Source organism: Sphingobium sp. LSP13-1-1.1, assembly GCF_040676415.1.
Classification (GTDB): domain Bacteria; phylum Pseudomonadota; class Alphaproteobacteria; order Sphingomonadales; family Sphingomonadaceae; genus Sphingobium.
In genome coordinates this window covers 164,142-221,189 of record NZ_JBEGHU010000012.1, presented here as the reverse complement: position 1 = coordinate 221,189, position 57,048 = coordinate 164,142, and the positions used below count along the sequence as shown (strand labels likewise).

Annotated in this window: 51 protein-coding genes and 1 pseudogene (1 of these 52 cut by a window edge); 12 read left to right on the top strand and 40 right to left on the bottom strand. The window is 64.1% G+C overall.

Features of this window, described 5'->3' with window-relative positions; genetic code table 11:
• Positions 1–71: 71 nt before the first annotated feature.
• The 3 genes from MRBLSP13_RS08675 to MRBLSP13_RS08665 are packed head-to-tail and all read right to left on the bottom strand — an operon-like array spanning position 72 to position 3,888.
• Positions 72–473 (bottom strand): YdbL family protein, encoded by a 402-nt coding sequence (locus tag MRBLSP13_RS08675; protein WP_363735139.1) that lies wholly within the window; start codon positions 471–473, stop codon positions 72–74.
• Positions 470–658: a YnbE family lipoprotein gene (locus MRBLSP13_RS08670; RefSeq protein ID WP_363735140.1), complete on the bottom strand. Its 189-nt coding sequence runs from the start codon at positions 656–658 to the stop codon at positions 470–472. Before MRBLSP13_RS08670 ends, MRBLSP13_RS08675 begins: the two co-directional genes overlap by 4 nt.
• Positions 655–3,888, bottom strand: coding sequence for an intermembrane phospholipid transport protein YdbH family protein (locus MRBLSP13_RS08665; protein WP_363753978.1), 3,234 nt, complete (start codon positions 3,886–3,888; stop codon positions 655–657). The genes MRBLSP13_RS08670 and MRBLSP13_RS08665 overlap by 4 nt, the downstream gene beginning before the upstream one ends.
• A gap of 126 nt (positions 3,889–4,014) precedes the next feature.
• Between MRBLSP13_RS08665 and radC the strand changes: the two genes are divergently transcribed.
• Positions 4,015–4,710, top strand: coding sequence for a RadC family protein (gene radC, locus MRBLSP13_RS08660; protein ID WP_363754346.1), 696 nt, complete (start codon positions 4,015–4,017; stop codon positions 4,708–4,710).
• An 83-nt stretch (positions 4,711–4,793) separates the two neighbouring features.
• On the opposite strand, the gene MRBLSP13_RS08655 is transcribed toward radC, so the two are convergent.
• The 3 genes and pseudogenes from MRBLSP13_RS08655 to MRBLSP13_RS08645 all read right to left on the bottom strand — a co-directional run bounded on the left by MRBLSP13_RS08655 (position 4,794) and on the right by MRBLSP13_RS08645 (position 6,964).
• Positions 4,794–6,200 carry a porin gene (locus MRBLSP13_RS08655; RefSeq protein ID WP_363735144.1) on the bottom strand — a complete coding sequence of 469 codons (1,407 nt, stop codon included), beginning with the start codon at positions 6,198–6,200 and terminating at the stop codon, positions 4,794–4,796.
• Between the two features lie 141 nt (positions 6,201–6,341).
• A pseudogene (locus MRBLSP13_RS08650) lies at positions 6,342–6,641 on the bottom strand (membrane dipeptidase); the annotation flags it as partial.
• Positions 6,641–6,964 carry a hypothetical protein gene (locus tag MRBLSP13_RS08645; protein WP_363754366.1) on the bottom strand — a complete coding sequence of 108 codons (324 nt, stop codon included), beginning with the start codon at positions 6,962–6,964 and terminating at the stop codon, positions 6,641–6,643. The gene MRBLSP13_RS08645 and the pseudogene MRBLSP13_RS08650, both read right to left, overlap by 1 nt.
• On the opposite strand from MRBLSP13_RS08645, the gene MRBLSP13_RS08640 reads away from it, so the two are divergent.
• Positions 6,951–7,901, top strand: a complete 951-nt coding sequence (locus tag MRBLSP13_RS08640; protein ID WP_363735145.1) for a chromate resistance protein ChrB domain-containing protein — start codon at positions 6,951–6,953, stop codon at positions 7,899–7,901. The two genes, MRBLSP13_RS08645 and MRBLSP13_RS08640, sit on opposite strands and share 14 nt — an antisense overlap.
• Entirely contained in the window at positions 7,898–9,289 is a 1,392-nt protein-coding gene (gene chrA / locus MRBLSP13_RS08635) for a chromate efflux transporter (RefSeq protein WP_363753976.1), read from the top strand. Before MRBLSP13_RS08640 ends, chrA begins: the two co-directional genes overlap by 4 nt.
• Positions 9,290–9,405: 116 nt before the next feature.
• Here chrA and groL read toward each other — a convergent pair whose 3' ends face one another.
• Together groL and groES are read right to left on the bottom strand one after the other, a co-directional pair.
• Positions 9,406–11,052, bottom strand: a complete 1,647-nt coding sequence (gene groL / locus MRBLSP13_RS08630) for a chaperonin GroEL (protein WP_363735147.1) — start codon at positions 11,050–11,052, stop codon at positions 9,406–9,408.
• A 101-nt stretch (positions 11,053–11,153) separates the two neighbouring features.
• On the bottom strand, positions 11,154–11,441 hold the full coding sequence (groES, locus tag MRBLSP13_RS08625; protein WP_363735148.1) for a co-chaperone GroES: 288 nt from the start codon (positions 11,439–11,441) through the stop codon (positions 11,154–11,156).
• Positions 11,442–12,059: 618 nt separating this feature from the next.
• Between groES and MRBLSP13_RS08620 the strand changes: the two genes are divergently transcribed.
• Together MRBLSP13_RS08620 and yghU are read left to right on the top strand one after the other, a co-directional pair.
• Positions 12,060–14,867, top strand: a complete 2,808-nt coding sequence (locus MRBLSP13_RS08620) for a TonB-dependent receptor domain-containing protein (protein WP_363753973.1) — start codon at positions 12,060–12,062, stop codon at positions 14,865–14,867.
• A gap of 153 nt (positions 14,868–15,020) precedes the next feature.
• Positions 15,021–15,887 (top strand): glutathione-dependent disulfide-bond oxidoreductase, encoded by an 867-nt coding sequence (yghU, locus tag MRBLSP13_RS08615; protein WP_363753970.1) that lies wholly within the window; start codon positions 15,021–15,023, stop codon positions 15,885–15,887.
• 88 nt (positions 15,888–15,975) lie between these two features.
• Here yghU and ligA read toward each other — a convergent pair whose 3' ends face one another.
• From ligA to rimP, 19 genes are all read right to left on the bottom strand, one after another.
• Positions 15,976–18,111, bottom strand: a complete 2,136-nt coding sequence (gene ligA, locus MRBLSP13_RS08610; protein WP_363753967.1) for an NAD-dependent DNA ligase LigA — start codon at positions 18,109–18,111, stop codon at positions 15,976–15,978.
• A 137-nt stretch (positions 18,112–18,248) separates the two neighbouring features.
• A complete protein-coding gene (locus tag MRBLSP13_RS08605) occupies positions 18,249–18,848 on the bottom strand; it encodes a hypothetical protein (protein ID WP_363753964.1) in 600 nt (199 codons plus the stop codon).
• 414 nt (positions 18,849–19,262) lie between these two features.
• Positions 19,263–20,258, bottom strand: coding sequence for a dihydrodipicolinate synthase family protein (locus MRBLSP13_RS08600; protein ID WP_363753961.1), 996 nt, complete (start codon positions 20,256–20,258; stop codon positions 19,263–19,265).
• Positions 20,259–20,482: 224 nt separating this feature from the next.
• Positions 20,483–22,147: a DNA repair protein RecN gene (gene recN / locus MRBLSP13_RS08595; protein WP_363753958.1), complete on the bottom strand. Its 1,665-nt coding sequence runs from the start codon at positions 22,145–22,147 to the stop codon at positions 20,483–20,485.
• Positions 22,148–22,318: 171 nt separating this feature from the next.
• Complete coding sequence (locus tag MRBLSP13_RS08590) at positions 22,319–23,104, bottom strand: outer membrane protein assembly factor BamD (protein ID WP_133651988.1); 786 nt, start codon at positions 23,102–23,104, stop codon at positions 22,319–22,321.
• A gap of 59 nt (positions 23,105–23,163) precedes the next feature.
• The gene (locus MRBLSP13_RS08585; protein WP_363753955.1) at positions 23,164–24,177 is read right to left on the bottom strand and encodes a sensor histidine kinase; all 1,014 of its coding nucleotides are present in this window, start codon (positions 24,175–24,177) and stop codon (positions 23,164–23,166) included.
• A gap of 142 nt (positions 24,178–24,319) precedes the next feature.
• Positions 24,320–26,650, bottom strand: coding sequence for a polyribonucleotide nucleotidyltransferase (gene pnp, locus MRBLSP13_RS08580; RefSeq protein ID WP_363735158.1), 2,331 nt, complete (start codon positions 26,648–26,650; stop codon positions 24,320–24,322).
• Between the two features lie 178 nt (positions 26,651–26,828).
• Complete coding sequence (gene rpsO / locus MRBLSP13_RS08575; protein ID WP_046763409.1) at positions 26,829–27,098, bottom strand: 30S ribosomal protein S15; 270 nt, start codon at positions 27,096–27,098, stop codon at positions 26,829–26,831.
• Between the two features lie 19 nt (positions 27,099–27,117).
• The gene (gene truB, locus MRBLSP13_RS08570; protein WP_363735160.1) at positions 27,118–28,029 is read right to left on the bottom strand and encodes a tRNA pseudouridine(55) synthase TruB; all 912 of its coding nucleotides are present in this window, start codon (positions 28,027–28,029) and stop codon (positions 27,118–27,120) included.
• Between the two features lie 32 nt (positions 28,030–28,061).
• The gene (locus tag MRBLSP13_RS08565; protein ID WP_363735161.1) at positions 28,062–28,430 is read right to left on the bottom strand and encodes a DUF6491 family protein; all 369 of its coding nucleotides are present in this window, start codon (positions 28,428–28,430) and stop codon (positions 28,062–28,064) included.
• A 124-nt stretch (positions 28,431–28,554) separates the two neighbouring features.
• Positions 28,555–29,133, bottom strand: a complete 579-nt coding sequence (locus tag MRBLSP13_RS08560; RefSeq protein WP_363735163.1) for a thymidine kinase — start codon at positions 29,131–29,133, stop codon at positions 28,555–28,557.
• Positions 29,134–29,135: 2 nt separating this feature from the next.
• Positions 29,136–30,032: an alpha/beta hydrolase gene (locus tag MRBLSP13_RS08555; protein WP_363735164.1), complete on the bottom strand. Its 897-nt coding sequence runs from the start codon at positions 30,030–30,032 to the stop codon at positions 29,136–29,138.
• Positions 30,033–30,138: 106 nt separating this feature from the next.
• Positions 30,139–30,540: a 30S ribosome-binding factor RbfA gene (gene rbfA / locus MRBLSP13_RS08550; protein WP_133651794.1), complete on the bottom strand. Its 402-nt coding sequence runs from the start codon at positions 30,538–30,540 to the stop codon at positions 30,139–30,141.
• A 5-nt stretch (positions 30,541–30,545) separates the two neighbouring features.
• Positions 30,546–30,920, bottom strand: a complete 375-nt coding sequence (locus MRBLSP13_RS08545) for a glyoxalase superfamily protein (protein ID WP_133651793.1) — start codon at positions 30,918–30,920, stop codon at positions 30,546–30,548.
• A gap of 36 nt (positions 30,921–30,956) precedes the next feature.
• A complete protein-coding gene (gene infB, locus MRBLSP13_RS08540) occupies positions 30,957–33,548 on the bottom strand; it encodes a translation initiation factor IF-2 (RefSeq protein ID WP_363735165.1) in 2,592 nt (863 codons plus the stop codon).
• Between the two features lie 90 nt (positions 33,549–33,638).
• Positions 33,639–34,295 carry a DUF448 domain-containing protein gene (locus MRBLSP13_RS08535; RefSeq protein ID WP_363735166.1) on the bottom strand — a complete coding sequence of 219 codons (657 nt, stop codon included), beginning with the start codon at positions 34,293–34,295 and terminating at the stop codon, positions 33,639–33,641.
• Between the two features lie 144 nt (positions 34,296–34,439).
• Complete coding sequence (locus MRBLSP13_RS08530) at positions 34,440–34,676, bottom strand: tautomerase family protein (RefSeq protein ID WP_133651790.1); 237 nt, start codon at positions 34,674–34,676, stop codon at positions 34,440–34,442.
• 6 nt (positions 34,677–34,682) lie between these two features.
• Complete coding sequence (gene nusA / locus MRBLSP13_RS08525; protein ID WP_363735168.1) at positions 34,683–36,254, bottom strand: transcription termination factor NusA; 1,572 nt, start codon at positions 36,252–36,254, stop codon at positions 34,683–34,685.
• 12 nt (positions 36,255–36,266) lie between these two features.
• On the bottom strand, positions 36,267–36,791 hold the full coding sequence (rimP, locus tag MRBLSP13_RS08520; protein ID WP_363753952.1) for a ribosome maturation protein RimP: 525 nt from the start codon (positions 36,789–36,791) through the stop codon (positions 36,267–36,269).
• A gap of 199 nt (positions 36,792–36,990) precedes the next feature.
• Between rimP and MRBLSP13_RS08515 the strand changes: the two genes are divergently transcribed.
• Positions 36,991–38,130, top strand: a complete 1,140-nt coding sequence (locus MRBLSP13_RS08515) for a PQQ-dependent sugar dehydrogenase (protein WP_363753950.1) — start codon at positions 36,991–36,993, stop codon at positions 38,128–38,130.
• A gap of 34 nt (positions 38,131–38,164) precedes the next feature.
• On the opposite strand, the gene MRBLSP13_RS08510 is transcribed toward MRBLSP13_RS08515, so the two are convergent.
• From MRBLSP13_RS08510 to tpiA, 3 genes are all read right to left on the bottom strand, one after another.
• Positions 38,165–39,799: a CTP synthase gene (locus MRBLSP13_RS08510; protein ID WP_363735170.1), complete on the bottom strand. Its 1,635-nt coding sequence runs from the start codon at positions 39,797–39,799 to the stop codon at positions 38,165–38,167.
• A 91-nt stretch (positions 39,800–39,890) separates the two neighbouring features.
• Positions 39,891–40,280 (bottom strand): preprotein translocase subunit SecG, encoded by a 390-nt coding sequence (gene secG / locus MRBLSP13_RS08505; protein WP_363735171.1) that lies wholly within the window; start codon positions 40,278–40,280, stop codon positions 39,891–39,893.
• Between the two features lie 127 nt (positions 40,281–40,407).
• Positions 40,408–41,148 (bottom strand): triose-phosphate isomerase, encoded by a 741-nt coding sequence (gene tpiA / locus MRBLSP13_RS08500; RefSeq protein WP_363735172.1) that lies wholly within the window; start codon positions 41,146–41,148, stop codon positions 40,408–40,410.
• A gap of 195 nt (positions 41,149–41,343) precedes the next feature.
• On the opposite strand from tpiA, the gene MRBLSP13_RS08495 reads away from it, so the two are divergent.
• Positions 41,344–43,293 (top strand): peptidylprolyl isomerase, encoded by a 1,950-nt coding sequence (locus tag MRBLSP13_RS08495; RefSeq protein ID WP_363753947.1) that lies wholly within the window; start codon positions 41,344–41,346, stop codon positions 43,291–43,293.
• 25 nt (positions 43,294–43,318) lie between these two features.
• On the top strand, positions 43,319–44,821 hold the full coding sequence (gene trpE / locus MRBLSP13_RS08490) for an anthranilate synthase component I (protein WP_363735400.1): 1,503 nt from the start codon (positions 43,319–43,321) through the stop codon (positions 44,819–44,821).
• 122 nt (positions 44,822–44,943) lie between these two features.
• Here the strand turns inward: trpE and MRBLSP13_RS08485 are convergent, their stop codons facing one another.
• The gene (locus MRBLSP13_RS08485; protein ID WP_363735174.1) at positions 44,944–45,942 is read right to left on the bottom strand and encodes a 2-hydroxyacid dehydrogenase; all 999 of its coding nucleotides are present in this window, start codon (positions 45,940–45,942) and stop codon (positions 44,944–44,946) included.
• Positions 45,943–46,060: 118 nt separating this feature from the next.
• Between MRBLSP13_RS08485 and MRBLSP13_RS08480 the strand changes: the two genes are divergently transcribed.
• Entirely contained in the window at positions 46,061–46,531 is a 471-nt protein-coding gene (locus MRBLSP13_RS08480; protein WP_363753944.1) for an SH3 domain-containing protein, read from the top strand.
• A 7-nt stretch (positions 46,532–46,538) separates the two neighbouring features.
• On the opposite strand, the gene MRBLSP13_RS08475 is transcribed toward MRBLSP13_RS08480, so the two are convergent.
• Positions 46,539–48,059 carry a peptide MFS transporter gene (locus tag MRBLSP13_RS08475; RefSeq protein ID WP_363753941.1) on the bottom strand — a complete coding sequence of 507 codons (1,521 nt, stop codon included), beginning with the start codon at positions 48,057–48,059 and terminating at the stop codon, positions 46,539–46,541.
• Between the two features lie 243 nt (positions 48,060–48,302).
• Here MRBLSP13_RS08475 and MRBLSP13_RS08470 point away from each other — a divergent pair, with 243 nt between their 5' ends.
• Together MRBLSP13_RS08470 and MRBLSP13_RS08465 are read left to right on the top strand one after the other, a co-directional pair.
• On the top strand, positions 48,303–48,881 hold the full coding sequence (locus MRBLSP13_RS08470) for a nitroreductase family protein (RefSeq protein ID WP_363735402.1): 579 nt from the start codon (positions 48,303–48,305) through the stop codon (positions 48,879–48,881).
• 73 nt (positions 48,882–48,954) lie between these two features.
• Positions 48,955–49,299: a GntR family transcriptional regulator gene (locus tag MRBLSP13_RS08465; RefSeq protein WP_133651779.1), complete on the top strand. Its 345-nt coding sequence runs from the start codon at positions 48,955–48,957 to the stop codon at positions 49,297–49,299.
• Between the two features lie 92 nt (positions 49,300–49,391).
• On the opposite strand, the gene MRBLSP13_RS08460 is transcribed toward MRBLSP13_RS08465, so the two are convergent.
• Positions 49,392–49,790: a hypothetical protein gene (locus MRBLSP13_RS08460; RefSeq protein WP_133651632.1), complete on the bottom strand. Its 399-nt coding sequence runs from the start codon at positions 49,788–49,790 to the stop codon at positions 49,392–49,394.
• An 11-nt stretch (positions 49,791–49,801) separates the two neighbouring features.
• Between MRBLSP13_RS08460 and MRBLSP13_RS08455 the strand changes: the two genes are divergently transcribed.
• Complete coding sequence (locus MRBLSP13_RS08455; RefSeq protein ID WP_363735179.1) at positions 49,802–50,167, top strand: hypothetical protein; 366 nt, start codon at positions 49,802–49,804, stop codon at positions 50,165–50,167.
• Positions 50,168–50,252: 85 nt separating this feature from the next.
• Here MRBLSP13_RS08455 and prsR read toward each other — a convergent pair whose 3' ends face one another.
• The 7 genes from prsR to MRBLSP13_RS08420 all read right to left on the bottom strand — a co-directional run.
• Entirely contained in the window at positions 50,253–51,617 is a 1,365-nt protein-coding gene (gene prsR, locus MRBLSP13_RS08450; RefSeq protein ID WP_363753938.1) for a PEP-CTERM-box response regulator transcription factor, read from the bottom strand.
• Positions 51,617–53,686: an XrtA/PEP-CTERM system histidine kinase PrsK gene (gene prsK, locus MRBLSP13_RS08445; protein WP_363753935.1), complete on the bottom strand. Its 2,070-nt coding sequence runs from the start codon at positions 53,684–53,686 to the stop codon at positions 51,617–51,619. Before prsK ends, prsR begins: the two co-directional genes overlap by 1 nt.
• Positions 53,683–55,071 carry a TIGR03013 family XrtA/PEP-CTERM system glycosyltransferase gene (locus MRBLSP13_RS08440; RefSeq protein ID WP_363753933.1) on the bottom strand — a complete coding sequence of 463 codons (1,389 nt, stop codon included), beginning with the start codon at positions 55,069–55,071 and terminating at the stop codon, positions 53,683–53,685. The genes prsK and MRBLSP13_RS08440 overlap by 4 nt, the downstream gene beginning before the upstream one ends.
• Positions 55,072–55,315: 244 nt before the next feature.
• Positions 55,316–55,567: a hypothetical protein gene (locus MRBLSP13_RS08435; protein WP_363753930.1), complete on the bottom strand. Its 252-nt coding sequence runs from the start codon at positions 55,565–55,567 to the stop codon at positions 55,316–55,318.
• 48 nt (positions 55,568–55,615) lie between these two features.
• Positions 55,616–56,272: a sigma-70 family RNA polymerase sigma factor gene (locus MRBLSP13_RS08430; protein ID WP_363735186.1), complete on the bottom strand. Its 657-nt coding sequence runs from the start codon at positions 56,270–56,272 to the stop codon at positions 55,616–55,618.
• Positions 56,273–56,388: 116 nt separating this feature from the next.
• On the bottom strand, positions 56,389–56,523 hold the full coding sequence (locus MRBLSP13_RS08425) for a hypothetical protein (protein ID WP_363735187.1): 135 nt from the start codon (positions 56,521–56,523) through the stop codon (positions 56,389–56,391).
• Positions 56,524–56,613: 90 nt separating this feature from the next.
• Positions 56,614–57,048 carry the 3' portion of a response regulator gene (locus tag MRBLSP13_RS08420; RefSeq protein ID WP_133651773.1) on the bottom strand. Its footprint extends 360 nt past the window's final position, so the window shows 435 of its 795 coding nt (coding positions 361–795); the start codon falls outside the window, past its right edge; it ends in the stop codon at positions 56,614–56,616.

Below are 57,048 nucleotides of genomic sequence, written 5' to 3'. Positions count from 1 at the left end.
CAGGAGAATTTCCTGTCCGAACGAAGCCGGGTCCAAAGTCCACTAGCCGGGCGAGACCGGCGTGAAGTAAATCAGCCGGCCGTGGCGCAATAACCCGGCAGCGCAATAGGCCCTGCGCCCTTGGTCTGCCAAGCACCCGCGCCGATCCGATAGACCTGTCCGGGCTTCACCCGACTGCTGAGCGTCTGGCAACCCGTTGCAGCCGCCACGTCCTGCACCGTCACGCCCCGCTTGCCGGCAAGGTCGGTATAAGCGGCCCTCCGCTTGATGTTGATTGATTCGACTTCCTGCCGGACCGCATCGCTTACAGAGCCGGCAATGCCCAGATAGCCGTCGGCCTGCTCGCCCACCGTCCCGGCGCTGAGCGCCGCGGCCACAGCGCCCGACTGAGCGCGGGCCGGAGAAGTCATGATCAGGCCGGTGGCCAGCGCGACCGCGACCGAGGCGGCGATCATCAAAAACTTGCGTGTCATTGCGGGAACAACTCCGGGTTATTCTGGATCAAATCCTGCGCATCGCGCTGGAGCCGAACGACGACCTCCTGCTGCACCTTCACATTGAGGTTGATTTCTATCGGCTTGTCGGGCGCCTTCACCTGGATGCAGCCTCCCAGGGCCAGACCGGCGAAGCCCGCCGTTATGATCGTTCGCTTCTTCATTTCTGCTCCCCGTTTCGCATAGCTTCGCTTTCGGCAGGCTGAACTGCAACCCCCTGTTGCCCGATCCCGGTACGCATCTTTTCCTGCATCTGGTCGCCTATACTATTTTGTATGAGCGTCGAGGGGTCGATGAAGGATTGCGCGGTTCCCAAAAGTCCCCGGAAGGGCGCCGCGATCCGCACGTTGAATATGAAGGGCAGCCCCGTGAAATTCCGCGCCAGACCCGCTGGCGCCCCACCGATCTGACCGCGATTGACGCCGTTGAAGACGACGTTTGTGACCATCTCTCCATCCAGCGCGCCGTCCATCAGGATCGTCAGACATTTATACTGCAGGTTCTTCAGCGCGTCGAAGGCCAGACGCCCCATTGCACCCAATTGCTCGTTCGACACCGGTCCTACATAGGAAAGCGTGCCTGACTGTCGCGACGGATCACAGGGGACGGTGGGCAACACGCCTTCCGGCATCATCAGGGGCGGCATGCCTTGCTGCCTTGCGGTCAGAACGCCGCCCGCGACGCGTCCGCCCTGCCCATTAAAGATCAGAGGCATGATGCCGTCGAACGTACCTGTCGCGGAAATATTTTTGAGGTCCATCGCCTGAATGAAGGCGCCCGCATCCAGGCCGATGACGCGGAAAGTCAGATAGCGGTCCACATCGGCGCTGAAATCCATGGTCGTCGGCAACAGCACCAATTCGCCGCCGGAGAACGGCCAGCCGCCGCCTTCGACGCGCACCTTCTGCCCTGCCTCCAGCCGGTAACGCACAATGCCGTCGCGAACTTCGACGCCGGGGTTGACCGATCTGATTCGCGCTTCCTGCCCTGGCGCGCTGACCAGTCCAAGCAGGTCAGTGAAGCGCAATTGTCCCGACAGCCCCTCCACCGGACCGAAGGCCGCGGCAAGGCTGGCATTGTCTGTCCGGAACACCCCATCGCTTGTCACATGCGTTCCATCCCAGCGAACATGCCCTTCCCCGCTGACCCGCGCAGTCACATTCGCCACTACGCCCAGGGCAAGGCGAGTCACATCTTCCGGCTGAAGACCAGGACCAAAGGATAATCCCGGCACCGCCAGATCTGCCTTGCCCCGCCCATTGCCCAGATCATGTGCAATGACGGCATGCGCCACCAACGCATCATTACGCGGCGCCCGCAGCGATCCCGTGGCGGCAATCTTCCCATCCTTCAGAATCAACGCGAAATCAGGCACCTTGAGCGGCTCGAACCGACCCGGCGCCTGCGCGTCACGCACGGTCATTCGCGCCGCCAGCTTCAGTATTCCTACGGTAAAGCTCCAGTCCCCCGCACCATTTTCCACGATCAACGGCACGGACCCGATCCGACCGCCCGCTCCGGTCAATGTGCCGCCCAGCCCCTTGTCCGTCGCTTTCCCGGCGAGCATCGCCGCGCTCAGTCGAACCGGCGAATCCTGCGGCCCGATCGCCAGATCGGCATTGACGAGCGCGAAACCCTGCTGCCCCATGGCAAAGCGCGCCTTGTCGGCGGAGAGCCGCATCGGGCTGTCTCCGCTCTTGCCAACCAAGGCGAGCTTGCGGATTTCCGCACCACCGCGCACACCGCCCGAACCCATGGCAATCAGCGATTGCCCGATCGGACAAAGCGTCTGCTGCGTGCGGCCGAGGGAGAAATTGCCGTAACGCGCCTCTATCAGCGAGACCGGGACACATCGCTGGTTGATCGCCAGCGCCCCATCGGCACTCACCTGCCCTTCGACCGGCGCCACCAACCCACGCAGCCTTCCTCCGGGGAGTGGACCATCCAGCCGCACCTGCGTCACAAAGCGTGTATCGCCCTTCGGCCCGGCAACGAAGCGCACCGGCTCCAGAGACAGCCGGGCATCCCCCGCGGCATAGGGTTCAAGAAATAATTGTCCGCCAAAGCCTCCGCCCTGCCTGCGCCCAAGCCGAAGCGCAGCCCTTGGCAACCCGCCGCCTTCTGTCGTGATCGCTCCATCCAGCGCCCAGTCGATCGCCCGCCCGCCTTTGGCCGGCCAGCCGATGGTCACGCGCCCTTCCCGAGCCACAGCAATCTTCGCACCGCTGCGCGCCCAAAAACGAGTGCCGGTCAGGACCAGACTGCCGCCCTTCCCCTGCTGCGCAAAGGCCAGGCTGGTTTGCAGGATATTGTTCTCGGCCGCCCGTCGCACCGCATCAGCCAATCGCGCCGCGAGCGGCCCTACAGGGGTCCCGGTGGTCGATTCGCGCACAGATCGCAGGGGATCACGGCCCGCAGTCCGCAATTGCCGGACATCCAGTTGCCCCTTCAACGCAGCATTGCCTTTGTCGATGTGCCAAGCGCCCTGGAACCTTGAGGTGCCTGCCATCGCGCTCCCGAATGACAGGGCGGTCGCCCCGATTCGGGCTCGCCCGGCGGTCGCGGCGGCAGTCCCGTCCAAGTCGATCAGGCCCGAAGGCTCGACCAGGACCATCTTGCCGGCTCTGAGCGCCTCCCCCGACAGATAGACATGGCCAGTCCAACGATCCAATGCCTTGCCAAATCGCACATCCACGTCCGCCGCTGGTTTTGCGACGGCAATGCCGGCATCGCGACAGGCCAGTGCCTTGCCGCGCAACGGGCCAGAAAGATGCGGGCGGCCCTCCTGCATCGCCACCTCCAGCGTCGCCCGCAGATCAGCCAGGCCGCACCCCCCGGCCCCGGCATCAGGCATGGCCGCTATCAGCCGCCCACGGAAGCCCGAGTGAAGATTTCCCCGCCCGGCGATCTGCATGCTGACCGGCCCGGCATCGGTGTCCAGCTTCAGCCGCGCATCGCTGAGGGCCAGCAGGACGTCGGGCAGGCTGAAGGGAGCCGTGGATCGGACATCGCGGAACTTGTCGATCTCTCCCAGTTTCAACATGCCATCGTGAAGCGAACCGCGCATCCGAACGCCCCCCGCCCGCACGGCCGCCACTTGCGGTGTAAGTCCAGTGAAGGCGATGTCGACCTCTACCCAGCGCGCGGTCAGGTCGGGATGGGCAGGATCGCCCAGCACGATATTCTCGATCCGCTGGGTCCGCAGGCCGATATCCGCCAGATCGTAGCTGCCCTGCACGCCGCGCCTGTTAAGTTCGCGGCTGATGAAGTTCTCGGCGATCGGCGCGCGCTGCGTCCACAGCGCGGCCAGGATCAGCGCCAGCGACCCTGTCCCCACTCCAAGCCAGCGAAGCCAGCCCCGGCGAACCTCCTTTTCGCCGTCCTCGTCGTCCATGCCTATGGTCAAACCCGCGTGCTCAATTCCGTAACGCCTGCATAACGTATGATCTGTCCTAAATATCCTTGCCCGATAAATCCGCAATGAATAGCGTCGATCCGAATGTGGGGAACAGGTAAGACCTTGTCGGATCAGGATTTGAAGTCCACGCACGATGGCGTGGGGCACCGTGCCCGGCTACGCCAGAAGCTGGCGGAGAACGGTGGCGAAGCTCTGCACGACCATGAACTGATCGAATATCTGCTGGCGCTTGCCATACCCCGCCGCGATACAAAACCGCTGGCCAAGGCGTTGCTGCGGGAATTCGACGGCATCGGCGGGTTGATGACCGCGGACTGGCAGGCGATTGCCCGCGTGCCCGGCATGGGCGAAACCAGTATTGCCGCGATCAAGATCGTCCAGGCCACCATGTTGCGGCTGCTGCGGAACGAAGTGGCGGAAAAGCCCGTGCTGGCAAGCTGGCAGGCGCTGCTCGATTATCTGCGCGCCGACATGGCTTTCCTGACCGTGGAAAGGGTGCGCGTGCTGCACCTCAACAGCCGGAACATGCTGATCCGGGACGAGCATATGGGCGACGGGTCGATCGACCAGGCGGCGATCTATACTCGGGAGGTTATCAGACGGGCGATCGACCTCGGCTCCGCAGCGTTGATCCTGGTCCACAATCACCCAAGCGGATCACCTGAACCCAGTCGGCAGGACATAGAGATCACCCGGCAGATCGCGGAGGCGGGCAAGCGACTCAACATCGCCGTGCACGACCACATCATCATCGGAACCCAGGGGCACAGCAGCCTGCGCGCCAAAGGATTGATCTGAAGCATTTTCAAGGTGACGGTTTGGAGTCAAAGGCACGGGAAATGCGGCATAGGCCGTGCCTTTGAAGGCTTCAGGCAAGCACCTCAGTAATTCCACTGCACCTGCGTGCGGACGAGATTGCCCCTGGCGCGCCCGGTTCGGCGTTCATCGGCTTCGGCGCGCCTCATGCGAGCGAAGGCGAGAGTGAATTCCAGTACCTTCCACGGTTGCCATTCGATGCCCAGTTCCAGTTCGTCGGTTGCCAGGCGCGGGGCGTTGGTGCCGGCCTTCCACCCTCCGCGATAATATTGCCAACGCGCATAGGGTATCAACACGCCAAGAGAATCCGTGGGCGCGCGGTACATCATCTGGACATATCCGCCATTCAGGTTCCTGGTCAGGATAGACTGAGCGACGCGGTCATATTCAGGCCCTTTGCCCCAGTTCCATTCAGCCTGAATGCCGAAAGGTTGCGGATAGAGCATGGCATGGATGCCGACCCGATCATCATCATAGGCCACCGCACTGATCGTTCCGCTGCGCAGTTCGGGCTGAACCTCGTTCATCATCGCAGAGCCACCGATTTCGAACACCTGCCCGGCAAATGCGCTGCCCAGCCCGTCCAGCTCGAACGGCCATGTGGCGAAAGCCACCTTCATAAGGCCGCGATTTTGTTCCGTCCTGTTGGTGCCTTGTCCGTTGAAGGCGCCGATGCCGAAAGCGCCGTAATTGCCAAACAGCTTTTGCCCGTCATGCGCCAGCCGGTCCCAGATCTTCTGGACCGAAGGCGGGGTATAGTAGCCAACGATGCCGAGGTCTCGCTCGCTGGGCACCGCGCTATTGACCGCATCGCTGCGGTCGAGGGTGAGCCGGTTGGAGGAGGATTGCATGTTCTCCCAGCCGAAGGGGACCTTGGACTGACCGAAGCGCAGGCGAAAGCTTTTGCCCTTGTCCAGAAAGACGTCGGCATAGGCGTCACGCAGTTGCGCAAAGCCCTCCCGCCGCTCGCTGCCCGCCTGATTGTTCACGGCCGTGGCGAAATCGGATTGCAGATAGAGCGAGACTCGATCGGAAATGTCGCCCTGAAGAACCAATCTCGCCCGGCGCAGCGAGAAGCCGCTGCGATCGGAGATCGAACCGTCATGCACCGAACGAAGACGGGAAACACCTGCCGGAGCAACATCGTCGCCGGAGAGGAAGGCATTGTAGCGCATCTGGGTATAGCCACGCAGCGAGAGCCGTTCATACCATGGCTTCGACTTTGGTGCGGGGGTCGATGGGGGGGCGGCCGCCGGCAATTGGGCGGAGGCGGCAGCCAGTTCAGGAGACGGCACAGCAGCAGGCGCAGGAGCGGCCGCGAGAGGTTCGGCCGAGGCGGCGACTTGCCTGCTCTCGGCGAGTGCGGACGTCAGCACCTTTACCTGCGCCTTCAATTCATCAATCTGGCGCTGCAGGTCCGCATTGCTCTGGGCGAGCGCCGCCTCCGGCATGAGCGCCAGCAGGCTGACCATCAAAATTCCGCCACCAAATGACTTTCGCCGCACTATCCGACTCCCCTGAACAAGTCGGATGAGGCAGCTATGGCATTTCAGTGACAGAAAAGTGACAATGTTATTTCATTTTGGTGACAAACCCGCCGAAACTGAAAGTCATGAGGAGCGACAGCCCTCCTCCGTCAATGGCCCCTGAGGCGTGTAGATCGCCCAGAAACCGCCATCGAGTCCGCCCTTCTTCATGCGCGGCAGGTCGACCTGGGTATAGTCACCATGGACTTGATGCTCCTCCTCGATCGACCAGCCGGGCAGATCGAGAGAGGTGGGCGTATCGAGATAGCTGTCGAGCGTCAGCATCTTCTGATGAAGCTGATAGACCTTCTTCGCCACTTCCTGCGCCTGAGCCGCAACAGGAAGGAGCGCCATCAGCGCCGCTTCCGCCATCAATCTTTTCCGCATCAAATCTCGCCCGAATTGGTGAACTGGAAAGTGCGTGGAGGCTGCGACCGGGAGAAGCCGTCGCCCGTTGTGGAAGAGGAGATAAAGGACAGTCTGTCCTTATCGACGATATTATCGACATCGAACCGCGTCCTCATGACATCAATGTTGAACATGATGAAACTCTCAATCTGCGCTAGGCTGACGGTAGACGGATGACGGAATGGATTTCCTCCATACGCAGGCAAACCCGCGATCACTGTCATTTCCAGCACCCATGATACTACTGTTTCTAAGAACCAGAAATTATGATACATATGAATCATGAAAATGACCGACGCCACCGCATGGCTTGCGCTGCTGCATCAATTGCCTGCCAAGCCGCCTTATCTGCGCGTGAAGATTTGGCGGAGGCTCCAGGCCATAGGTGCGGTACCGCTCAAAAATGCGGTCCATGTACTGCCTCGTTCAGAAGAAAGTGCAGCCGCCTTCCACAGCCTGATGACGGAAATCCTCAACAATGGCGGCGACGCGACGCTCGTCGAAGTGCGGTTGCTGGCCGGCCAGTCAAATGGCGACGTACGCGCCCTGTTCGATGCGGCGCGGCGCGCGGATTATGAAGAGATCACCCAGCTTGCCCGCCGGTTGTTGGAAACCGGCCCCCCCAGCGGAACGGACATCGCGCGGCTGCAGAAGCGGCTGGAGGATGTCGGACGGCTCGATTTCTTCAACGCATCCGGTCGACAGCAAGCCGAAGCGGCGCTCATGGAACTGGACCAACGGCGCTTCCAGCATCCGGACGTCGGCCGAACCCATCCTGCCGTCGGAACCGAGCCGATCGATCTCGCCGAAAAAACATGGGTGACGCGCAGCGGCGTCCATGTCGATCGCATCGCCTGCGCATGGCTGATCCGCCGCTTCATCGACCAGAACGCCCGATTCAAATTCGTGGATAAGCGCCGTTATGATCCGGCCGACGGCGAGCTGCGCTTTGACATGGCCGACGCCGAATTCACCCATGAAGGCGACCGGTGCAGCTTTGAAACATTGTTGCTGCGGGCGGGTCTTGCGAACGACCCCGCGCTGGTTGCGATCGGCGAGGTCATCCATGATCTCGACATCGGCGACAGCAGGTTCGGGCGACCGGAAACCCCCGGCCTGGGAGCCATATTGGCGGGCGTCTGCGCATCGACCGACGACGACCTGCAGCGCATCGCCATGGCAAGCGATGCGCTCAACCAGTTTTATTCCTTTTTCAGCAGCAGAAGGGCGGACCGATGACGTCCAAGACATCCTCCACCATTCCGGCACATTCTCCGCCCGATGGTCATCACGGAATATCGTTGAGCGAAGCAACGCGCCTATGGGCGCGGATCGCGGCGCTCAGCTTCGGGGGACCGGCAGGACAGATCGCCGTAATGCATAGGCTGCTGGTCGAGGAAAAGCGCTGGATCGGCGAGGAACGGTTCCTCCACGCCCTCAATTATTGCATGCTGCTGCCGGGACCGGAAGCGCAGCAGCTTGCCGTCTATATTGGCTGGCTCCTGCACAAGACCAGGGGAGGGCTGATCGCTGGGATATTGTTCGTGCTGCCGGGCTTCCTGGCTATCCTAGCGCTCAGCTACATCTATGTGCTGCTGGGCCATGTTCCAATCATCGAAGGGCTCTTCTTCGGCCTTAAGGCAGCGGTACTGGCCATCGTCATGCAGGCGGTGGTGCGGGTGGGATCACGCGCGCTGAAGAACAATGCGATGCGCGGGATCGCGGTCGGCGCCTTCCTCGCCATTTTCTTCCTTGGCGCGCCTTTTCCGCTGATCATAGTGGCGGCTGGCCTCATCGGCTTCCTCGGCGGGCGCAAAGGGCTTGCAGCCTTTCGGGGCGGCGGCGGTCATGGCGCTGCGAGCGGACATGTGGTCCATGATTGCGACACGGCATTGGGCGAGCGATTACCGGATCATGCGCGCCCTTCCCTCAGCTGGTCGCTGCGTATCTCGGCGCTGTTTCTGCTGCTGTGGCTGGGGCCGGTGCTGGCGCTGTTCCTGACGCTGGGGCCCGACAATGTGTTCACCCATATCGCCAGCTTCTTCAGCCAGATGGCCGTCGTCACTTTTGGCGGTGCCTATGCGGTCCTTGCCTATGTCGCGCAGGAGGCGGTCGGCACCTTCGGCTGGCTTCGTCCGGGCGAAATGCTCGACGGCCTGGGCATGGCGGAAACGACGCCGGGGCCGTTGATCATGGTCACGCAGTTCGTGGGATTTCTGGCTGCGTTCCGCGAGTCCGGGGCGATGCATCCGCTGCTGGCAGCGACGCTGGGCGCCATGCTGACGACCTGGGTGACGTTTGTGCCCTGCTTCCTCTGGATTTTCGCTGGCGCTCCTTTCGTCGAGCGCCTGCGCGGCAACCCCGCGCTTTCGGCGGCGCTGACGGCGATCACGGCCGCCGTGGTGGGCGTGATCCTGAACCTTGCCATCTGGTTTGCCATTCACACCCTCTTTCGGCAGGTCCAGCGGCTGGGTTGGATCGACATGCCCGTGCTGTCCAGCGTCAATATTCCTGCTGTCCTGCTGTCGGCGGGCGCAATGATCGCGGTATTCCGGTTCAGGATCGGCGTGTTGCCGGTCCTGGGTGTCTGTGCGGGCATCGGTGCCGCTTATATCCTGCTGGTCTGAACATGGGGCCGACATGAAAGGGCCGGCGGAGCAACGCTCCACCGGCCCTTTTCATATGAGAGCTTTGAGAACTTCCCCGGTTGCGGGCGAGCCGCTGGCCCGCCCGCAACGCGATCTTAGAAGTCCATGCCGCCCATGCCGCCCATGCCGCCGCCGGGCATACCCATCGGCGCCTTGTCGTCGGAGGGCAGTTCAGCGATCGTGGCTTCGGTCGTGATCAGCAGGCCGGCCACCGAAGCGGCATCCTGCAGCGCGGCGCGGACGACCTTGGTCGGGTCGATCACGCCAGCGGCGACGAGGTTTTCATAGGTGTCGGTCGCAGCGTTGAAGCCCTTGGTCTCGTCATTTTCGCGCAGCAGATTGCCGGCAACGACCGCACCATCGACGCCCGCGTTCGTGGCGATCTGGCGCAGCGGCGCTTCGATGGCCTTGCGGATGATGTCGATACCGCGGGTCTGGTCGTCATTGGCGCCCTTGAGGTCCTTGAGGGCCTTGACAGCGTACAGCAGGGCCGTGCCGCCACCGGGGACGATGCCTTCTTCCACAGCCGCGCGGGTCGCGTGCAGCGCGTCGTCGACGCGATCCTTGCGCTCCTTCACCTCGATTTCGGTCGCACCGCCAACCTTGATGACGGCAACGCCGCCAGCCAGCTTCGCCAGACGCTCCTGGAGCTTCTCGCGGTCGTAGTCCGACGTGGTCGATTCGATCTGCGCACGGATCTGCTCGGTGCGGCCCTTGATCGCGTCGGCGTCACCGGCGCCATCGACGATGGTGGTGTTGTCCTTGTCGATGGTGATGCGCTTGGCGGTGCCGAGCATGCCGAGGGTCACGTTCTCAAGCTTGATGCCGAGGTCTTCGGAGATCACTTCGCCCTTGGTCAGGACGGCGATGTCTTCCAGCATGGCCTTGCGGCGGTCGCCGAAGCCCGGAGCCTTGACCGCAGCAACCTTCAGGCCGCCGCGCAGCTTGTTGACGACCAGGGTCGCCAGCGCTTCGCCTTCGATGTCCTCGGCGATGATGAGGAGCGGACGGCCCGACTGCACCACGGCTTCGAGGATCGGCAGGATCGACTGCAGGTTCGACAGCTTCTTTTCGTGGATCAGGATGTAGGGGTCAGCCAGTTCGACCTGCATCTTTTCCGGGTTGGTGATGAAATAGGGCGACAGATAGCCGCGGTCGAACTGCATGCCTTCCACGACGTCCAGTTCGAAATCGAGGCCCTTGGCTTCCTCGACGGTGATCACGCCTTCCTTGCCGACGCGCTCCATCGCTTCGGCGATCTTCTGGCCGACTTCAACGTCGCCATTGGCCGAGATGATGCCGACCTGGGCGACTTCGTTCGAACCGGCAACCGGCTTCGAGCGGGCCTTGATGTCCTCGACGACCTTGGTGACGGCGAGGTCGATGCCGCGCTTCAGGTCCATCGGGTTCATGCCGGCGGCGACCGACTTCATGCCTTCGCGAACGATCGCCTGGGCGAGGACGGTCGCGGTGGTGGTGCCGTCACCGGCGATGTCGTTGGTCTTCGAAGCGACTTCGCGGACCATCTGGGCGCCCATATTCTCGAACTTGTCCTTCAGTTCGATTTCCTTGGCGACCGAAACACCGTCCTTGGTGATGCGGGGCGCGCCGAAGCTCTTGTCGATGACGACGTTGCGGCCCTTGGGGCCCAGGGTCACCTTGACCGCGTCGGCCAGGATGTCGACGCCGCGCAGGATGCGCTCACGAGCGTCACGCGAAAACTTTACGTCCTTCGCTGCCATGATCTTCTACCTCTCTTTGAGAATTGCAAATCTTGCGAAGTTCACACCGTTACAGGCACGAAAATCCGCCAAAAACTGGAATGTCAGTCCGGTTCGCCGCTTTACGCGACGATGCCCAGAATGTCCGATTCCTTCATGATCAGCAGGTCTTCGCCATCGACCTTGACCTCGGTGCCCGACCATTTGCCGAACAGGATGCGGTCGCCGGCCTTGACGTCCAGCGGGGTGACCTTGCCGTCTTCCGACTTGCTGCCGATGCCGACGGCGACGATTTCGCCTTCCTGCGGCTTTTCCTTGGCGGTGTCGGGGATGATGATGCCGCCGGCAGTCTTCTCTTCCGCCTCTACGCGGCGAACGAGAACGCGGTCATGCAACGGACGAAATGCCATGTTGAGTGCCTTTCCCTCTTTACGACGTTGAAGGGGATCGGATGGAATCGCTGCGCGAATCCGGTTCCTTCTCCCCGATGAACCCGTGTCTGTTAGCACTCCTCTTCAGGGAGTGCCAGCGTCGTTGCATATGGACAGGTCGGATCGGGGATCAAGGGGGGACAAGGAATTTTTCCGCGGAAATTTTCCCTGCGTGGCATCGCCGCCGGTCGCCATCCTCTTCAGGCAAATAAACGCGGACGCCGCCCATAGCACAGCCCCGTCCCCTCGGATGCCGGAAACTGTTGCAGATATGCCTCAACGTGCAGAAAATGCGACAAGTGATTGAAGTCGGCCGGAGATTGTTACTTTACGATAATAAAACAGGAAGGCACCCTTTCCCGCAGCCATAGTCCATATGGCGTAAAGCAGGGGTTGCGCGATGACCGGCACGCATAGCCGGCGCGCGCGCAACAGGGGTATTTTCATGTCCATCAAGAAGACATTCGCCGGGCTGCGCCATGGGGCCGCCATTTCCGCCTTTGCCATCGCCACCATCGGGACAGTGCCCGCTTTGGCCTGGTCGTCACCGGGTCGCTGCTGAGCCGCGCAAATGCGGAAACACCCTCCCCTGTCAGTGTGATCACCGCCGAAACGCTCAAGCGCGCGGGCGTTACCAACATGGCCGACGCGATCCGCCAGGCTTCGGCCGATGGCGCCGGCTCGATCGGCATCGGCTTCACCAGCGGCTTCTCCGCCGGCGGCTCCGCCGTTTCGCTGCGCAATTTGGGCGTCTCGTCGACGCTGTTGCTGGTCGATGGCCTTCGTTCCGCCAACTTCCCGCTCAGCGATGACGGCCACAACAGCTATGCCGACCTTGCCAGCATCCCGCAGGTCAACGTCCAGCGGGTCGAAGTGCTGAAAGATGGCGCGTCGTCGACCTATGGCGCCGATGCGATCGGTGGCGTGGTGAACATCATCACGCGCAAGCAGTTCACCGGTCTGGAGGGCGGCGCCGAGTCCGGCATCACACAGGAAGGCGACGGCCAGAAGTACCGCCTGCGCCTGCTGGCCGGCTATGGCGACTATGACAGCCAGGGCTGGAACGTCTATGTCGGCGGCGAATATGAGAAGGGCGGCAAGGTCACCGCCAATTCGCGCGGCTTCCCGTTCAATACGCTGGACTTGAGTCCCATCGGCGGCAAAGACAATAACCGCGCCGACGACACGCTGACCCAGCCGACGACCAACGCCGTCGTCACGCGGGTCGTGCAGACCAATCTCAACAATCCGCTCGCGGGCAGCGTGGCGAACGCCATCAACAACCCGACGACCTTCATATCGTTGACGCCGCTCGCGAACTGCCCCTATGGCACCTTCACGCAGAATACGGCCTCTCTCTCCGGCACGGCATGCGCACACGACCTTACCCGCGAATATGTGCAGATCATGCCGCCGCAGGAACGCTATGCCGGCGTTGCCCGCTTCAGCTTCCGCCTGAGCGACGATATCGAGGGCTATGTCGCGGGCAGCTATTCGCATAACAAGGTCGACATCACCCTGCTGCCGCGCGGCATCCGGCAGAACCAGGCGTTCGGCGGATCGCCGTCGACGTCGACTACCAATCCGGGCATAGTCCTACCGGTGTGGATCTGCCCCTCGGGTGTCAATTGCGCCGATCCGGCAACCCCGGGCCGCACGCTGAACCCGAACAACCCCTATGCCGCCGCCTATGCCAATGATCCCGCCAACGGCGCAGCGCGCATCTACTATCTGTTCGGCGACGTGAAGGCCGGTTCGGTCCGCACCAACGAACTCTACCGCATCACCAGCGGCCTCAAGGGCACCTTTGCCGATAGCTGGAACTGGAACCTGGAGACCGCCTATTCGCGCGACGACCTGAAGCTGGTCCAGACGGGGTTCGCCAATCTCAACGGGCTGGTACAGGCGATCAACACCGGCTCCTATAACTTCGTCAATCCGAGCCTCAACTCTCAGGCCGTTCGTGACTTGGTGCTGCCGCCGATCACCTCGCTGTCGAACTCGCAGGAGTTCACGGTCGATGCCTCGATCAGCCACAGTTTCTTCACCCTGCCGGGCGGCGACCTTCAGGTCGCGGTTGGCGGCCAGTATCGCAAGGAGAAGCTGACCAATCGCAGCGCCAACCCGAACCTGGACGTGCCCGGCCTTTCGACCGCGCAGGCCTATGGCAACCGCGACGTCTGGGCGGGCTATTTCGAGATCGACGCGCCGATCCTCGACTCGCTCGAAGTGAACGCGTCGGGCCGCTACGACCATTATTCGGAAGGCTTCAGCCACTTCTCGCCCAAGTTCGGCGCGAAGTTCACCCCGATCAAGCAGATCTCGCTGCGCGGCACCTATTCGAAAGGCTTCCGCGCCCCGACCTTTGCCGAGATCGATCCGCGTAGCTCCTTCTCGGGCTTCGTCGGTTTCAACCCGAGCACGTCGCCCGACGCCGTGGCGTTCCGCCAGGCCCACGCTGCGAACGCCGCGTATATCGCCAATTACTCGCTTGGCCGAGGCTATGTCGGCAACCCTGACATCAAGCCGGAGAAGTCACGCAGCTTCACGCTGGGCGCAGTATTCCAGCCGACCCGGAACGTCAGCGTCACGGTCGACTATTTCAACGTCAAGAAATCGGACCTGATCGTGACGGGGCCGCTGACCGGCGACGCTATCAGAGCCTATTATTCGGTCGCAGGCGGCACCTACGCTTCGGCCGATGCGGCGGCGGCGGCGGGCTGTGCCGCAGTGGCTGCGGTCGGCGCGGGCTATTCGTGCAACGTCATCGACGGCGCCGACCCCTTCGCGCTCAACGCGCTACCGCGTCTACTCGTGGTCAACGCGCCTTATGTGAACGCCAATTACGACGTCACCACGGGCCTTCAGTTCGGCGCCAACGGCCAGTTCGACATCAGCGACAATGTGCAGTTCCAGACCCGCCTCGATCTGCAGGCGACGCTGAAGTTCAACCGCCACCTCGCCAGCGGCGCGGTGCAGCGCTTCGCCGGCACGGTCGGCCCGGCGGATCTCTCGTCGGGCGGCGGCACGCCGAAGTGGCGCGGCAACTGGCAGAACACGCTGACCGTAGGCAAGGTCTCGCTGACCGCGACGACCTATTATGTGGGCAGCATGAAGGGCGTCGCGACGGACCAGGGCAATCTGGACACATCGTGCGCTGCCACGCTCTACGGTGGCGGACCCGCTTTCTGCAAGATCAAGACCTTCGTCTATGCCGATCTGAACGCGACGGTGGAGGTCAACGAGAATTTCAGCTTCTTTGGCTTCATCGGCAACTTCACCAATGCCGGGGCGCCGCTTTATGCGAACACGCTCTATACGACGCAGCCCAACTATCTGGCCTCGTGGCACTTGCCGGGCCTGATCGGCCGCACCTACCGCGTCGGGGCGAACTTCAAGTTCTGATCCTCGGCAAGGGGAAAGGAACGGAAAGGGCGGTCTCCCTTGGGCCGCCCTTTTTGCAGATCGAGATAAGGAAAATATGGGCGGGCCGCGCTTGCGGCCTACCCTTCTGCTCCCTACCTGCAGGGCCATTGCCAATCAGCGGAGCACGCCTGCATGAGCCAAGACTATATACCACCGCGCGTCTGGACCTGGGACAAGGAGAATGGCGGCGCCTTCGCCAGCACCAACCGGCCGATCGCGGGTCCGACCCATGACAAGGAACTGCCGGTCGGCAAGCACCCGTTCCAGCTCTATTCGCTCGCCACGCCCAACGGCCAGAAGGTGACGATCATGCTGGAAGAGCTGCTGGCGGCGGGCAAGGATGCCGAATATGACGCCTGGCTGATCCGCATCAGTGAAGGCGACCAGTTCGGCAGCGGATTCGTGTCGGTCAATCCCAACAGCAAGATCCCGGCATTGATGGACCACAGCGTCTCGCCGCCGCGGCGGGTGTTCGAGTCCGGGTCGATCCTGGTCTATCTGGCCGAGAAATTCGGCGCCTTCCTGCCGACCGATCCGGTGAAGCGGACCGAGACGCTCAACTGGCTGTTCTGGCAGATGGGCAGCGCGCCGCTGCTGGGCGGCGGATTTGGGCATTTCTTCGCCTATGCGCCGGAGAAGTTCGAATATCCGATCAACCGCTATGCGATGGAAGTGAAGCGGCAGCTGGACGTGCTCGACCGGCAACTGGCCGAGCATGAATATGTCGCGGGCGACGAATATAGCATTGCCGATATCGCGATCTGGCCCTGGTATGGCGGGGTCGTGCTGGGTCGCGCCTATGACGCGGCGGAATTTCTCGACGCGCAGAGCTACACCAATGTGCTGCGCTGGGCGCGGCAGATCGATGCGCGGCCCGCAGTTGCGCGCGGACGCATGGTCAACAAGGCGAACGGGCCGCTGGAAGGACAGCTTCGGGAGCGGCATGACGCCGGCGATTTCGAGACGCGGACGCAGGACAAGCTGGAGCCAGCGGACTGAGACTCCCGACGGAGGGGCGGGTCCGGCGCGGCCGGGGCGCCGCCCCCCCTTCAGCCCCCTCCCCTGACGGGGAATTTCGAGTGCCTGTCTAGCCGGCGGCCTTGACGATTTCTGCCCAGGCGGCTTCATCGATGACGTCGATGCCCAGCGCCGCCGCCTGCTTGAGCTTCGATCCGGCGCCAGGGCCCGCGACCACAAGGTCGGTCTTGGCGCTGACCGAGCCGGCCGCCTTGGCGCCCAGCCTTTCGGCCTGCGCCTTGGCCTCGTCGCGGCTCATGGTTTCGAGCTTGCCGGTGAACACCACCGTCTTGCCCGTGACGGCGCTGGCCGTGGTTTCGACCACATAGTCGGGCGGGGAGACTTCGTTCAGCAGGTCGTTCCAGACGTCGACATTATGCGGTTCGTGGAAGAAATCGGCCAAGGCGTGGCCGACCGCCGATCCCACATTCTCGACGCCGATATGTTCCGCAATCGCCTTGTCCAGACGGTTGCGGAAGCGGGATTCCTCCTCCCCCTCCGCAGGGACGGCCGCATCGCGCAGCGCGATGATCCCGACAGCGAGCGCGCGGACCCCCTCCAGCGTGGTATAGCGCTTGAGCAGGTCGCGGGCAGTGACCGCTCCGACATGCCGGATGCCGAGGCCAAAGAGCAGGCGCGCGGCGTCGGGCTGGCGCTTTGCCTCTATCGCGGCGAGGAGATTGTCGACGGACTTTTCCTTCCACCCCTCCCGGCCCAGCAGGTCGGCCCGGCGTGATTTCAGGCGGAAGATGTCGGCCGGTTCCGCGATCCAGCCGAGGTCGAGAAATTCCTCGATGCTCTTTTCGCCCAGCCCCTCGATATCCAGAGCGGCGCGGCTGACGAAATGGCGCAGGCGTTCGAACCGTTGCGCCGGGCAGATGAGGCCGCCGGTGCAGCGTATGTCGACCTCCCCTTCCTCCCGCACGGCCTCCGACTGGCAGACGGGGCAGTGGTCGGGAAAGGCGAAGGGCGGGCGCGGTTCGTCCCGCGTGAGGTTGTCCACCACCTGCGGGATGACGTCGCCGGCGCGCTGGACGATGACGCGATCGCCGGGGCGGACACCCAGCCGCGCGATCTCGTCGGCATTGTGCAGGGTGACGTTGGAGACGACGACGCCGCCGACGGTTACGGGAGTGAGGCGACCCACGGGGGTCAGCTTGCCGGTGCGGCCGACCTGTATGTCGATGGCCTCCAGCGTCGTCTGGGCGCGTTCGGCGGGGAATTTATGAGCGATCGCCCAGCGCGGGGCCTTCGCGACGAAGCCCAGGCGCTGCTGCCAGTCGAGGCGGTCGACCTTGTAGACCACGCCATCAATGTCGAAGGGCAGGTCGGCGCGCGCGGCTTCGATGGCGCGATAATGGGCGATGAGCGCCTCCAGCGTGTCGACGCAGGCCAGGCGGTCGGACACGGGCAGGCCCCAGCTTGCGATCGCCTGCATGACGCCAAGCTGGGTCTCCGCGGGGACGGCGCTGACCTCGCCCCAGCCATGGGCGAGGAAGCGCAGCGGGCGGATGGCAGTGACCGCGGCGTCCTTCTGACGCAGCGAGCCGGCGGCGGCGTTGCGGGGGTTGGCGAACTGGCGGGCCTTTTCAGGGTCTTCGGCTTCGGCGAGAAGGCGGGCGTTGAGCGCGACGAAATCGGCCTTCGCCATATAGACCTCGCCCCGCACCTCGAACAGGTCGGGGATGCCGGGGCCGGCGAGCGTCTGGGGAATGTCGGCGATGGTGCGGACATTGGCGGTGACATCCTCCCCGGTCGTGCCGTCGCCTCGCGTGGCGGCGAGGACCAGTTCGCCCTTTTCATAGCGCAGCGAGCAGGACAGGCCGTCGATCTTGGGCTCGGCGGTGAGCGCGACGGCGGCGTCCTCCGGCAGCGCGAGGAAGCGGCGGACGCGGGCGACGAACTCGGCAATGTCCTCATCGGAAAAGCCGTTGTCGAGGCTCATCATGCGGACGGCGTGCTGGACCTTCCGGAGGGCGGAGGTCGAGGCGGCGCCGACCAGGGCATTGGGGGAATCGCTGCGGATGAGATGCGGGAAGATAGCTTCCAGCGCGTTGTTCTCGTGGATCAGGGCGTCATAGGCGGCGTCCGTGATCTCCGGTGCGTCCTGGTCGTGATAGAGCCGGTTGTGGCGCGCAATCTCCCGCGCGAGGCGCATCAGGCGGTTGGCGGCTTCGGCTTCTGTCATTTGCGCGGGGTCGGTCATGGACACGTCTTTAGCGTCGGCCTTTGCGCGCGGGTAGCGGATATTCGGGGGTGGCAGGGGAGAGCGGGCGTTGTGGTGGATGGCGGATGGTCAGCTTTCAGGTGCGGTGGGGACATAGCAGTCGTGTCAACAGACTCTTAGCCACACCATGGGCCGCACCACTCAACACGCTCAGCGACCTTCCAAGCGATGCCTCCGATTGCACTCAACCAGACAGCACCAGCAAGGTTGGTGAGCAGATTGTCTATCTTTGACCACCGATAATCAGGTGGGATTTTCCATTCCGGCGCTGGGCGATTGACCAGCTTCAACTCAGCTTCTGCAGTCGCTGCCCCGTCGTAGTCTGCCTTGCGTTGGCGGACCTCCATCAGATTTTCGAAATCGCTAGCAGCATCGCGGGTGGCGGTGATCCCGCTCCACCAGATTGCTGTCGCCCCGGCCATTAGGCCGGTGAGGAAGAGAAATACGGTTTGAGCAATGTCGGCCTCAGTGATTTGAAGCCTTGTGACCCACTGGCTCCCCAAGCTGCTCAGTAACGCCGCCAACGACGCGGCATTGAGAGCGAGCAGTCCAAATCGCGTCCGTTCTCGTAACTTGTCGCGGCGGTCGATTGTTTGCTCATATCGCCTTGTTGTGATGGATAGCTCTTCGTCTGCCAAGGTAGCACTGACGCGATAAATGTCACGAAGGGCCGGCAAATCAGCCAGTTTTAACGACGATCGATTGTCATCTTCCACAGTGCTTGCCCCCCACACGCCGCATCGGATAGTTCGCGGCCGAAACGAGCTACATTCATTGCGACACCCATCAGCCAAAAATCAAGTAATCCCCTCAGAGCCAATCCATCGGATTTGTACTAGGTAGGACGAGCTTCAGCTTTGAGGCGTGGCTCGAAGAGCGACGAACGACCATCTTTGGTCGGCACCTGCCGAAGCTGTGACCATCTTGCTTTGGGACATAGTTGCCGTTGCGAGGGTGCTCCTCGTGCGGCGGGGTTCGCGAAAGCCGGTCAGTCGGGAGGCTACATTTGTGGACGGCCCCCTGGGGCAAGTCTTTTGCCCGGGCGTGGTTCTGATCGCGAATGGTGCGATCATATGGCCAGCCTCAAGGGAGCGCCGAACCCCCATCCATTTGACTTGCCCCGCTCGACATCAGAGGCCTGATTGCTGGAGTTCGGCATGATATGCCGCATAGGCCCGTCCCGAGCGACTGGCGCCTTCCAGATATTCCGCGGGGACGAGATGGTATGGCGGACGAGGGTCGCCAATCCGCACCCAACCGGCCGCGTTCATCCGCCCCCTTTCGAGCCCCACGGCGAACTTCGAAAATTCCGTGAACTCACCACGCGGGAACAGGCCCTGTTCGCATTGCTGGAAACGGTCGGCGATCGCCTTGGCATTGCTCCAGTCACCGCTGACTTTGGCCTTGGCCACCGCGTCGCGCAACGCCAGCGCCGGGCGCGGCCCGCACAGCGCGCTGCTTGACCAGAACGCAGTCATCCTGTCCGGAGCAATGCGCGAGGCGGCATAATAATCCGCCTCGTGCGTCAGGAAGCGGATATCGGGAGCAAGGTTGAGGTCGGCCGCCAGCAAACCGATTCCGAGATATTTGCAAGCAACGACCTGCGGCAGCTTGCCGACCTGGGCCCAGAACGGACGGGGGAATTCGAACTTGAATGCCTCACTGTTGGCATAGATCATGATCGCCGTGTCGGGGCAGGCTTCGCTGACATCATTATAGAATTGAACGGCTGTCGCGACATCGTTCTTGCACCACATCGGCACGCCCAGCATCGTCCCCGAAACGCCAAGCTCGTGCATCGCCCGGGTCTGGGCAATGACCTCACGGGTATTGGGGGCTGTCGTACCAGCGAAAAACGGGATGCGTCCGCCAATGGTCTCCATGACGCAGCCGACGAAGGCCAGCTTCTCATCCCAGGTCAGGCTATGGCACTCACCATAGGTGCCCAGGCTCAAAAGCCCATCGACTCCCGCCTCGATCAATGCCTCAACCATTCGCGCCGTTTCGTCGAGATCGACAGTATCGCGGCTACGCCAGTCCGAAGCGCCTTCCTTCGACGGCGTGGGCAACATCGGCCACAGGCCATTGATTCCGGCAGATTCGATCCTGAGTTTCGGGGCGGACATTATCTTCTCCTTGAAGGGTCATCCGAGGCACTAAAGCGATTTCCAAGCGATCGGAACCGATCGCTGATAAAAAATCGCGGCAAACAAGGAATCCAGAGCGGCAATCTGATTCAATCAGATCGAAACCCGCTCTAACGCGGGTAATGCTGTCAGAACAATCGCCATTGTCTCCGTTTGACGCGAAGGGGACCAATCCGAGTGCTATTTCTGGATGGACGGGCGCGTTACAGCTTTTCGAGCAGCCGTTCCGCCTGTGCCCGCGCTTCTGCCGTGATCTCCGCGCCGGACAGCATGCGGGCGATTTCCTCGCGGCGTTCGCCGTCGCTCAGCGCGTGGACGCCGGTTCGCGTTACGGTGCCGTCGCTGGATTTTGCGATCAGCATATGGTCCTGCCCCCGTGCCGCGACCTGCGGGCTGTGGGTGACGACGAGGATCTGGTTGGTCTGCGACAGGCGGGCGAGGCGTTCACCGATGGCGGAGGCGACGGCGCCCCCTACCCCGCGGTCGATCTCGTCGAAGATCAGCGTGTCCGCGCCGCCCTGCTGTGCCAGGGCGACCTTGAGCGCGAGGATGAAGCGGGACAGTTCGCCGCCGCTCGCGATCTTGACCAGCGGGGCGAAGGGCGCGCCGGGATTGGTGGAGATTTCGAATTCCACCCGGTCCATGCCGTGGGCGCCCCATTGCCCTTCCTCCTGCGGCGCGACGACGGTGCGGAAGCGGGCGGCGTCCAGTTTCAGCGGGGCGAGTTCGGCGGCGACGGCGGCATCGAGCTTTCCGGCCGCCATCTGGCGTTCGGCGGAAAGGGCCTGGGCGGCGGCGCGATAGGCGGCGGCGCGTGCCTTCACCTCGGCCTCCAGGGCGGCGAGATGTTCCTCCCCGCCTTCGATCGCGGCCAGTTTCGCCGCCATGTCGTCGCGCAGTGCGGAGAGATCGTCGGGCTGGACATGATGCTTGCGGGCGAGGCCGCGCAGATCGAACAGGCGGGTTTCGATGGCGTCGAGTCGGGCGGGGTCGAAGCTGAGCGCTTCGGCGGCTTCATTGAGGCGATCCTCCGCCTCGCTCGCCTCGATCACGGCGCGGTCGAGGGCGGCGAGAACCTCGGCCAGCGGTTCATATTCGCCGGCGATGCGGTCGAGGCGGCGGGCGGCCTGCCGCAACTGGGCAAGGCCGCCATCGGAGCCGGTGAAGCATTGGGTGACGGCGGAAAGATCGTCGGAGAGGCGCGCGCCCTTCTGCATGGTGGCGCGTTCTTCGGCCAGCGTCGCCTCCTCGCCGGGCTCGGGGGCGAAGCGGGTGAGTTCGTCCACCGCATGGCTCAGATAATCGCGGTCGCGGGCGGCGGTCTCCACGCTGGCGCGGCTTTCCGCAAGGCGGTCGGCGGCGGCGCGCCATGCATGATAGGCCTGCGCCGCCGCGCCCGTGTCGCAGCGGCCATAGGCGTCGAGCAACGAGCGGTGCCCGCGCGGGTTGAGCAGGCCGCGATCGTCATGCTGGCCGTGGATTTCGACCAGCGCGCTGCCAAGGTCGCGCAGCAGCGCCGCCGAGCAGGGCTGATCGTTGACGAAGGCGCGGCTGCCGCCATCGGCCTTTACCATGCGGCGGATGATGAGCGGTTCGCCGGGTTCCACGTCTATGCCATTGTCGGCCAGCAAATCCGTCGCGCGATGATCGGCGGGAGGCGCGTCGAAGGTGGCGGTGACGCTGGCCTGCGCCTCCCCGCTGCGGACAAGGCCGCTGTCGGCGCGGGCGCCCAGTGCGAGGCCCAGCGAATCGAGCAGGATCGACTTGCCCGCACCCGTCTCACCGGTCAGCACGCCCAGGCCCGACCCGAAATCCAGGTCCAGCGCCTCTATCAGGACGACGTTGCGGATGGACAGGGCAGTCAGCAAGGGCGAGCGACTCCCCCCTCCCGCAGGCGGGAGGGGCCGGGGTGGGTGCACCGCGCCAGCGGCGCTGAATTGGGCAGGAGGGAACGCTCGCTTCGCTCGCGATCCTCCCCTGAACAGAGGCGCGTGATGCCGTTCGACCCCGCCCGCCTGCGGGAGGGGGAACAGGACAGGTCAGGCCTTGTTCGGATGTTCGCGCATCAGCTTGAAGCTGCGCTCATACCATTTCGAACCCGGATAGTTCCGGCCCAGCACCGCAGCGGCCTTCTGCGCTTCGGCGGGGATGCCGAGCGAGAGATAGCTTTCCACGAGGCGCTCCAGCGCCTCCGGCGTGTGCGTGGTCGTCTGATATTTGTCGATGACCGTGCGGAAGCGCAGAGTCGCCGCCAGCCACTGGCCACGACGCTGGTAGAAACGGCCGATCTCCATCTCCTTGCCGGCGAGGTGATCGTTGACGAGGTCGAGCTTCAGCCGGGCATCGGCGGCGTAGCGCGTGTCGGGATAGCGGCGGATCAGTTCGCCCAGCGCGTCCAGAGCCTGTTGCGTGATCTTCTGGTCGCGGGTGACGTCGGCAATCTGTTCATAATAGCAGAGCGCGATCAGATAATAGGCGTAGGGCGCGTCCTTGTTGCCGGTGTGGATCGACAGGAAGCGCTGCGCCGCGCCGATCGATTCCGGATAATCCTGATTCATGTAATAGCTGAACGCGGACATGAGCTGCGCGCGGCGGGCCCAGGGCGAATAGGGATGCTGGCGCTCCACTTCGTCGAAGAGCGCGGCGGCAAGCTTGTACTGGCCGCGATCCAGGCGGTATTTGCCCGCATTGTAGAGCGTCGACACGTCGCGGGCGACATATTGCGTGTCGGATTTGTTCTTCGACGTCGCGCAGCCCGAGAGCAGGGCGGCAAGCAGAAGCGGTGCGGTAGCCGCGCCGATGCGCGTCATGGTTTTCGTCAGCATGGCCGGGTCATAGCGGAGCGAATGCGCCTCGCCAAGCGGCAGAATGTGCATGTCGGTCGCTATGCGCGGGCAGGCAGGTCAAGCCGTGCTATCGCGCCGCCCTTTACCGAGGGCATCAGGGAGAAGCGGCCGTTCAGTTGCAAGGCCAGTGCATTGGAAATCCGCAGGCCCAGACTCTGGCTGAAGCCGGGATCGAAATCGGCGGGCAGGCCCCTTCCATCGTCGGTGACGTCAAGGATTATCGTGCCGTCGCTGACGTTCAGGCTGACGTGGATGCTGCCGCCCCGATGCGGCAGGCCATGTTCGATGGCGTTGTTGACCGCTTCGGTCACGATCAGCGCCATCGACACGGCGATGTCGGGTTGCAGGGTCAGCGCATCGGGCGCATCGACAGTGAGAGCGATGTCGTCGCGACCGCTGGCCGCCAGCACATCGGCGGTCAATGTCGTCAGGAAGGCGCGGACGTCCTGCCCCTCCCCCGATGGATTGTAGAGCTCCCGGCTGATCCGGCCGACCAGCGCGAGCCGGGCCGAAGCGTCGTCCAGCGCCCGGCGGGCCAGGTCATGGTCGACATGGCGTCGCTGGAGCGAAAGCATGGCCGCGACGACCTGAAGATTGTTGGACACGCGGTGCTGCAATTCGTGGAACAGCAATTCGCGATTTTCCGCCAGGGCGCGGCTGCGTTCCCGCTCCAACGCCAGTTTGAAGTTCGCCTTCTGCAAGAGATGGATCAGCGCGATGTCGATGATCACGACGATGCCGTAGAAGGCGAGCGCCAGCAGCACGCCTGGATGGAAGTCGAACGTCATGCGTGGCGGAATGAAGAAATACCAGGACAAGAGGCCGCACAACACGCCCGCATAGATGCCCGGCCGCACCCCGAACAGGAAGGAGGTCAGGATCACGACGGGAAAGAAGGAGACGAAGGGATAGCCGACCGGCATGGCGATTTCGGCGACGGCGCGAATGGCGAGGGCGATCAGGCAGAAAACGGTCGCCAGCAGATAGGCATGCCAGGGTCGACGCAGGGCCAGCGGCAGGCGCTCCACGAATCGTTCGTTCCTGCGCTGCATAAATCCCCCCACAGCTTGATCGTTACCCTATCACAACTTCCGCCCAGGCCAATTGGAGATCAGAAAAGCATTCAAATTCATCAAAAAGGGCGCCCGGATGACCGGGCGCCCTTCCTGTATTATCGGACCTGATGGACCGGGATCAATCCTGGGTCAGGAAGTCCGGCAGACCGGCATTGGAGCCGTCGTCATCGCCATTGCCCCGGCCTTCGCCGCGCGGGCCGCGGTCACGACGGGGGCCGCGATCACCCCGGTCGCCACCGCGTCCGCCGCGGTCGCCGCCACGGTCGCGGCGATTGCGGTCGCCACGGCCGCCTTCACGCTCACCGCCGCGATCGCCCCTGGGTTCGCGGGGAGGACGGGTATCTTCCAGTTCCTCGCCGGTTTCCTGATCGACGACGCGCATGGACAGGCGAACCTTGCCGCGCGGATCGATTTCGAGAACCTTGACCTTCACTTCCTGGCCTTCGGAGACGACGTCCGTCGGCTTTTCGACGCGCTCATTCTTCATTTCGGAGACGTGGACGAGGCCGTCCTTGCCGCCCATGAAGTTCACGAACGCACCGAAGTCGACGATGTTGACGACCTTGCCGGTGTAGACCTTGCCGACTTCCGCTTCCTCGACGATGCCGAGAATCCACTTCTTGGCGGCTTCGATCTGGTTGATGTCGGACGAGCTGATCTTGATGATGCCCTCATCGTCGATGTCGACCTTCGCGCCGGTTTCCGCGACGATCTCGCGGATGACCTTGCCGCCGGTGCCGATGACGTCGCGGATCTTCGCCTTGTCGATCTGGATCGTCTCGATGCGCGGGGCATGGGCCGACAGCTCGGTGCGAGTCGAGGACAGGGCCTTGCTCATCTCACCCAATATGTGGGCGCGGCCTTCCTTCGCCTGGCGCAGAGCGACCTCGAAGATTTCCTGCGTGATGCCGGCAACCTTGATGTCCATCTGCATGGTGGTGATGCCCGCTTCCGTGCCCGCCACCTTGAAGTCCATGTCGCCGAGATGATCCTCGTCGCCCAGAATGTCGCTGATGACAGCGAAATCCTTGCCTTCCAGGATCAGGCCCATGGCGATGCCGGAAACGGGGCGCTTCAGGGGCACGCCGGCGTCCATCATCGAGAGCGAACCGCCGCAGACCGTCGCCATCGAGGACGAGCCGTTGGACTCGGTGATGTCGCTGAGGACGCGGATGGTGTAGGGGAATTCTTCCTTGCTGGGCAGCACGGGGTGCAGGGCACGCCATGCCAGCTTGCCATGGCCGACTTCGCGACGGCCCGGCGCGCCGAAGCGGCCGACTTCACCGACCGAATAGGGCGGGAAGTTATAGTGCAGCATGAAGCTTTCATAATGAACGCCGGTCAGGCCGTCGACCATCTGCTCGGCGTCCTTGGTGCCGAGCGTGGTGGTGCAGATCGCCTGCGTTTCACCGCGGGTGAACAGGGCCGAACCGTGGGTGCGCGGCAGGAAGCCGACCATCGCCTCGATCGGGCGGATCTGCGTCGTGTTGCGGCCGTCGATGCGCTTGCCGTCCTTGAGGATGGCGGTGCGGACGATTTCCGCTTCCAGCTTCTTGGTCAGCTTGATGCCGGCCATGACCGTCTGGGCGTCGAGGCCTTCCTCGGCGAACCAGGCCTTTGCCTTGGCGCGGGCCTCGTTCAGCGCGTTGGAACGGGCGGACTTGTCGGTCAGCTTGTAGGCGGCCGTGATGTCCTTGCCGATCAGCTTCTTCAGCTTCTTCTTGAGGTCGTCGAGATTGTCGCCCTTGGCAACGTCCCACGGATCCTTGGCGGCCTGCTCGGCGAGGTCGATGATCGCATTGACGACCTTCTTCGACGCTTCATGCGCGAACAGCACGGCGCCGAGCATGACGTCTTCCGACAGTTCCTTGGCTTCGGATTCGACCATCATCACGGCATTGCCGGTGGCGGCGACGACGAGGTCGAGTTCGCCTTCCTTCGCCTGGTCCAGCGAGGGGTTCAGCTGATATTCGCCATCCTTGTAGCCGACGCGGGCGGCGCCGATCGGACCCAGGAAGGGAACGCCCGACAGGGTCAGCGCGGCCGAAGCGGCGATCATCGCCACGATGTCGGGCTCGCTTTCGCCGTCAAAGCTCAGAACCTGGGCAATGACGTTGATTTCGTTGTAGAAACCTTCGGGGAAGAGCGGGCGGACCGGGCGGTCGATCAGGCGGGAAACCAGTGTTTCCTTTTCCGTCGCACCGCGTTCACGCTTGAAGAAGCCACCCGGGATGCGGCCGGCGGCGGAATATTTTTCCTGATAATGGACGGTCAGCGGGAAGAAGTCCTGCCCTTCCTTCACCGACTTGGCGGCGGTCACGGCGCACAGCACCACGGTTTCGCCATAGGTCGCCAGCACGGCTGCGTCGGCCTGACGCGCAATACGGCCGGTTTCGAGCGTGAGGGTCTTTCCGCCCAGCTCGATTGATACCTTCTTTACATCGAACATGTTTTTTTCCTTCGCCCGCCTGGCCCTATTGCCGGGCGGGGCCTGTCATGCGGGCTAAACCGGCCCGCAGCGGTTTCGGAGCATCGTCTGGCCCCTTGGTCGGAACATCCTGCCGAATTGCAGGAACCCCGGAATCGGAAACGGCCCCGACATGGGGGCCGCTCCTTCTTTAGCAGGCTTACTTGCGCAGGCCCAGCTTGGTGATGAGGTCGGTATAGCGACCCGCATCCTTTTTCTTGAGATAGTCCAGCAGCGAACGACGCTTGTTGACCAGCATCAGCAGGCCGCGACGGCTGTGGTTATCCTTGTGATGACCCTTGAAATGCTCGGTCAGGTTCGAAATGCGCTCCGAGAGGATCGCAACCTGGACTTCCGGCGAACCGGTGTCGCCTTCGGCGCGGGCATGTTCCTTGATCAGCGCTTCCTTGCGCTCGGCAGTAATCGACATCGGCTTCCTTTCGTAACATCTAGAGATTGAAGCCGCGCACCACCCTGATTTCCCTAAGGGTTTCTGGGCCACTGGCCTCCACCAGCGCGACGGGCGTTTCGCCCTCCATCGCCAGTAACAAGCCGGTATGCGGTTTCCCCACGAGCACCTTCCCCTGTCGGAGAGCCAGCGCGTCGTCGGGAGAGACTGCTAGAGCCGGGATGTCGTCCAGCCCTGCGGTCAACGGCAGCATAAGCTGCGCGATGCCGCCGCCCGTAGCAGCTTCGTCCAATTTGTCCAGCGAAATCGCGGTTTCCAGGGTGAACGGCCCGGCCTTCACCCGGCGGAGCATGGTGACATGGCCGACCGTGCCGAGCGCCAGCGCGATGTCGCGCGCGAGGGAGCGGATATAGGTGCCCTTCGACACATGGGCGCGCAGGGTGACCTCCCCTACCATTTCCTCCTTCGCGATCTCGCGGGAGGGACGAAGGTCAAGGCGGTGGATGGTCACGGCGCGCGTCTTCATTTCCACCTCCTGCCCCGCGCGGGCCAGGTCATAGGCGCGCCGGCCGTCGATCAGGATCGCGCTATAGGCGGGCGGCACCTGTTCGATGGGGCCGGTGAAATCGGGGAGGACGGCCTCCACCTCCGCCAGGGTGGGGCGATGCGCGCTGGACGCGACCTCCCTGCCCTCCCGGTCCAACGTGTCGGTCTGCACGCCCAGGCCGATGGTGAAGTCATAGATCTTGTCGCTGTCGAGCATCCGCCCGGCGAGCTTCGTCGCCTCTCCCACCGCCACCGGGAGAACACCGGTCGCCAGCGGATCGAGCGTGCCGCCATGGCCAACCCTAAGCTTTCCCGCGCCGCTTTGCCGCAAGGCGCGCTTCACCGCGCTCACGGCCTGCGTCGAGCCGAGGCCCAGGGGTTTGTCGAGGATGATCCAGCCATGCATGGCGGGCCCTCTATAGCGGGCGCCGCCTGCTGTCAGCCCTTCTTTGTCCTGGCGGGCGGGCCGGCGCTGTAGGTGAAGCTGGTGATCGGGCAATGCTGGCCGCGCACGACCAGCGTGCCGAACCTGTCGAGCGTATCGATGCCGCGCGTTTCGAAGCCGATGGCGTTGGCGAAGGGCAGGTCGAAACAGTTGCTCATCAGCTTCGCATAATACCATTGGCGATGCTGGTCCTGCACATAGACGCCGCGCGATCCATCGGCTTGCCAGTTCCAGACCCCGCCATGGTTGACGAAGGGAATGGATGCTTCGCCGCTTGCCGGCTGCTGCATCGCGGCCATGGCCGGGACGCTCGCGAACATAAGGGGAAGGGCCAGGAAAGCGGCCCGATATCTGGCGAACATGCTCTGTCTCCTGCAAGAGCGGATTTCGATCTGATGGGATCAGATCGCCGCTCCATCTTCATGACGCCGATATGGGTAGAAGGCCGCTCCGTCGGGAGGACGAGGCGACAATTTGATACAAGATTCAGCGCTGCATCCGCTCCGCGAAATGGCGGCGGCAGAGCGCGACATAGCGGTCATTGCCGCCGATCTCGGTCTGCTCGCCCCGTCGGATCGGCGCGCCCTGCGCATCGACGCGCAGGTTCATCGTCGCCTTGCGCCCGCATTCGCAGATCGTCTTTATCTCGTTCAGCGTGTCGGCCAGGCCCAGCAGCGCGGCGCTGCCCTCGAACAACTTGCCCTGGAAATCGGTGCGGATGCCGTAACAGAGTACCGGAATGTTCAGCCGGTCGCAGACGGTGGCGACCTGCCAGACCTGTTCTTCGTTCAGGAACTGCGCCTCGTCGATCAATATGCAGGACAGCGGGCTGTGCGCCTGCTGGGCGGCGATGGCGGCAAAGAGATCGGTCGCGGCATCGAAGATATGGGCCTGCGCCTCCAGCCCGATGCGAGAAACGATGCGTCCGGCTCCGTAACGATCGTCCACGGCGGCAGTCCACAGCATGGTTTCCATGCCACGCTCACGATAGTTGAAGCTGGACTGGAGCAAAGTGGTCGATTTGCCCGCGTTCATCGAGCTGTAGTAGAAATAGAGCTTCGCCATGGTCAGCGCGCCATTGGCGCGATCTGCTTGAGGAAACGGACCAGGGCGTCGGCCAGCGCGATACGCTTGTCGGAAAAGCTGTGATCGGTCGGCCAGACCATCAGCCGCGTGTCGGGATTGGCCGATTGCGCGTCCGCCGTCACCTTTCGCGCCATGGCGCCGATGCCCCGCTCCGCCCCGATGATGACCAAGGGGCGGCGGCCATAGCCCACCAGCCTGCGGCCGAGGTCGAACTTTTCGACGTTGCCGCTGATTTCGGCGGTCAGGCTGTCATAGCTGGCGCCATGGAGCGGGGGCAGGTCGTCGGCAACTTCGGCCTTCCAAGCGGCTTCGCCCTGCGGCGTGGAGAGGGCGGCGGCGGTTTCGGCCGGATCCCAGGGATCGATCAGGAAGAGGCCCGCGACATGGGGTTCGGCGGCGGCGACGTCGGCGGCCATGAAGCCGCCCATGCTGTGCCCTGCGACGACGATGGCGCTCGTGTCGATGCGATATTTCACCACCGTGGCGGATTGCTGGAGATATTGCAGCGCGTTCCAGGCGTCTTCCGAAGCGTGGGTGAAGGAGAAGTTTCCGGGACTGCCCCAGGAGCCGCGATAGTGGAGCGTCAGCACATTCCAGCCGGCGCGGCGGGCCGCCTGCGCTAGGTCCAGATTCTGCTCATTGCCGGGAAAACCGTGGAGGAGGAGGAGCGTCGGGTGCAGGCCCGAACCGGCGGCGGTATAGAGGACAGCGTTGAGCGCGCCGTCCCCGGAGGGGATGACGAAGGCGCTCATGCCGGCGGGATAGGCGGGATCAGGGGCCGGGTCCGTGGTGACAGCCGGATGGACCGGCGCTTCCCTGGCGGCGGCGGGCGTGGCGAGCGCCAGAAGCGCGGTTGCGAATATGCCCGTTCTTTTCATCTGCCCTGCCCCTTGCCTTGCCTTGCCTTGCTTTGCCTGCGGACAAGACGCTGTTAGCCGGGCTGCGCCGTCGCGTCGATGGGGACGATGTTTGTCGGGCAGCGGCCTATTCGCCCTCGGCCTCGGGCTTGTCCAGATCGCGCGCTACCTTGGGATCGCGCAGCAGCCTGTCGATATGGTTGCCTTCGTCGAAGCTTTCGTCCGCAAGGAATTTGAGCTTTGCCGCATATTTGAGGCGCACGCGGGTCGCGACTTCGCGCTGGAGATAGGCGGTGTTGGTGCGCAGCGCCTTCAGCACGGCCTCCTCATCCTGGCCGAGCAGCGACTTGATGAAGACCGTCGCGTGGCGCAGGTCGGGCGACATGCGAACTTCCGTCACGCTCACCACATGGCTGGCGAGCACATCGTCATGGACGTCGCCGCGCTGAAGGATCTCGGAGAGCACATGGCGCACCTGTTCGCCCACGCGCAGCAGGCGGACGGAGGGACCTTCCTGCAAATTGTTCATGCCATTCACTCCGGCAAATCGGTAAAGAAGGTCAAATTATTTCCGGCCGGGTCCGTGATCGTGATTTCAAGGCTGCCCCATTCCGTCTCGACCGGTTCCCCCGGCCGGGCGTTGCCGAAATGCTTGGCGCGCAGCTCCGCCGCATAGGCCCGCACGTCATCGACGGCGATGCGAATGCCCGAACCCGGCGTCCCGTCACCATAATGTTCGGACAGGTGCAGTACGCATCCCTCACGCGCCACGCCCATGTAGAGCGGCATGCCAGGTTCGAAGCGATGTTCGAACACCACCCCGAACCCCAGGAAGTCGCAGTAAAAGGCGCGCGTCCGCGTTTCATCGAAGCTGCGGAGGATTGGCGTGACCTTGCCTAGCATGACCATGTCCTTTTCCTCCGCGCCGCGTCGCGCGCGCTGTTGTTACAGCGTCCGGGCGCGTTCCTCGACCTCGAACAGCTCGAGCGTGTCGCCAGGCTTGATGTCGTTCGTGTCCTGAAGGACCGCGCCGCACTCCATGCCGGCGCGGACTTCGGCCACGTCGTCCTTGAAGCGACGGAGCGAGGCGATGTTGGTGCGCGACACGATGACATCGTCGCGGGTAAGGCGCGCGGACAGTCCCTTGCGGATGATGCCGTCGAGGACGAGCAGGCCCGCCGCCTTGTCCTTCTTGCCCGCGGGGAAGACCTGAAGCACCTCGGCCCGGCCGACGATGGTTTCGATGCGTTCGGGGGCAAGCTGGCCCGCCATTTCGCCGCGAACCTCTTCGAGCAGGTCGTAGATCACGTCATAATAGCGCAGCGAGATCTTCTCGCGCTCCGCCAACTGGCGCGCCTTGGCATTGGGACGGACGTTGAAGCCGATCAGCGGCGCGCGGCTGGCGGCGGCCAGCGTGACGTCGCTCTCGGTGATCGCGCCGACACCCGAATGCAGGATGCGCACCTTGATCTCGTCGGTCGAAATGCGGTTCAGCGACGACACGATCGCTTCGACCGAGCCCTGCACGTCCCCCTTCACCACCACCGGATATTCGATGACGGTCGTGTTGAGCGCCGAGAACATGTGCTCGAAGCTGGTCGGCGCGGCAGTGGTGCGCTTCTTGGTCGCCTGTTCCTGACGATAGGCGGCGACTTCGCGGGCGCGCGCCTCATTCTCGACAACGGTGAGCTGGTCGCCCGCCATCGGCACGCCGGAGAGACCCAGCACCTCGACCGGCGTCGAGGGACCAGCGACCTTCACCTGCTGGCCCTTGTCGTTGATCATCGCGCGGACCTTGCCGCTTTCCGAGCCGATGACGAAAGTGTCGCCGATCTTCAGCGTACCCTTGCGCACCAGAACGGTGGCAACGGCGCCGCGACCCTTGTCGAGCTGCGCCTCGATAACATTGCCTTCGGCGGCGCGATCCGGATTGGCGGTCAGTTCGAGCAACTCGGCCTGGAGCAGGATCTTTTCGATCAGCTCGTCAAGGCCGGTCTTCTTGAGTGCCGAAACCTCCACGTCCTGGACGTCGCCGCCCATATCCTCGACCACGACCTCCTCGCTCAGCAGGCGCTCGCGCACCTTCTGCGGATTGGCATCGGGCTTGTCGCACTTGTTGATCGCGACGATCATCGGAACGCCGGCCGCCTTGGTATGGTTGATGGCTTCGATCGTCTGCGGCATCAGGCCGTCGTCCGCCGCCACCACCAGGATGACGATGTCGGTGACGTTGGCGCCGCGGGCGCGCATTTCCGAGAAAGCCTCGTGACCCGGCGTATCGAGGAAGGTGATGATGTCGCCGCTCTTCGCCTTGATCTGATAGGCGCCGATATGCTGGGTGATGCCGCCGCTTTCGCCGGACACGACATTGGTGCCGCGCAGCGCGTCGAGCAGAGAGGTCTTGCCGTGGTCGACATGGCCCATGATGGTCACGACCGGCGGACGCGACTTCAGCGTTTCGGGTGCGTCAACCTCACCCTCCATGCCGATTTCGACGTCGGCATCGGACACGCGCTGGATGCGGTGACCGAATTCCTCCACCAGCAATTCGGCCGTATCCTGGTCGATCGCCTGGTTGAGCGTGACGGCGGTGCCCATCTTGAACAGGGCCTTCACCAGGTCCGCGCCCTTTTCGGCCATGCGGTTGGCGAGTTCCTGGACAGTGATGCTTTCGGGGACCACCACGTCGCGCGACTGCTTTTCCCGCTGCTGGGCGCCGCCCGAATAATGGGCGCGGCGTTCCTTCTCGCGGGCGCGCTTGAGCGCGGCGAGGCTGCGGGCGCGGGCGCTGTCATCATCCGCGAGGGCGCGGGTGACGGTGAGCTTGCCTGCCTGACGGCGATTGTCGTCGCCGCGCTTGGCCCGCTCCGGCTTGGCCGGTTCGGGGCGCTTGACCGGGGCGACCGGCGTGAAGCGGCGCGGCGGGGGCATGGTGGACGTTGCGGGCTTCGTTTCGGCAGCGGCCGGCGCGGCCTCGGCCGGGGCATCGGCCGCGACAGGCGCGGCTTCCTCAACGTTCGCCTTGGCCGTTTCCTCGACGGTCCCCGCGTCCACTTCGGGCTGGCGCGCGACTTCGGCCTCGGAAGCCTCTGCGGCCAGGCGATTTTCCTCGGCGCGGCGCTTTTCCTCCTCGCTTGCGGCAAGGCGCTGGGCGTCTTCGCGACGGCGCGCGTCCTCCAGCGCGGACATGCGGGCTTCCTCCGCCTCGCGCAGCAGCTTCGCCTGCAATTCCTGACGGGACATCAGGCTCTGCGGCGGGGCCGGGCGTGCGGGAGCCGGCTGCGGCGCGCGCGCCTGCGGCTGGGGCGCCGCCGGAGCGGCGGGGGCAGCCGCGGGCGTGGGATCAGCCTGCGGTTCAGGCGCAGCGTGGCCGGCTTCGCCCGGCTTGCCCAGGATGCGGCGCCGCTTCACCTCAACCACGACCGTGTTCTTGCGGCCGTGGCTGAACTGCTGCTGCACCTGACCGGACTCGACCGTGCGCTTGATCCCCAGCGGCTTGCGGCCCAGAACCGGCTTGTCTTCCTTGCTGTCACTCATACGACTGAACTATACCCTTCACATCAACCCGACCGGCAAGGCCCGTCGGCGCCTTCATTCCAATGCCAACTCAGGCATTCCAATACCAACTCAGGCGCCCAATGCCCCTGCGGAGTCCTGCTCCCCATGCACCGGCGCTCCGTTAGCGCAACCCAGATAGCTTTCCAAGCGGCCTATGGCGCCGCGCAGACGTGACGCCGCACGCGAGTCGGTCACCGCGATATGGACGACATTGTCCCGTCCCATTGCCATAGATAGGGCGTGTCGGTCCACAGGCAAGACGATGCCAGCCAAATCCGTGCCTTCCGCCTCCTGCCCGACGCGCAAAGCCTGGTCGAGCTTGCGGTTGCCGTCGGGGGCGGCGTCGGCGGCGTGGAGCAGCATCGTCACCTCCCCCTTGCGGCAGGCGACATCGATTTTTTCAGAGCCCGTGAGGACCATGGACGCCTTCGCCTCCAGTCCCAGCCGGTCGAGCAGCGCCTTGCGCAGGCCGTCCTCGATCAGCGCGGGGAGGTTGTCGGGGATTTGCAGGTCGCCGGTCTTGAACGCCCGAGCGAGCGCGCCCTTGAGCTTGCCCCTGGCGAGCGCCTGTTCGACTTCCGCGCGGGACACTCCGATCCAGGCGCCACGGCCGGGGGCCTTGGCGCGGATGTCGGGCAGGATTTCACCATTCGGGCCGCAGGCGAGGCGGACGAGCATGTCCGGGTCGGCGCGGTCGCCCGACAGGATGCATTTGCGTTCGGTCATGACGCGCCCTTCCCGAACGAAATCCCTGTTCCTGCCAGGGCAGGAATCCAGTTCCACCTTTTCGGGTGCGCACGACCCTGGGACTGGGCCCCTGCCTTCGCAGGAGCACGGCTGTCCGTCAGTGCTGGGGAAGCGCTTAGCCTCTCATTGGGAAGTGACCGCGGCATTGGCGTCCTCCCCTGTCGGCCGGGGCGCGACCCGATCGGCCATGAGCTGGCCGGCCGAGCCGTAATTTTCCATCGAGATTTCCGAAATCACCACCTGCACGGCAGAGGCCGGCTTCCCGAGACGCTCGACGAGCGACCGGGTGACGTCGGCGACGATGGCCGCCTTCTGTTCGCGGGTGGCGTTTCCGGCCAGACGGATATCGACGAACGGCATCTGCGCTTATGCTTCCTCGTCTTCGAACCAGTGGGCGCGGGCGGCCATGATGATCTCATTGCCCTGCTCTTCACTGAGGCCATATTCGGCCAGGATGCCGCCCTTGTCCTCGCTGCCTTCGTTGCGGCGGCGGCGCTGGTCGACGCGCTTCTTGGCGATCAGTTCGTCCGTGGCCAGATCGGCCAGGTCGTCCAGCGTCTTGATGCCCGCCTTGCCCAGCGTCACCAGCATCGCCTCTGTAAGGTGCGGCATGTCGGCCAGCGCATCCTCGACGCCCAGCGCCTGACGCTCCTCGCGGGCAGCGGCCTCGCGGCGGTCCAGCGCTTCCTGCGCGCGGCTTTGCAGTTCCTGCGCCAGTTCCTCGTCAAAGCCCTCGATCGCGGCCAGTTCGTCGATGCCGACATAGGCCACTTCCTCCAGCTCGCCAAAGCCCTCGGCCACGAGGAGCTGCGAGAGGGTTTCGTCGACGTCCAGTTCGTTCTGGAACAGTTCGGAACGGGCGACGAATTCCTTCTGGCGCTTCTCCGACGCGTCGGCCTCGGTCATGATGTCGATGGCCTTGCCGGTCAGCTGGCTGGCGAGACGGACATTCTGGCCGCGACGGCCGATGGCGAGCGAAAGCTGATCGTCGGGGACGACGACCTCGATGCGTTCCTCTTCCTCATCGATGACGACGCGGGCGACCTGCGCGGGCTGAAGCGCGTTGACGACGAAGGTCGCGGTATCCTCCGACCAGGGGATGATGTCGATCTTCTCGCCCTGCATTTCCTGCACGACGGCCTGCACGCGGCTGCCCTTCATGCCGACGCAGGCGCCGACCGGGTCGATGCTCGAATCGCGGCTGATGACGCCGATCTTGGCGCGGCTGCCCGGATCGCGGGCGGCGGCCTTGATCTCGATCACCCCGTCGTAGATTTCGGGCACTTCCTGCGCGAACAGCTTCTTCATGAATTCGGGATGCGCGCGGCTGAGGAAAATCTGCGGCCCGCGGTTTTCGCGGCGGACGTTCAGGATCACCGAGCGGATGCGGTCGCCGACGCGGACGACTTCGCGGGGGATCTGCTGGTCGCGGCGGATGACGCCCTCGGCCCGGCCGAGATTGACGACGACATGGCCGAATTCGACGGACTTGACGACGCCGGTGATGATCTCACCCACGCGGTCCTTGAATTCCTCATGCTGGCGCTCGCGCTCTGCGTCGCGGACCTTCTGGAAGATCACCTGCTTGGCCGACTGGGCGTCGATGCGACCAAGGTCGATGGGCGGCAGCGGATCGACGATGAAGTCGCCCACGACCGCGTCCTTCTTCAGCTTGGTAGCCTGCTTCAGGTCGACCTGCTTGAAATAGTCGTCGACCTGCTCGACCACCTCCACGACTCTCCAGAGACGAAGGTCGCCGGTGTCCGGGTCCAGCTTGGCGCGGATGTCGTTCTCCGCGCCGTAACGGGCGCGGGCTGCGCGCTGGATCGCGTCTTCCATCGCCTCGATGACGATCGCCTTGTCGATCATCTTCTCGCTGGCGACGCTGTTCGCAATGGCGAGCAGCTCGGCCTTGTTGGCGGAAATGGCGTTGGCCATGGTCGTAAACCCTTATTCTTCGGTTTCGAACTCGTCCGCCCCATCGGAGGAGAGCGGCATGCTAGCAGAAATCAATGCGTCGGTCAGTATCAGCTTGGCGTCGCCCACCAATGCGAAGGGGATCACCACATCGCCCGCCTTGACGTCGGTGAAGAGAACGCCCTCCCCCTCTATCCCGTTCAGAACACCACGGAAGCTCTTGCGGCCCCCGACGGCTTCGGTGGCGGAAATCTTCGCCTCATGCCCGGCCCATTCGAGAAAATCGGTGAGGCGGGTCAGCGGACGGTCGATACCGGGCGAGCTGACTTCGAGGCGATAGGCCTCCTCGATCGGGTCGGCTTCGTCCAGCACGTCGGACAGGCGGCGGGAGATGGCGGCGCAATCCTCAATGACGAGCTGCTTCGTCTCCGGCCGCTCGGCCATGATCTGCAGCGTATACTCGTCACCCGAGCCGAACAGCTTGATGCGCACGAGGTCGAAGCCCAAGGCCTTCACCTCCGGTTCGATCAGGGCTGTCAGTTCGGCGATGTCCGCCATGGGGTCTCCAAAAGAACAAAATTGCAGCTTCCCGTCGCCGCAGGCGATCCGCCCGCGACCCCGACATGTTTGACGATGTAAGGAAGCAGGGGCGATATAGGCGGGATGCCGCAAAGCTGCAACATTATTTGTCGCGAGGCATTTGATAAGCCTTCTGTTAGCGTCATCAGCGCCGAAATTCAGCCCCGGAGGAGACGATATGCGCCATCTTGCCCTGACTGCCCTGCCGCTGGCCCTGATCGCCTGTTCGGCTGACAATGCCGTGGGGCAGAACAGCACCACCTCCGCGACGAAGCCGTTCAAGACCTCCGTGATCGCGGATTTCGATGCGCCCTGGGCCATGACCTTCATGCCCGACGGGCGGATGCTGGTCACCGAAAAGGCGGGCGAGATGATCCTGTTCGATCCGAAGAACGGAACGAAAATTCCCGTCGCAGGTATTCCGCCGGTCGACAGCGAAGGTCAGGGCGCGCTGATGGACGTGGTGCTGGCGCCCGATTTCGCGCGGAACCGGGCGGTCTATTTCAGCTTTTCCGAGGCGGGTCAGGGCGGCAAGGGCGTGGCGCTCGCCACCGGCGCCTTCCACCAGGCGAGCGATGGGACGACGAAGCTGGACGGCGTGAAGGTGATCTTCCGCGCAAGCCAGTATGTGGATGGAAACGGCCATTATTCCGGGCGGATCGCCTTCTCGCCGGACGGCAGATATCTGTTCTTCACCAATGGCGAGCGGCAGAAATTCGATCCCGCGCAGGATCCCAAGTCGACATTGGGCAAGGTGCTGCGGCTGAACCTGGACGGCACCCCGGCGGCGGGCAATCCGCTGGCGGCGAAGGGCTTTCATCCGGCGGTCTGGTCCTATGGCCATCGCAATCTGCTGGGGATCGCCTTCGACAAGGACGGGCGGCTGTGGGAACAGGAAATGGGGCCGAAGGGCGGCGATGAGGTGAACCTGATCAAGCCCGGCCTCAACTATGGCTATCCGCGGGTTTCCAATGGCAGCCATTATGACGGGCGGGACATTCCCGACCACAAGGCAGGCGATGGCTATGAGGCGCCCAAGCTCTGGTGGAACCCGGTCATCTCGCCGGCGGGGCTGGTTTATTATTCGGGCGACCTGTTCCCGCAATGGAAGGGGTCGCTGTTCATCGGCGGGCTGTCGAGCCAGGCGCTGATACGGGTGAAGCTGGACGGGGACAATGCGTCCAAGGCGGACCAGTGGGACATGGGCGCGCGAATCCGGGAGGTGGAGCAAGGGCCGGATGGCGCGCTCTGGCTGCTGGAGGATGGCGGGCGGGGTTCTGAGGGGCGGTTGTTGAAGTTGACGCCTGCCCAGGGTTAGGGTGAAACGGGGCCATTCCGGCCCCGATCCTCCTTTATACCAGCCGGCTCTGCTTCACCGCCGCTTCGATGAAGCTGGCAAAGAGCGGATGCGGGTCGAAGGGCTTGGACTTGAGTTCGGGGTGGAACTGCACGCCGACAAACCAGTGATGATCGGGGCGTTCGACGATTTCCGGCAGCGTGCCGTCCGGCGACATGCCCGAGAAGATGAGGCCGCCCTTTTCCAGCGGCTCGCGATAGCCGGCATTGACCTCATAGCGATGGCGGTGCCGCTCGCTGATTTCGGTCGCGCCGTAAATGCCCGCCACCACGCTGTTGCCAGCGAGCCTGGCCGGATAGGCGCCAAGCCGCATGGTGCCGCCCAGGTCGGTTTCGGCGGTACGCTTCTGCAGGCCTTCCTTGCTCATCCATTCGGTGATGAGGCCGACCACCGGCTCGCTGGTTTCGCCGAACTCCGTGGTGGAGGCGTTCGCGATTCCCGCCGTGTTCCGCGCGCCTTCGATGCAGGCCATCTGCATGCCCAGGCAGATGCCGAAAAAGGGCACGTTGCGTTCGCGGGCGAATTTGACCGAGGCGATCTTCCCCTCCGACCCGCGCACGCCGAAGCCGCCGGGGACGAGGATGCCGTGCATCGGCTCCAGGCGAGCGGCGATGTCCGCGCCCTCTTCCTCGAACAGTTCGGCGTCGAGCCATTTGATGTTGACCTTGACCCGATTGGCGAGGCCGCCATGGGTCAGCGCTTCATATAGCGACTTGTAGGCATCGGGCAGGCCGACATATTTGCCGACGACGCCGATGGTGACTTCGCCCTCCAGATTCTGCTGCCGGTCCATGATGTCGTGCCAGCGGTCGAGCTTGGGCGCGGACGCGCCCTCCATGCCGAAGGCGCGCAGCACTTCGTCGTCCAGCCCCTCTGCATGATATTGCATCGGGACCGCGTAGATGCTGCTGGCGTCAAGCGCCGGGATCACCGCTTCGGGGCGGACATTGCAGAACAGGGCGATCTTGCGCCGCTCGCTTTCCGGCAGCGGATGTTCGCAGCGGCAGAGCAATATGTCGGGCTGGATGCCCAGCGACGTCAGTTCGCGCACGCTGTGCTGGGTCGGCTTCGTCTTCAGTTCGCCCGCCGCCGCTATATAGGGGACCAGCGTCACATGGACGAAGATCGACCGGCCGCGGCCAAGGTCGTTATGGAGCTGGCGGATCGCCTCCATGAAGGGCAGCGATTCGATGTCGCCCACGGTGCCGCCAATCTCGCACAGCACGAAATCGAGATCATCGGATTCGGCCATGGCAAAGGCCTTGATCTCGTCCGTGACGTGCGGGATCACCTGGACCGTCGCGCCCAGATAGTCGCCGCGCCGTTCCCGCTGGATGATGGTCTGATAGACCCGGCCCTGCGTCACATTGTCCGACTGCCGCGCGGAAACGCCGGTGAAGCGCTCATAATGACCAAGGTCGAGGTCGGTTTCCGCCCCGTCGTCGGTCACATAGACCTCGCCATGCTGATACGGGCTCATCGTGCCCGGATCGACGTTGAGATAAGGATCGAATTTCCGAATGCGCACACGGAAACCTCGCGCCTGCAGCAGTGCTGCGAGCGAAGCGGCCATCAGGCCCTTGCCAAGCGAGGAGACCACGCCGCCGGTGATGAAAATATACCGCGCCATGGGGGGAGAGGCTTAGCCTTTTACAAACGAGTTGGGCAAGCGCGCGAATCATCGCGCGTGCGAAAAAAGCGAAATTGGGAGTGTCGCGCGCCTAGTTGGCGAGCGGGACAGCGCCGTTGGAAGCCTTGCCGCTCGCCGCGCCGGCGGCGCCCGCCAGCGGATCCTTGCCGGTCGCCGGGGCCGGCGCGGACGCCGGAGAAGATGTCGGAGCCTGGGGCGCCTGCTTCACCAGCGAGGTGTCGATGTCGCTCGGCCGGTGCTGGATGGAGGCGATCACCGCCAGCACGATCGACAGCGTCACGAAGATGCCGGCGAGAACCGTGGTCGAGCGCGTCAGGAAATCCGCCGCGCCGCGCGCCGACATGAACCCCGCCGGGCTGCCGCCGACGCCCAGGCCGCCGCCTTCCGACTTCTGCATCAGGATGACGGTGACAAGCAGGGCAGCGACAAGGGCCTGCACGACGAGGAGGAAGGTGAACATGAGACGAATATCTGTCCGGTAAAGGGAGCGTTGCCGCGCACATAGCGATGATAGGGCGCGGGGGCAACCGCCCCTGTCTTTCCCGCCCCCCTCCCACAGGCGGGAGGGGATTGTCATCCGTCGGCGGTCAGGCGGCAGCCGCGATCACCGGAGCGAATTTCGCCGCCGCAAGGCTCGCGCCGCCGATCAGGCCGCCGTCGACGTCGGCCAGCGCCAGAAGCTCCGCCGCATTGTCGCCGTTCATCGATCCGCCATAGAGGATTCGCGTCGCGTCCGCCTGCGCGCCGATCCTGCCCGCAAGAGTGGCGCGCAGGGCAGCGTGCATCGCGGCGACCGCTTCCATGGTGGGGATTCGGCCCGTGCCGATGGCCCAGATCGGTTCATAGGCGATGGCCAGCCAGTCCGCCGCCGCTCCATCCGGCAGGGAGGCCAGCAATTGCGCCGCAACCACCGCCTCCGCATTGCCGGCGTCGCGCACGTCGAGGCTTTCGCCCACGCAGAGGATGACCTTCAGACCCGCGGCCCGCGCCGCCAGCGCCTTTGCCGCGATGTCGGCGTCGGTTTCGCCCTGGTCCTGTCGCCGTTCGCTATGGCCGACGATGGTCCAGCTTGCCCCTGCCTCCGCCAGCATGGCCGCGGACAGGCAGCCGGTATGCGCGCCGCTTTCCTTCATGTGGCAGTCCTGCGCGCCGATGAAGGCCGCACCCTTGACGCCGTCCGCCGCCGCGATCAGCGTCGCGGGCAGGCACAGCCCGACCTCCACCGCCGGATAGTCGCGCGCCAGGGCGCCGATCGCCTCCACCTCGCCCAGCTGGGCGCGCAGGCCGTTCATCTTCCAGTTACCGACAATCAGCTTCCGCCTGCTCATCGATCTTTCCCCTTATTGTTTATTGCTGCACGGTCCCCTGCGGCGCAGCTCTCCAATCCGAACCGCCGGGTTGGCCGAGCCGATGAACGGCGTGCGGCCATTTGTCCAGCCTTGCAGCCCCAGCGCCCCTTGCCCGCGCGACGATCCGCCCTTAAAGCGGGCCGCCATCAAAGCCGCTTTTACGGACTTTCCTCCATGCTTTCAGTCTTTCGCCGTTTCATCCACTCCAAATTCGGCGCCTTTGCTGCGCTGATATTCCTGGGGATCATCGCGGCCGCCTTCATCATGGGGGACATTACGAGCGGCAAGTTCGGATCGTCCCTTGGAGGCGGCGAAACCGCCGCCAAGGCAGGCGGCGCGCGCCTGACCATGACCGAATTCCAGGACCGTGTGCAGCGCGTGTTCGAAAATGCGCGCCGGTCCAATCCGGGGTTGCAGATCGGCGATTTCCTGGCGCAGGGCGGCGCGGCGCAGGTCTATGACCAGCTTGTCGCGTCCCTGACGCTGAAGGAATATGCAAGCGACCAGAAGGTTCATATCTCCAAGCGGCTCGTCGACGCCCAGATCGCGCAGATTCCCGCCTTCCAGGACGCAGCGGGCAATTTCAGCCAGGAAAATTTCCGGCAATTGCTGCTGCGCGAGCGGATCACCGAGCAGGCGCTGCGCGATGACATCAGCCGCGAGATATTGGAGCGGCAGATGCTGGCGCCGCTGGGACTGGGCGTGAAGCTGACCGATTCCCTGGTGCTGCCCTATGCCTCGCTGCTGCTGGAGGCGCGTCAGGGCACCATCGCCCTTGTCCCCGCGACGGCGTTCAAGGACATCGCGGAGCCGACCGACGCGCAACTCGGCGATTTCTACAAGAAGAATGCCGCGCGCTATACGATCCCGGAACAACGCCGCATCCGCTATGCGGTGATCGACGCCGAACGCTTCGCCCAGGCGGCACAGCCCACCGATGCGGAGATCGCGGGCTATTACAACCAGAACAAGGCCGTCTATGCCGCGAAGGAAAGCCGCAGCTTCGAGCAGTTGATCCTGCCGACGCAAGCGGCGGCAAAGGCGATCGCGGAGCAGGTGAAGGGCGGCAAGTCGCTCGCCGCAGCGGCGCAATCGGCCGGCCTTTCGGTCGCCGAACTGGCCGACCAGAGCCGCGAGAAGCTGGCCGCCGCAGCGTCCGCCTCCGTCGCCGATGCGGGCTTTGCCGCGAAGCAGGGCGATCTGGTCGGGCCGCTGCGCGGATCGCTGGGCTGGGTGCTGCTGCGGGTCACGGCGGTCAGGACGACCCCTGCCCGTGCCCTGGCCGCCGCGCGGGACGAGATCGTCACCACGCTGCGCGCCCAGAAGGAGAAGCGGCTGCTCAACGACTTCACCGGCAAGATCGAGGATCAGATCGCCAATGGCGGCAGCTTCGAGGAAGTCGTGAAGGACAACGGCCTGAAGCTGGAAACGACGCCGTTCCTCCTTTCCTCCGGCAAGCAGGTAGAGGATGCGGCCTATCAGGTGCCGGCCGACGTGAAGCCGCTGCTTGCCCCTGTCTTCGGCATGAGCCAGGACGATGACGCGCAACTGGTGCCGATCGCGGCGGACAAGCGTTACGCGCTGGTTGCGCCCGGCGACATACAGGCCCCTGCGCCGCCGCCGCTTGCCAAAGTCAAGCCGCTGGTGGCGATGCAGTACAAGCTCGCCCAGGGCAATGAAAAGGCCAAGGTGCTGGCCGAGCAGATCCGCGCCAAGGTCGCCAAGGGCATGACGCTGGACCAGGCGGTCGCCTCCGCCGGCATCGCCCTGCCCAAGCCGCAGATGGTGGGCGGGCGCCGTGCCGACATCATGCGCGACGGCCAGCGTCCCCCCGCGGAAGTGGCCATGCTGTTCACCATGGCGACCAACAGCGTGAAGACGCTGCCGGCCGGGCAGGATCGCGGCTATTTCGTCGTGCAGTTGAACGGCATCAAGCGCGGCGATGCGGGCACGGACAAGGCGCTGGTCAATCAGGTTCGCGACCAGCTCAGTGAAGTGGTGGGCCAGGAATATGACCAGCAGTTCGAGCGCGCGGTCGAGAAGGAACTGGGCGTGAAGCGCAATGCCAATGCCGTCGCCTCCGTCCAGCGCGCCCTGGTCAGCGCCAATGGCAGCGGTCAGTAAGATGGGCGCAGGGGGACCGGCGGCAATGGACGGCATAGAAAGCGCACGCAGGGCACTGGCGGCGGGACAATCCGCGCTGGTGTGGCGGCGCCAGATTGCCGACACCGATACGCCGATCTCCGCCGCGCTCAAATTGTTCGAGGCCGATCGCGGCGACTTCCTGCTGGAATCGGTCGAAGGCGGGGCGGTGCGGGGCCGTCACAGCCTGATCGGCCTGGCCCCCGACCTTGTTTTCCGTGCGCAGGGTCATGCGGCGGAGATCAACCGGCAATGGGCGACCGATCGGGATGCCTTCGTGCCGGAAGAGGCCGATGCGCTCGACGCGCTGCGGGCGCTGGTCGCGGAATGCCGGGCGGAGCTTGACCCCGTCCTGCCCGCCGCCCTGGCCTGTCTGGTGGGCTATTTCGGCTATGAGACGGTCGGGCTGGTGGAGAAGTTGCCGCGTCCTCCCGAAAATTCGATCGCCTTGCCGGACATGCTGTTCGTGCGGCCGACCGTCATATTGGTGTTCGACCGGCTGGCCGACGCGCTGTTCCTGGTCGCGCCCGTTTGGAAGGGCAGCTTTGCCGATGCCGACCGCGCCGTCGAACAGGCGCTGGAACGGATCGACGCCGTCGCCGCGCGGCTGGCGGCGCCCCTGCCCGCACAGACCGCCCCGGCCGAAATCGCCGATGTCGCGGTGACGCCAATGCTGGAACCCGGGCGCTATGCCGCGATGGTCGAGAAGGCGAAGGACTATATCGTCGCGGGCGACATTTTCCAGGTGGTGCTGGCGCAGCGCTTCACCAGTCCCTTCACCCTGCCGCCCATCGCGCTTTACCGGGCCTTGCGACGGATCAATCCCTCGCCCTTCCTCTATTATCTCGACCTGCCCGGCTTCGCCCTGATCGGGTCGAGTCCGGAAATCCTGGTCCGGGCGCGTGATGGCGAAGTGACGATCAGGCCGATCGCCGGCACCCGTCCGCGCGGCCGCAATGCCGTCGAGGACGCGGCCAATCGCGAAAGCCTGCTGGCCGATCCCAAGGAACGGGCGGAACATCTGATGCTGCTGGACCTGGGCCGCAACGATGTGGGCCGGGTGGCGACGGCGGGCAGCGTGACGGTGACGGACAGCTACAGCGTCGAATTCTACAGCCATGTGATGCATATCGTGTCGAACGTGGTAGGACGGCTGGCACCCGGCAAGGACGCGCTGGATGCCCTGTTCGCGGGCTTTCCGGCCGGCACGGTGTCGGGTGCGCCCAAGGTGCGGGCCTGCGAGATCATCGCGGAACTGGAACCGGAAACGCGGGGCGCCTATGCCGGCGGCGTCGGCTATTTCGGGCCGGACGGCAATATGGACAGCTGCATCGTCCTGCGCACGGCGGTCCTCAAGGACGGGGTGATGCACGTGCAGGCGGGCGCCGGCATCGTCGCGGATTCGACGCCGGAATATGAGCAGCGGGAATGCGAGGCGAAAAGCGGCGCACTGCTCGCGGCCGCGCGGGAAGCCGTGACGCTGGCCCGTGCTTCGGGATTTGGGCAATAAAAGTTGGATGGGCGACGGCGGGGAGCGAGTAGTCCGTCGCTGACATTCGCGGTTCCCTGAACCGGGCAGAGCGAGGGACCAGAACCGGCTGCCGCCTGTAATCCGCTATCGCAACGACCGGATCAGACCCAGCCTTCCAGCACCTGATTGGGCGGTCGATGGCCATCGACCCAGCTGCGGATATTGGCGATCACCCGTGCTCCCGTGGCGTCGCGACCTTCGATGGTGGCGGACCCCATATGCGGCAGCAGCACGACGTTCGAAAGGTCCAGCAGGCGCGGATCAACAGCCGGCTCATGGGTGTAGACGTCCAGCCCCGCCCCCGCGATCCGTCCTTCCGCGAGCGCGCCGATCAGGGCGGATTCATCCGTGATCTCTGCCCGCGACGTATTGATCAGATAGGCATCGGGCCGCATCAGCGCGATCCGCCGGGCATCGATCATCGCCCGGCTGTCGGCATTGAGCGGACAATGTATCGACACGATGTCGCTTGCCGCCAGCAGGGAATCGACATCCTCGTGCCAATGGGCCTGCAATTCCTGTTCGACCTCGAAAGGCAGGCGATGGCGGTTGTGGTAGGCGATGGACAGGCCAAAGGCCGCCGCGCGGCGGGCGACGGCGCGGCCGATGCGGCCCATGCCGATGATGCCCAGCTTCTTGCCGCCGATGCGATGCCCCAGCATGCCCGAGGGGCTCCAGCCGGTCCACGCGCCGGATCGCACCAGCTTCTCCCCCTCCGCCAGGCGGCGCGGCACCGACAGGATCAGCGCCATTGTCATGTCCGCCGTATCCTCGGTCAGAACGCCGGGCGTGTTGGTGACGATGATCCCCTTCTTCCGCGCGGCATTGAGGTCGATATGGTCGACGCCGCTGCCGAAGCTGGCGATCAGTTGCAGCCGTTCGGGCGCCGCATCGATCAGCGCGGCGTCGATCTGGTCGGTGACCGCGGGGACCAGCACGTCGCATTGCGCCATGGCGCGGGTCAGCGCTGGCCGGTCCATCGGCACGTCGCCGATGTTGAAGACGGTGTCGAACAGTTCGGCCATGCGCGCCTCGACATTGGGAGGCAGGCGGCGCGTGACAATGACGCGCGGCGTGGCGGGGCGCGGTTTCTTGGCCATGTCTGGCCGCTATTCCCCGTGAGGACGATGGTCAAGCGCTTATCCATATGCGCAAGAGAGCGGTTGTCGCTGGCGGCCGCGAACGGCTATGGTCGGGCGGTCAGATGATGGGGACGATATGGGCATGAAGGGCTATCTGGGCGCGGGCATGGTCGCGGCGCTGTGCTGGGCGGGCGGAGCATGGGCCACGCCAGCGAAGCCGGTGCCCTATTGGGCTTCGCTGACGCAGGCGGAGGCACGCATGCGGGTCGGCCCCAGCCTCGATTACCCGTCAAACTGGGTCTATCGCCGCCGCGACCTGCCGGTGAAGGTGGTGCAGGTGCTGGGCCTGTGGCGCAAGGTCGAGGATTCGACCGGCACGCAGGGGTGGATGCATGTCCGCTTGTTGAGCGATACGCCGACCGCCATCGTCACCGCCGACATCGCGCCGATGCGCGATTCCCCCAGTGACGACGCCCGCGCCCTGTTCCGCGCGCAGAAGGGCGTGGTGGGGCGGCTTTCCTCCTGCGGCAAGGGCTGGTGCGCATTCGACGTCGGCGGCCAGAAGGGCTTTGTCCGCGCCAGCGACATATGGGGCGCGACGCAGTAGCGCGGCCTTATTCGCCCTCTTGATCGAAGCGGTCGGCATGCATCAGGCGCTTCGCCAGGGGCGCCAGCGCCATGACGGCCAGCCCCGCGCCCACCGACCACCAGCCGATCGTCCCGTAGACCGCCAGCACATCGCCGCGGGAGGCCGCACCGCCCTCCCCGCCCGTGGCGGCCGCGATCAGCCCGGCGGCATATTCGCCCAGAGCCATGGCCAGGAACCAGATGCCCATCATCAGGCCGATCATGCGCGCGGGCGCCAGTTTCGACATGGCGGACAGGCCGACCGGCGACAGGCAGAGTTCGCCCAGCGTGTGGCAAAGGTAAAGCAGGAAGATGAACAGCACCGGCGTGAGCGTGCCGGGCGCGCCGGCCCCCGTCACCAGGATAAGGAAACCGGCACCGACAAGGGTAAGCGCGATACCGAACTTGGCCGGGGTGGAGGGTTCCCATCCCCGCTTCGCCAGCCATATCCACAAACCCGCCAGCACGGGTCCAAACATCAGGATATAGGCCGCGTTGACCGACTGGAACATCGATGCGGGAACATTGAAGCCCCATATGTTGCGATCCGTATAGCGGTCCGTGAACAGGCTGAGCGATGATCCGGTCTGTTCATAGAGACCCCAGAAAAGCGGGTTGATGACCAGCAGGAACAAGGCCGCCAGCATCCGGTCGCGACCGATCCGCTCCATGCGGCCAAAGGCTTCCCACAGGATGTACAGCACGACGGCGGCGCTCGCCACGGCAAGCATCCAGCCGACGATCACATGGTTCTGGATCAGGGCCCAGCACAGCCCGATCGACGCCAGGCTGGAGAGATAGACCAGCCATTCGCGGCTGACGATGCCGCCGACCCGTTCCTTCAGATGAACGGGATCGCGGGGTTCCCCCCTTCCCTGCAACAGTGGCTTGCACAGCATGAAGCCGATGACGCCGGCAATCATGCCGACCGATGCCGCGCCAAAGCCCCAGTGCCAGCCCCATGTCTGGCCCAGATAGCCGCAGATGACGGGACCGATGGTCGCGCCGGCATTGATGCCCATGTAGAAGATCGTATAGGCCGGGTCGCGCCGCATGTCGTCGCGCGGATAAAGCTGTCCCACCAGCGCCGACGCGCTGGACTTCAGGAAACCCGTGCCGGTGATCACCGTCGCCAGGCCGAGCCAGAACAGGCCAAGGCCCATGGCGCCCGCATCGTCGCTTTCCATGCCCAGGATGAGGTGGCCGATGGCGATCACGACGCCGCCGAACAGCACCGCCTTGCGCTGGCCCAGATAGCGGTCGGCCAGATAGCCGCCCATCAGCGGGGATATGTAGATCAGCGACATATAGGCGCCATAGGCATGGCTGGCGTCGCGGTCGGAAAAGAGGAAATGCTGCGTCAGGTAGAAGATCAGCAGCGCGCGCATGCCGTAGAAGGAGAAACGTTCCCACATTTCCACGAAGAACAGCAGGAACAGCCCGCGGGGGTGGCCGAGCCAGGTCTTGCCCTTACCCGGCGCGTCGGCATTTGAAACTGAGGTCGCCATCCGGCCCCTTATCCTATCCTGTTGCGGACGCGCGAAGGGCATCCCTGGTCGGCCCCAGCCTGCCGCATTTTCCGGGCGGATGGAATCATCTGCGCGCCGGGAAAACACTGCAAAACAAACATCTGAAGCAGCCGAGCCGACAAGGCCGGACCGGCACCAGCTCTTCTAGAGCCCGAATTATTCATCTGTCAAAGAGCGGCCATGCCCTTGCGTCATGGTCTCCGCCGCTCCATTTGGGCCAGCATGTTCAATGATCGCAGCTCCCCCCTCTCGCTCCTGCAGACCCGTCGGTCCGGCAAGCCGCGCGACCTGATCGCGCCGGGACCGGACGAAGACCAGCTTCGCACGATATTGGAAGTCGCGCAGCGCACGCCCGATCACGGCAAGCTGGCGCCATGGCGCTTCGTCATCGTGCCGCTGGAAAGGCGTGACGCTCTGGCAGCGCTGCTCGAACGGGCCTATCGCGCCGAGAAGCCCGATGCCGGGCGGCTGGAGATAGAGGCGATGCACCAGTTCGCGCATCAGGCGCCGACACTGGTCGTCGCGCTTTCCGCGCCGGTGGAGGGCAGCAAGATCCCGCTGTGGGAACAGGAGCTTTCGGCGGGTGCCGCGATCATGAACCTGCTTCACGCGACCCATGCCCTGGGATTTGCGGGCGGCTGGCTGACCGGCTGGGCCAGCTATAATGAGGATGTGCGCGCGGCTTTCGCCAAGGGGCAGGAAAGGATTGCCGGCTTCATCTTCATCGGCACGCCGGGCCGGCCGCAGGACGAGCGGCCCCGGCCAGAATATGACAATATAGTTTCGGTCTGGGACAGATAGTTACAGGATTGATGGGGTATTAGGTAAGGCCATCGCTTGACGCGCACCGCTGTATTATGGCACTGATGCACCCATGGCCGACGATACAAAACCCGTCTATCTCCGCCTTCGGGAGATCATCGCCGCTTCGATACTGGACGGGGAATTTCGCGACGGAGACATGCTGCCGTCGGTGCGCGCGCTTGCCGCGCAGCAGGGCGCCAATCCGCTTACGGTGGCGAAGGCCTATCAATGCTTTCAGGACGATGGACTGATCGTGGTGAAGCGCGGCGTGGGCATGTTCGTTGCCGACGGCGCTACCCGGCGACTGCGGGAGGCCGAGCGCATGCGCTTCCTGGAAACCGTCTGGCCGCCCGTGGCGGAGCAGATCAGGCGACTGGGGATCAGCGCGGCTGATCTGGGGGTCGAGCGGGTCTAGGGATCGGCATTCTGTGCCAGGCAGGGGCGGAAGGCCGGGCCGGGTGGATGAATTCGGGATGTCGGCAAACGACCAGTTGCGGACGTTTAGAGCTATTCAGGTTGATGCTGTTTTACGGACTTATCCCGGCCCGACACACTCCCTTTGGCAAATTTCTTAGTCACGCCTATGAGACAGAGGAGTGCGAATTCTATCAGGATAAAATAAGCGTTAGCATGTTCCTCGCCGACCATATTTTCAAAGTGCCGCCAAAATATGGCGGCAGCAAACACCACACCTATCGCTATGCCGCAGGTCACGTCATAGATTAAATTTCTCATGGCGGTATGTCTGCCATAGCTTTTGTTTAGCCTCAACCTGCTGGTCGGTTCAGGGTTAGAAAGTTGCCCAGCGGCAAACGACCATTTTTCGCCGTCAGCGCCGATCTGCGCAATTCGCGATTGCCGACATTCGACCAACGATGCAGTTTGGTCGAATGCAACACTCCTCAATTGTCGGATTCTTGTCAGGTACTGTCTCACCGGAAATTCTGGCCGCAGAGATCGCTGCTGAGGTCGCGGCCTTTAGAGCATCCCTCAAGGCAACTGCGAGCGGGCATATCGTGATTTCTGACGGCCCGTTGTATCTCGTGACAAGGGACGGCGCGCGTAGACTGCTTGAGGCAGTCGCCAACGGACAGTTAACCTTCGACGCGGCGAACTACGTCGCAGATTGCATCGTCATGAATGATGATTTCGACTTTGCAGACGAGGCTGTGCGGGCTGCCATATACTTTGTGGAAGACGATAGCGGGCGCTTTGTAGCGGGCGAAGATGATTGGAGTCCGACACGCGACGAAACCCTTGCTGCGCTGGCATGGCTCGATTGAACGTCCGATTATATGGTTGTGATTACCGGAAGGAGACAGTCTCCTACCCACCCAGATCAGTCAGTCCGCACAGCGGGGAACGCCCTCAATTCTGCATCTGATATTGCTTCAGCAGGTCGTAGAGTGTCGGCCGGCTGATCCCCAGCATCTTCGCCGCGCCTGATATGTTGCCGTCCGTCCGGGCGATGGCGCGGCGGATCGCGCGGCGGTCCGCCATTTCGCGTGCCGCCTTCAGGTTCACCGCATCGCCGCCTTCGGCGCGATCTCCGTCGAGGTCGAGATCCGCGGCGGTGACGTGCTTGCCGTCCGCCATGATGACCGCGCGCTTCATGCGGTTTTCCAGCTCTCGCACATTGCCGGGCCAACCCCATGCGTCAAGCGCCGCCAGTGCATCCGGCGCAAGGCCCTTGACCTGCGGATTCATGTCCTTGGCGAAGCGGCGCAGGAAATGTCGCGCCAGCAGCGCGGGGTCGCCCGGCCGCTCCCTGAGCGCGGGAATGCGCACAACGATCTCCGCCAGGCGGTAATAGAGGTCCTCGCGGAAGGTACCCGCGACGATCATGGCGTCGACATCCTGATGCGTGGCGCAGACGATCCGCGTGTCGACCGCAATGGGCTGGCGTCCGCCGATCCGCTCGATCGCCCGCTCCTGCAGGAAGCGCAGCAATTTGACCTGCAAGGCGAGCGGTATGTCACCCACTTCGTCCAGGAAGAGGGTGCCTCCCTGCGCCTGCTCGATCTTCCCCGGCACGGTCTTGATCGCGCCGGTAAAGGCGCCCTTCTCATGGCCGAACAGCTCTGCCTCCAGCAAGGTTTCGGGGATCGCCGCGCAGTTGATCGCGACAAAGGCCCCTTCCCGGCGCGGGCTGGCATCATGCAGGCCCTGAGCCAGCAATTCCTTTCCGGTTCCACTTGCCCCCAGCAGCAGGACGGAGACGTCCGCGGCCGCCACCCGCTCTATGGTGCGCGCGACCTTCATCATTTCCGGCGCGGCGGTGATCAGCCTGCCCAGCACGCGCCCGCTTTCCGGCGCGGTTTCGGCCATCCGGGCATTTTCCCGCTCCAGCGCATGGACGTGGAAGGCACGGCGGACGATCAGCCCCAGCTCGTCAATATCGACCGGCTTCTGGTAAAAATCATAGGCGCCGCCGGAAATGGCCTGAAGCGCGCTTTCCCGCGCGCCATGGCCGGAAGCGACGATGACCTTGGTATCCGGCTTGATGCGCAGGATCTCCGCCAGGGTCGCGAACCCCTCGCTGGTGCCGTCGGGATCAGGCGGCAGGCCGAGGTCCAGCGTCACCACATCGGGCGCCTGCTCGCGCAGCATCTCGATCGCTTCCTCGCGGTCGCCGGCGATGAAGAGCTGATATTCCTCATAGGCCCAGCGCAATTGCCGCTGCAGGCCCGGATCATCCTCCACGATCAGCAATTTCGGTCGCGTGTCGCTCATCAGGCGGCCTTCCCCCTCATATCCTGTTGCGCCAAGGGCAGGCGCAGCGTGAACCGGCTTCCCACGCCGGGCTTGCTTTCCACATCGATGCGCCCGTCCATGGCCTGCGCAAGCGCCCGCGCCTCGAACGCGCCGATGCCAAAGCCCCCCGCCTTGTTGGAGGAGAAAGGCTTGAAAAGTTCGCGGCGAATGAATTCCGCGGTCATCCCCCGGCCCTGGTCGATCACCGCCAGCGAAGCGCCCTGGTCATCGGCGGACAACCGCAGTTCGACGGAACTTTGCGGCTCGCTGGCGTCGATCGCATTCTGAAGCAGGTGGGTGACGATCTGTTCGACCCGCGCAGGATCGGCCATTACGGGCGGCGCGTCTCCGGTCACGCTTATCTCATGCTGGCGCGAGCGGGTGCGCGCGACCTGTTCCGCCACATCGCGCAGCGCCATGGGACGGGGTTCCTCCGCACGCCCCTTGTTATGCTGCGACAGGCGGGCGAGCATGTCGTTCATCTTGCCCACCGATTCCTTCAGCGTCAGCACCATGTCGGCCCGGAAATCCGGATTGTCGGCGTGCCGCTCCGCATTGCGGGCAAGCAGGGAAAGCTGGCTCACCAGATTCTTGACGTCATGCATGATGAAGGCAAAGCGGCGGTTGAACTCCTCGAAACGCTGGGCATCGTCCAGCGCCTGTTGCCCCTGCGCCTCGCTCAGATAGCTGGCCGCCTGCCGTCCGGCGGCGCGCAGCATGTCGAAATCCTCCCAGTCCAGGCGCCGGTCGATCGGCGGGCGGGCCAGCAGGATCGCGCCGATCAGCCGGCCGAAATGGATCAGCGGCACCAGCGCCCAGGCGCGGCGGTCGAGGCTCATCCAGCCCGGCGCGCTGATTTCCCCGGCACCCGAAGGCGGGCGGTCGATGTCGATGATCCAGCCGCTCTGTTCGATCAGGGCGGCGAGCGGCGCGGGCACGACCGATCCGTCAGGCCTCTCGCCCTGCCAGTTCCAGTGCGTTTCGAACGCCAGCGCGCCGTCATCCGCGCGCAGCATCAGCAGCGCTGCGGGAGAATCGGTGATGTCGGCCACTGCCTTCGCCACCCGTTCCCCCAATGGCAGGGCATTGTCGCCCGGACGGCCTATGGTGTCGCCAAAACGCATCCATTCGGTGCGATAGTCATAGCGGTGCTGGAAAAAATGCTTGGCCACCTGCACCTTCCAGAAGGCGCGCAGCCGGCGGGAGGGCAGCAGCACGAGCGCGCTGACGGCCAGGAAGAAGACGCAGCCGATCTCCACGACCCGCGCATAGGGGCCGGCGACCAGTTCCAGCAGCACCGCCGCAGCAGCCAGCACCACGACGTAGAGCGCGATCGCCGCGAGCGAAAGCGACTGGAAGGTCAGCGCGCGCGACAGTTGCAGCCGTCCGGCCATGTCGGCGCGCATACCCGCCCCGATCACCGGCGCCAGCAGCGCCATCATCGCCCCGCGCAGGGCATAAAGGTCGCTCGCCCGATCGATGGCAAAGGTGGCGATGGCATAGAGATTGAGGTCATATGTCCACATCGCCGCCAGCGCGCCCAGCAGCAGCGCCACCCGTTCCTTTTCCCGCGCCGGCCAGCTGACATAGAGGTGATGGACCAGCATCAGGCCGCCGATGGCGGTCATCATGTGCAGCACCAGCGAGACGTGAAGAAGCGCGCGGTGCAGATCGCTCGATGTCGGCAATTGCCGCCAGATGAGATCGGTAAATGTCTGGAGCAGGATGATCCCCGCCACGGCGGCGTAGACCGAGCCGATCGCCAACAGGGGTTCGCCCCGCGCCGCGCCGTTCCGGCGCATCATCGCGAAGAGCAGCAGCAGCCAGGCAGCGTTGCGGATATTCTCGCCGATGCCGGTCAGCGGCTTTTCGACCCCGCCGAAGGAAACATAGAGCGACCAGCAGGAGGTCAGCAACAGCGCGGCCGCCAGCAGGCGCTGTTCGGCTGCGTCGTCCCGGCGGCGCAGGACGAAGATGCCGAGCGCCGCGAACAGCACGGCGGCCAGGGCATGACCCCAGTCCCCGATGAAGTGCACCAGGCTGCTCACCGCGCCCCCTCTGGCCAGAGCACGACGCGCAGGGTCTGGATGAGGATCAGCAGATCAAGGAACGGCGTGTAGTTCTTGGCGTAATAAAGATCATATTCCAGCTTGTTGCGGGCATCCTCTATCGATGCGCCATAGGGATAGTTGATCTGCGCCCAGCCGGTGATGCCGGGCTTTACCATATGGCGTTCCGCATAATAGCGCAGATGCTGTTCCAGATCCTCGACGAACTGGCGGCGTTCGGGCCGCGGCCCGACGAAGCTCATCTCGCCCTTCAGCACGGTCCAGGTCTGGGGCAGTTCGTCGATACGCAGCTTGCGCAGCCAATAGCCGAGGCGCGTGATGCGCGGATCATCCTTTTCCGCCCACACCGCCTGGCCGGACAGTTCGGCATCCTGCCGCATCGTGCGCAGCTTCACGATCCAGAATTCCTCGCCATAGAGGCCAATGCGCTGCTGGCGGTAAAAGGCAGGCCCCTTGCTGTCGAGCTTCACCAACAGCGCGGCCAGCAGAATCATGGGCCCGGTCAACAGCAGCAGTATCGAGCTGGCGATCACGTCGAACAGCCGCTTGGCGATGCTGGACAGGCGGCGACCGGCGGAAAAGCCGTCGGAGAAGATCAGCCAGCTCGGATTCACGCTATCCAGGTCGACGCGGCCGGTTTCCCGTTCCAGGAAGGTGGAGATCTCGTTCACATGGACGCCAGTGGTCTTGATGCGCAGCAGGTCGCCCAGCGGCAGGGCGTTGCGCCGTTCCTCCAGCGCCAGCACGACCTCGCTCGCTGCCAGGCGGACCACGAAATCGGCGAGATTGTAGATGGCGCTGCGGTTGATCGCCTCCGGGATCACCTGCACGCCATCGTTCATGGCGATATAGCCGACGACGAGGAAGCCCGATCCCTTGCGCTGCTCGATCTCGCGGATGCGGTCGGCGCGATTGCCCGCGCCCAGCACGACCAGACGGCGCTTGAACGCCTCGCCACCCAGCATCGAGCCCAGAAGAATGCGGATCCCCAGCAGCAGGGCAATGGAAAGCCCCATGGCATAGAGCGAATTGGACCGCCACAGGGTGATATCCGGCAGCAGGAAATGCATGACCGACAGGAACAGCACGCCCAGCGAAATCGCCACCAGCAGGCGCGCCAGCGCGTAGCGGATCGATTGCAGCGCCTCCGGCCCATAGACGCCGACCGCGATCATCGCGGTCTGGATGGCGATGCTGAAGCTGAGCAACGGCGCGATGCGAGTCGCGATATGATCGACGTCCATGCCGATCTGGCGCGCGCGCAGGATCCACCCGCCCTCGGCCGCCGCCATCAAGAGCATGAAGTCCAACAGGCCGAGCAGCAGAACAGCGTGCGGCACATAATGTTTGAACAATCTGATCATTCGTCGCGCGTTCCCGCTGCGCCCTGCGGGCAGGTGATGGCCGGATCATCTTACAGGCACTGTAAGAAAATCCGACACTGGCCGGCAGAATGCACGACAATCACAAAGATTTTCTGAACGACATCATCGCTGCGGGCCTTTCCCCCGCGACAGCGCGCTGGAAATGGGAACCGGTTTTCCGCTTGTTACGAATGACAATAAAGGCGCAACGCGCTCCACCGCACGGCTGGATGCCGCGGGGCGATCAATTGCGCTTGTGGAGGGTGTCGGCCGCGTTCCTGGCAGCATCGCCCACCACATGGGCGGCGCTGTCGACAGAGTCCACCGCCTGCGTCAACGCGTCGGTGCGGCTCGTATCGCGTTCCTTGGTCATGTAGAAGAAGCCGATTGCCAGCACGAGGGCGATGGCGACCAGCAGGAATATGATCAGGCTCCCCCGTGACCGGCGTGGCAAGGACCCCGGCCCGAAGGATTCGTCGTCACGACCTCCGTCCATTCTCCTTCTCCTGATCCTCGTATGCCGAGGTGGAGAGTATAGCACAGATCAATCGGGATCGGAGTCGGTATCTGCGTTGCCTTCCCTGACTTCCCGGCCGCGGCTCAATCTGTCCACATCGTCCATGATCTCGTCCAGCACGGCGCCCTCGCTGCTTTCCTGGCTCCGGCGTGACGGCAGTTCGCCATTTTCCAATATATGTTCGAGCGCGGCCCGACCGCGCGCCACGCGGCTCTTGATCGTGCCCACGGCAACGCCGCAGATTTCGGCGGCCTCCTCATAGGCGAAGCCACCCGCGCCGACCAGGATCAGCGCCTCCCGCTGGGGCTGCGGCAATTGCAGCAATGCGCGCTGCATGTCGGACAGTTCAACATGCTTGTCCTGTCCGGCGGGCGCCGCGAGCAGGCGGTCGGCCGCCAGATCATCCCAGTCGCCCCGGAAGCGGGAACGGCGCATCTGCGACAGATAGTGATTGCGCAGGATGATGAAGGTCCAGGCACGCATGTTGGTGCCCGCCTGGAAACGGCTGCGCGCGGCCCATGCCTTCAGCAGCGTTTCCTGCACCAGGTCGTCGGCAACGTCGCGATTGCCCGACAGCGATCGGCCGAAGGCGCGAAGATGGGGAATGACGGCGGCCAGTTCCCGCTTGAAGTCCGTGTCGGACAGCGTCTCCCGCTCAACATCCTGACCTACGCCTTCGCTCATGGAAACAACCCCTTCACCGGCTGTCGCCCTCGCTGCATGAACGGAAGTCGTCAAAGCCATATGTCCGCCCGCATCCCAATCTTTTTCTTCTCAAGGACCAATTGCCGCAGAAGCATTCAATAGCCCCACAATATCACAATCATCACGATGATCGCGAGTGTCAGCGAAACGCCGAGAATATATCGCACCACATGCGGCGTGGAGCCCGCACGGGCCTCTTCCGTCGTAATGTGCCGCTCCTGTTCGGCCATGGAGTCTCTCCCGATCGTTACGCATCAATAACGCGAGTCGCGGACGGGGGTTCCCCTTTTTCCAGCCTATTTCGAACGCCGACCTGAATGTCAGGCCGGGGCGGTGGCTTCGTCGAAGAACAACGCCTGCGAAATCGCGGCCTTGACCGTCGAGCGCTGAAAGGGCTTGGTGATGAGGAAGGTCGGCTCCGGCCGCTCGCCCGTCAACAGGCGTTCAGGGAAAGCGGTGATGAAAATCACCGGCACGGAGAATTCGGCCAGTATGTCCTTTACCGCGTCGATGCCGCTCGAATCATCGGCGAGCTGGATGTCGGCCAGCACCAGGCCCGGCCGTTCGGCCATGGCCTCGCGAACCGCATCTTCCCGCGTCACTGCGATGGCGGTGACTTCGTGGCCCAGGTCGCGGACGATGGTTTCTATGTCCATCGCGATGATCGGCTCATCCTCTATGATCAGCACCTTGGCGCGGGTCTGCGCCTCGATCTCGCCCAGCGCTTCCTTGACAAGCGCCTCGACATCATCGCT

Coding starts and splice junctions, on each gene's coding strand:
- MRBLSP13_RS08675 (WP_363735139.1), bottom strand. CDS start 473: ATGACACGCAAGTTTTTGATGATCGCCGCCTCGGTCGCGGTCGCGCTG.
- MRBLSP13_RS08670 (WP_363735140.1), bottom strand. CDS start 658: ATGAAGAAGCGAACGATCATAACGGCGGGCTTCGCCGGTCTGGCCCTG.
- MRBLSP13_RS08665 (WP_363753978.1), bottom strand. CDS start 3,888: ATGGACGACGAGGACGGCGAAAAGGAGGTTCGCCGGGGCTGGCTTCGC.
- MRBLSP13_RS08655 (WP_363735144.1), bottom strand. CDS start 6,200: ATGGTCAGCCTGCTGGCGCTCATGCCGGAGGCGGCGCTCGCCCAGAGC.
- MRBLSP13_RS08640 (WP_363735145.1), top strand. CDS start 6,951: ATGACCGACGCCACCGCATGGCTTGCGCTGCTGCATCAATTGCCTGCC.
- chrA (WP_363753976.1), top strand. CDS start 7,898: ATGACGTCCAAGACATCCTCCACCATTCCGGCACATTCTCCGCCCGAT.
- groL (WP_363735147.1), bottom strand. CDS start 11,052: ATGGCAGCGAAGGACGTAAAGTTTTCGCGTGACGCTCGTGAGCGCATC.
- groES (WP_363735148.1), bottom strand. CDS start 11,441: ATGGCATTTCGTCCGTTGCATGACCGCGTTCTCGTTCGCCGCGTAGAG.
- yghU (WP_363753970.1), top strand. CDS start 15,021: ATGAGCCAAGACTATATACCACCGCGCGTCTGGACCTGGGACAAGGAG.
- ligA (WP_363753967.1), bottom strand. CDS start 18,111: ATGACCGACCCCGCGCAAATGACAGAAGCCGAAGCCGCCAACCGCCTG.
- MRBLSP13_RS08600 (WP_363753961.1), bottom strand. CDS start 20,258: ATGTCCGCCCCGAAACTCAGGATCGAATCTGCCGGAATCAATGGCCTG.
- MRBLSP13_RS08590 (WP_133651988.1), bottom strand. CDS start 23,104: ATGCTGACGAAAACCATGACGCGCATCGGCGCGGCTACCGCACCGCTT.
- MRBLSP13_RS08585 (WP_363753955.1), bottom strand. CDS start 24,177: ATGCAGCGCAGGAACGAACGATTCGTGGAGCGCCTGCCGCTGGCCCTG.
- pnp (WP_363735158.1), bottom strand. CDS start 26,650: ATGTTCGATGTAAAGAAGGTATCAATCGAGCTGGGCGGAAAGACCCTC.
- rpsO (WP_046763409.1), bottom strand. CDS start 27,098: ATGTCGATTACTGCCGAGCGCAAGGAAGCGCTGATCAAGGAACATGCC.
- truB (WP_363735160.1), bottom strand. CDS start 28,029: ATGCATGGCTGGATCATCCTCGACAAACCCCTGGGCCTCGGCTCGACG.
- MRBLSP13_RS08565 (WP_363735161.1), bottom strand. CDS start 28,430: ATGTTCGCCAGATATCGGGCCGCTTTCCTGGCCCTTCCCCTTATGTTC.
- MRBLSP13_RS08560 (WP_363735163.1), bottom strand. CDS start 29,133: ATGGCGAAGCTCTATTTCTACTACAGCTCGATGAACGCGGGCAAATCG.
- MRBLSP13_RS08555 (WP_363735164.1), bottom strand. CDS start 30,032: ATGAAAAGAACGGGCATATTCGCAACCGCGCTTCTGGCGCTCGCCACG.
- rbfA (WP_133651794.1), bottom strand. CDS start 30,540: ATGAACAATTTGCAGGAAGGTCCCTCCGTCCGCCTGCTGCGCGTGGGC.
- MRBLSP13_RS08545 (WP_133651793.1), bottom strand. CDS start 30,920: ATGGTCATGCTAGGCAAGGTCACGCCAATCCTCCGCAGCTTCGATGAA.
- infB (WP_363735165.1), bottom strand. CDS start 33,548: ATGAGTGACAGCAAGGAAGACAAGCCGGTTCTGGGCCGCAAGCCGCTG.
- MRBLSP13_RS08535 (WP_363735166.1), bottom strand. CDS start 34,295: ATGACCGAACGCAAATGCATCCTGTCGGGCGACCGCGCCGACCCGGAC.
- MRBLSP13_RS08530 (WP_133651790.1), bottom strand. CDS start 34,676: ATGCCGTTCGTCGATATCCGTCTGGCCGGAAACGCCACCCGCGAACAG.
- nusA (WP_363735168.1), bottom strand. CDS start 36,254: ATGGCCAACGCCATTTCCGCCAACAAGGCCGAGCTGCTCGCCATTGCG.
- rimP (WP_363753952.1), bottom strand. CDS start 36,791: ATGGCGGACATCGCCGAACTGACAGCCCTGATCGAACCGGAGGTGAAG.
- MRBLSP13_RS08515 (WP_363753950.1), top strand. CDS start 36,991: ATGCGCCATCTTGCCCTGACTGCCCTGCCGCTGGCCCTGATCGCCTGT.
- MRBLSP13_RS08510 (WP_363735170.1), bottom strand. CDS start 39,799: ATGGCGCGGTATATTTTCATCACCGGCGGCGTGGTCTCCTCGCTTGGC.
- secG (WP_363735171.1), bottom strand. CDS start 40,280: ATGTTCACCTTCCTCCTCGTCGTGCAGGCCCTTGTCGCTGCCCTGCTT.
- tpiA (WP_363735172.1), bottom strand. CDS start 41,148: ATGAGCAGGCGGAAGCTGATTGTCGGTAACTGGAAGATGAACGGCCTG.
- MRBLSP13_RS08495 (WP_363753947.1), top strand. CDS start 41,344: ATGCTTTCAGTCTTTCGCCGTTTCATCCACTCCAAATTCGGCGCCTTT.
- trpE (WP_363735400.1), top strand. CDS start 43,319: ATGGACGGCATAGAAAGCGCACGCAGGGCACTGGCGGCGGGACAATCC.
- MRBLSP13_RS08485 (WP_363735174.1), bottom strand. CDS start 45,942: ATGGCCAAGAAACCGCGCCCCGCCACGCCGCGCGTCATTGTCACGCGC.
- MRBLSP13_RS08480 (WP_363753944.1), top strand. CDS start 46,061: ATGGGCATGAAGGGCTATCTGGGCGCGGGCATGGTCGCGGCGCTGTGC.
- MRBLSP13_RS08475 (WP_363753941.1), bottom strand. CDS start 48,059: ATGGCGACCTCAGTTTCAAATGCCGACGCGCCGGGTAAGGGCAAGACC.
- MRBLSP13_RS08470 (WP_363735402.1), top strand. CDS start 48,303: ATGTTCAATGATCGCAGCTCCCCCCTCTCGCTCCTGCAGACCCGTCGG.
- MRBLSP13_RS08465 (WP_133651779.1), top strand. CDS start 48,955: ATGGCCGACGATACAAAACCCGTCTATCTCCGCCTTCGGGAGATCATC.
- prsR (WP_363753938.1), bottom strand. CDS start 51,617: ATGAGCGACACGCGACCGAAATTGCTGATCGTGGAGGATGATCCGGGC.
- MRBLSP13_RS08440 (WP_363753933.1), bottom strand. CDS start 55,071: ATGATCAGATTGTTCAAACATTATGTGCCGCACGCTGTTCTGCTGCTC.
- MRBLSP13_RS08435 (WP_363753930.1), bottom strand. CDS start 55,567: ATGGACGGAGGTCGTGACGACGAATCCTTCGGGCCGGGGTCCTTGCCA.
- MRBLSP13_RS08430 (WP_363735186.1), bottom strand. CDS start 56,272: ATGAGCGAAGGCGTAGGTCAGGATGTTGAGCGGGAGACGCTGTCCGAC.
- MRBLSP13_RS08425 (WP_363735187.1), bottom strand. CDS start 56,523: ATGGCCGAACAGGAGCGGCACATTACGACGGAAGAGGCCCGTGCGGGC.